This is a genomic window from Methanofollis ethanolicus, assembly GCF_001571385.1.
GTDB lineage: Archaea > Halobacteriota > Methanomicrobia > Methanomicrobiales > Methanofollaceae > Methanofollis > Methanofollis ethanolicus.
Genome location: NZ_BCNW01000001.1, coordinates 1,059,360 through 1,114,862, shown reverse-complemented (window position 1 = coordinate 1,114,862; position 55,503 = coordinate 1,059,360). Strand labels below are relative to the sequence as shown.

60 protein-coding genes and 1 tRNA gene (2 of these 61 running past the window's edge) are annotated in these 55,503 nt (G+C 59.4%); 20 read left to right on the top strand and 41 right to left on the bottom strand.

Annotation, left to right across the window (positions count from 1 at the left end):
• The 20 genes from MEFOE_RS05585 to MEFOE_RS05495 form a co-directional block, all read right to left on the bottom strand.
• Positions 1-387, bottom strand: partial view of a DUF655 domain-containing protein gene (locus tag MEFOE_RS05585; protein ID WP_067049470.1) — the 5' portion only. The gene continues 177 nt to the left of window position 1, outside the view; the window shows 387 of its 564 coding nt (coding positions 1-387); the start codon lies at positions 385-387; its stop codon lies off the left edge, out of view.
• Positions 388-396: 9 nt separating this feature from the next.
• Positions 397-747, bottom strand: a complete 351-nt coding sequence (locus MEFOE_RS05580) for an RNA polymerase Rpb4 family protein (protein ID WP_067053033.1) — start codon at positions 745-747, stop codon at positions 397-399.
• A gap of 19 nt (positions 748-766) precedes the next feature.
• A complete protein-coding gene (locus tag MEFOE_RS05575) occupies positions 767-1,060 on the bottom strand; it encodes a 50S ribosomal protein L21e (RefSeq protein ID WP_067049467.1) in 294 nt (97 codons plus the stop codon).
• Positions 1,047-2,294, bottom strand: a complete 1,248-nt coding sequence (locus tag MEFOE_RS05570) for a tRNA pseudouridine(54/55) synthase Pus10 (protein WP_067049464.1) — start codon at positions 2,292-2,294, stop codon at positions 1,047-1,049. Before MEFOE_RS05570 ends, MEFOE_RS05575 begins: the two co-directional genes overlap by 14 nt.
• Complete coding sequence (trmY, locus tag MEFOE_RS05565; RefSeq protein ID WP_067049461.1) at positions 2,285-2,860, bottom strand: tRNA (pseudouridine(54)-N(1))-methyltransferase TrmY; 576 nt, start codon at positions 2,858-2,860, stop codon at positions 2,285-2,287. The genes MEFOE_RS05570 and trmY overlap by 10 nt, the downstream gene beginning before the upstream one ends.
• Positions 2,861-4,177 (bottom strand): signal recognition particle protein Srp54, encoded by a 1,317-nt coding sequence (locus MEFOE_RS05560; protein ID WP_067049459.1) that lies wholly within the window; start codon positions 4,175-4,177, stop codon positions 2,861-2,863.
• Positions 4,177-5,301: a signal recognition particle-docking protein FtsY gene (gene ftsY, locus MEFOE_RS05555; RefSeq protein WP_067049456.1), complete on the bottom strand. Its 1,125-nt coding sequence runs from the start codon at positions 5,299-5,301 to the stop codon at positions 4,177-4,179. Before ftsY ends, MEFOE_RS05560 begins: the two co-directional genes overlap by 1 nt.
• A gap of 5 nt (positions 5,302-5,306) precedes the next feature.
• Positions 5,307-5,741, bottom strand: coding sequence for a prefoldin subunit alpha (gene pfdA, locus MEFOE_RS05550; RefSeq protein WP_067053030.1), 435 nt, complete (start codon positions 5,739-5,741; stop codon positions 5,307-5,309).
• Between the two features lie 4 nt (positions 5,742-5,745).
• On the bottom strand, positions 5,746-5,928 hold the full coding sequence (gene rpl18a / locus MEFOE_RS05545) for a 50S ribosomal protein L18Ae (RefSeq protein WP_328585442.1): 183 nt from the start codon (positions 5,926-5,928) through the stop codon (positions 5,746-5,748).
• Between the two features lie 12 nt (positions 5,929-5,940).
• Positions 5,941-6,606 (bottom strand): translation initiation factor IF-6, encoded by a 666-nt coding sequence (locus tag MEFOE_RS05540; RefSeq protein WP_067049442.1) that lies wholly within the window; start codon positions 6,604-6,606, stop codon positions 5,941-5,943.
• Between the two features lies 1 nt (position 6,607).
• Positions 6,608-6,871, bottom strand: a complete 264-nt coding sequence (locus MEFOE_RS05535) for a 50S ribosomal protein L31e (RefSeq protein ID WP_067049439.1) — start codon at positions 6,869-6,871, stop codon at positions 6,608-6,610.
• Positions 6,872-6,875: 4 nt separating this feature from the next.
• A complete protein-coding gene (locus MEFOE_RS13320; protein ID WP_083523350.1) occupies positions 6,876-7,028 on the bottom strand; it encodes a 50S ribosomal protein L39e in 153 nt (50 codons plus the stop codon).
• Between the two features lie 16 nt (positions 7,029-7,044).
• Positions 7,045-7,635, bottom strand: a complete 591-nt coding sequence (locus MEFOE_RS05530) for a DUF7411 family protein (RefSeq protein ID WP_067049436.1) — start codon at positions 7,633-7,635, stop codon at positions 7,045-7,047.
• A complete protein-coding gene (locus tag MEFOE_RS05525; protein WP_067053027.1) occupies positions 7,636-7,965 on the bottom strand; it encodes a DNA-binding protein in 330 nt (109 codons plus the stop codon).
• 17 nt (positions 7,966-7,982) lie between these two features.
• The gene (locus MEFOE_RS05520) at positions 7,983-8,432 is read right to left on the bottom strand and encodes a 30S ribosomal protein S19e (protein ID WP_067049433.1); all 450 of its coding nucleotides are present in this window, start codon (positions 8,430-8,432) and stop codon (positions 7,983-7,985) included.
• A 137-nt stretch (positions 8,433-8,569) separates the two neighbouring features.
• On the bottom strand, positions 8,570-8,806 hold the full coding sequence (locus MEFOE_RS05515) for a YhbY family RNA-binding protein (protein WP_328585459.1): 237 nt from the start codon (positions 8,804-8,806) through the stop codon (positions 8,570-8,572).
• Between the two features lies 1 nt (position 8,807).
• Complete coding sequence (locus MEFOE_RS05510) at positions 8,808-9,131, bottom strand: ribonuclease P protein component 4 (protein ID WP_067053024.1); 324 nt, start codon at positions 9,129-9,131, stop codon at positions 8,808-8,810.
• 34 nt (positions 9,132-9,165) lie between these two features.
• Entirely contained in the window at positions 9,166-9,786 is a 621-nt protein-coding gene (gene purN, locus MEFOE_RS05505; RefSeq protein WP_067049427.1) for a phosphoribosylglycinamide formyltransferase, read from the bottom strand.
• A 25-nt stretch (positions 9,787-9,811) separates the two neighbouring features.
• On the bottom strand, positions 9,812-11,086 hold the full coding sequence (locus MEFOE_RS05500) for a hemolysin family protein (protein WP_067053021.1): 1,275 nt from the start codon (positions 11,084-11,086) through the stop codon (positions 9,812-9,814).
• A gap of 94 nt (positions 11,087-11,180) precedes the next feature.
• The gene (locus MEFOE_RS05495; RefSeq protein ID WP_067049424.1) at positions 11,181-12,002 is read right to left on the bottom strand and encodes a sugar phosphate isomerase/epimerase family protein; all 822 of its coding nucleotides are present in this window, start codon (positions 12,000-12,002) and stop codon (positions 11,181-11,183) included.
• 38 nt (positions 12,003-12,040) lie between these two features.
• Between MEFOE_RS05495 and xseA the strand changes: the two genes are divergently transcribed.
• Positions 12,041-13,261: an exodeoxyribonuclease VII large subunit gene (gene xseA / locus MEFOE_RS05490; RefSeq protein WP_067049422.1), complete on the top strand. Its 1,221-nt coding sequence runs from the start codon at positions 12,041-12,043 to the stop codon at positions 13,259-13,261.
• Entirely contained in the window at positions 13,245-13,427 is a 183-nt protein-coding gene (xseB, locus tag MEFOE_RS05485; RefSeq protein ID WP_067049419.1) for an exodeoxyribonuclease VII small subunit, read from the top strand. The genes xseA and xseB overlap by 17 nt, the downstream gene beginning before the upstream one ends.
• 406 nt (positions 13,428-13,833) lie before the next feature.
• Here xseB and MEFOE_RS05480 read toward each other — a convergent pair whose 3' ends face one another.
• Positions 13,834-14,262 (bottom strand): DUF371 domain-containing protein, encoded by a 429-nt coding sequence (locus MEFOE_RS05480; protein WP_067049417.1) that lies wholly within the window; start codon positions 14,260-14,262, stop codon positions 13,834-13,836.
• A gap of 33 nt (positions 14,263-14,295) precedes the next feature.
• Here MEFOE_RS05480 and MEFOE_RS05475 point away from each other — a divergent pair, with 33 nt between their 5' ends.
• On the top strand, positions 14,296-14,868 hold the full coding sequence (locus tag MEFOE_RS05475) for an HVO_0476 family zinc finger protein (RefSeq protein WP_067049415.1): 573 nt from the start codon (positions 14,296-14,298) through the stop codon (positions 14,866-14,868).
• A 399-nt stretch (positions 14,869-15,267) separates the two neighbouring features.
• Here the strand turns inward: MEFOE_RS05475 and MEFOE_RS05470 are convergent, their stop codons facing one another.
• Together MEFOE_RS05470 and MEFOE_RS05465 are read right to left on the bottom strand one after the other, a co-directional pair.
• Positions 15,268-15,528, bottom strand: coding sequence for a thioredoxin family protein (locus tag MEFOE_RS05470; RefSeq protein ID WP_067049413.1), 261 nt, complete (start codon positions 15,526-15,528; stop codon positions 15,268-15,270).
• Positions 15,529-15,569: 41 nt separating this feature from the next.
• Positions 15,570-16,280, bottom strand: coding sequence for a hypothetical protein (locus tag MEFOE_RS05465; RefSeq protein ID WP_067049410.1), 711 nt, complete (start codon positions 16,278-16,280; stop codon positions 15,570-15,572).
• Between the two features lie 124 nt (positions 16,281-16,404).
• Here MEFOE_RS05465 and MEFOE_RS05460 point away from each other — a divergent pair, with 124 nt between their 5' ends.
• Together MEFOE_RS05460 and MEFOE_RS05455 are read left to right on the top strand one after the other, a co-directional pair.
• Positions 16,405-16,869 (top strand): Hsp20/alpha crystallin family protein, encoded by a 465-nt coding sequence (locus tag MEFOE_RS05460; RefSeq protein ID WP_067049407.1) that lies wholly within the window; start codon positions 16,405-16,407, stop codon positions 16,867-16,869.
• Between the two features lie 79 nt (positions 16,870-16,948).
• The gene (locus MEFOE_RS05455) at positions 16,949-17,737 is read left to right on the top strand and encodes a CBS domain-containing ParB/RepB/Spo0J family partition protein (protein ID WP_067049404.1); all 789 of its coding nucleotides are present in this window, start codon (positions 16,949-16,951) and stop codon (positions 17,735-17,737) included.
• Positions 17,738-18,196: 459 nt separating this feature from the next.
• Here MEFOE_RS05455 and MEFOE_RS05450 read toward each other — a convergent pair whose 3' ends face one another.
• Positions 18,197-19,360: a sugar phosphate nucleotidyltransferase gene (locus MEFOE_RS05450; RefSeq protein ID WP_235809571.1), complete on the bottom strand. Its 1,164-nt coding sequence runs from the start codon at positions 19,358-19,360 to the stop codon at positions 18,197-18,199.
• A 95-nt stretch (positions 19,361-19,455) separates the two neighbouring features.
• On the opposite strand from MEFOE_RS05450, the gene MEFOE_RS05445 reads away from it, so the two are divergent.
• Together MEFOE_RS05445 and MEFOE_RS05440 are read left to right on the top strand one after the other, a co-directional pair.
• The gene (locus MEFOE_RS05445) at positions 19,456-19,950 is read left to right on the top strand and encodes a YkgJ family cysteine cluster protein (protein ID WP_067049398.1); all 495 of its coding nucleotides are present in this window, start codon (positions 19,456-19,458) and stop codon (positions 19,948-19,950) included.
• Between the two features lies 1 nt (position 19,951).
• A complete protein-coding gene (locus tag MEFOE_RS05440; protein ID WP_067049396.1) occupies positions 19,952-20,206 on the top strand; it encodes a hypothetical protein in 255 nt (84 codons plus the stop codon).
• A gap of 16 nt (positions 20,207-20,222) precedes the next feature.
• Here MEFOE_RS05440 and MEFOE_RS05435 read toward each other — a convergent pair whose 3' ends face one another.
• Together MEFOE_RS05435 and MEFOE_RS05430 are read right to left on the bottom strand one after the other, a co-directional pair.
• Positions 20,223-20,570, bottom strand: a complete 348-nt coding sequence (locus tag MEFOE_RS05435) for a type II secretion system protein E (protein WP_067049393.1) — start codon at positions 20,568-20,570, stop codon at positions 20,223-20,225.
• Positions 20,571-20,635: 65 nt separating this feature from the next.
• A complete protein-coding gene (locus MEFOE_RS05430) occupies positions 20,636-22,087 on the bottom strand; it encodes a cobyric acid synthase (RefSeq protein ID WP_067049390.1) in 1,452 nt (483 codons plus the stop codon).
• 145 nt (positions 22,088-22,232) lie between these two features.
• On the opposite strand from MEFOE_RS05430, the gene yciH reads away from it, so the two are divergent.
• Positions 22,233-22,538 (top strand): stress response translation initiation inhibitor YciH, encoded by a 306-nt coding sequence (gene yciH, locus MEFOE_RS05425; RefSeq protein WP_067049387.1) that lies wholly within the window; start codon positions 22,233-22,235, stop codon positions 22,536-22,538.
• 521 nt (positions 22,539-23,059) lie between these two features.
• Here yciH and MEFOE_RS05420 read toward each other — a convergent pair.
• The 12 genes from MEFOE_RS05420 to MEFOE_RS05365 form a co-directional block, all read right to left on the bottom strand.
• Positions 23,060-24,097, bottom strand: coding sequence for a type II secretion system F family protein (locus MEFOE_RS05420; protein WP_067049385.1), 1,038 nt, complete (start codon positions 24,095-24,097; stop codon positions 23,060-23,062).
• A 2-nt stretch (positions 24,098-24,099) separates the two neighbouring features.
• On the bottom strand, positions 24,100-25,023 hold the full coding sequence (locus MEFOE_RS05415; protein ID WP_067049382.1) for a type II secretion system F family protein: 924 nt from the start codon (positions 25,021-25,023) through the stop codon (positions 24,100-24,102).
• Positions 25,020-27,452 (bottom strand): type II/IV secretion system ATPase subunit, encoded by a 2,433-nt coding sequence (locus tag MEFOE_RS05410; RefSeq protein ID WP_067049380.1) that lies wholly within the window; start codon positions 27,450-27,452, stop codon positions 25,020-25,022. The genes MEFOE_RS05415 and MEFOE_RS05410 overlap by 4 nt, the downstream gene beginning before the upstream one ends.
• On the bottom strand, positions 27,445-28,071 hold the full coding sequence (locus MEFOE_RS05405; protein ID WP_067049377.1) for a hypothetical protein: 627 nt from the start codon (positions 28,069-28,071) through the stop codon (positions 27,445-27,447). Before MEFOE_RS05405 ends, MEFOE_RS05410 begins: the two co-directional genes overlap by 8 nt.
• 96 nt (positions 28,072-28,167) lie before the next feature.
• Positions 28,168-28,953, bottom strand: a complete 786-nt coding sequence (gene minD / locus MEFOE_RS05400) for a cell division ATPase MinD (RefSeq protein WP_067049374.1) — start codon at positions 28,951-28,953, stop codon at positions 28,168-28,170.
• 120 nt (positions 28,954-29,073) lie between these two features.
• Positions 29,074-29,661: a hypothetical protein gene (locus MEFOE_RS05395; protein WP_153015880.1), complete on the bottom strand. Its 588-nt coding sequence runs from the start codon at positions 29,659-29,661 to the stop codon at positions 29,074-29,076.
• A gap of 3 nt (positions 29,662-29,664) precedes the next feature.
• The gene (locus MEFOE_RS05390) at positions 29,665-30,384 is read right to left on the bottom strand and encodes a roadblock/LC7 domain-containing protein (protein ID WP_153015879.1); all 720 of its coding nucleotides are present in this window, start codon (positions 30,382-30,384) and stop codon (positions 29,665-29,667) included.
• Positions 30,385-30,394: 10 nt separating this feature from the next.
• Entirely contained in the window at positions 30,395-30,742 is a 348-nt protein-coding gene (locus tag MEFOE_RS05385; RefSeq protein ID WP_067053018.1) for a roadblock/LC7 domain-containing protein, read from the bottom strand.
• A gap of 7 nt (positions 30,743-30,749) precedes the next feature.
• Positions 30,750-32,153 carry a Ni/Fe hydrogenase subunit alpha gene (locus tag MEFOE_RS05380; RefSeq protein WP_067049365.1) on the bottom strand — a complete coding sequence of 468 codons (1,404 nt, stop codon included), beginning with the start codon at positions 32,151-32,153 and terminating at the stop codon, positions 30,750-30,752.
• A complete protein-coding gene (locus MEFOE_RS05375) occupies positions 32,150-33,067 on the bottom strand; it encodes an NADH-quinone oxidoreductase subunit B family protein (RefSeq protein WP_083523489.1) in 918 nt (305 codons plus the stop codon). The genes MEFOE_RS05380 and MEFOE_RS05375 overlap by 4 nt, the downstream gene beginning before the upstream one ends.
• 8 nt (positions 33,068-33,075) lie before the next feature.
• Positions 33,076-33,639 (bottom strand): RNA-dependent RNA polymerase family protein, encoded by a 564-nt coding sequence (locus MEFOE_RS05370; protein ID WP_067049359.1) that lies wholly within the window; start codon positions 33,637-33,639, stop codon positions 33,076-33,078.
• Positions 33,639-33,884, bottom strand: coding sequence for a 4Fe-4S dicluster domain-containing protein (locus MEFOE_RS05365; protein ID WP_067049356.1), 246 nt, complete (start codon positions 33,882-33,884; stop codon positions 33,639-33,641). The genes MEFOE_RS05370 and MEFOE_RS05365 overlap by 1 nt, the downstream gene beginning before the upstream one ends.
• 112 nt (positions 33,885-33,996) lie before the next feature.
• On the opposite strand from MEFOE_RS05365, the gene MEFOE_RS05360 reads away from it, so the two are divergent.
• The 8 genes from MEFOE_RS05360 (at position 33,997) to MEFOE_RS05325 (ending at position 50,901) form a co-directional block, all read left to right on the top strand.
• Positions 33,997-34,791, top strand: coding sequence for an A24 family peptidase C-terminal domain-containing protein (locus MEFOE_RS05360; RefSeq protein ID WP_067049353.1), 795 nt, complete (start codon positions 33,997-33,999; stop codon positions 34,789-34,791).
• 4 nt (positions 34,792-34,795) lie between these two features.
• Positions 34,796-35,158 carry a phosphoribosyl-AMP cyclohydrolase gene (gene hisI / locus MEFOE_RS05355; protein ID WP_067053015.1) on the top strand — a complete coding sequence of 121 codons (363 nt, stop codon included), beginning with the start codon at positions 34,796-34,798 and terminating at the stop codon, positions 35,156-35,158.
• Positions 35,159-35,185: 27 nt separating this feature from the next.
• Positions 35,186-37,120: a PINc/VapC family ATPase gene (locus MEFOE_RS05350; protein ID WP_067049350.1), complete on the top strand. Its 1,935-nt coding sequence runs from the start codon at positions 35,186-35,188 to the stop codon at positions 37,118-37,120.
• 26 nt (positions 37,121-37,146) lie between these two features.
• Complete coding sequence (leuS, locus tag MEFOE_RS05345) at positions 37,147-39,939, top strand: leucine--tRNA ligase (RefSeq protein ID WP_067049348.1); 2,793 nt, start codon at positions 37,147-37,149, stop codon at positions 39,937-39,939.
• 465 nt (positions 39,940-40,404) lie between these two features.
• Positions 40,405-44,850, top strand: coding sequence for a NosD domain-containing protein (locus MEFOE_RS05340; protein WP_235809569.1), 4,446 nt, complete (start codon positions 40,405-40,407; stop codon positions 44,848-44,850).
• A gap of 583 nt (positions 44,851-45,433) precedes the next feature.
• On the top strand, positions 45,434-46,618 hold the full coding sequence (locus MEFOE_RS05335) for a hypothetical protein (RefSeq protein ID WP_067049343.1): 1,185 nt from the start codon (positions 45,434-45,436) through the stop codon (positions 46,616-46,618).
• Positions 46,619-46,635: 17 nt separating this feature from the next.
• Positions 46,636-50,205: a NosD domain-containing protein gene (locus tag MEFOE_RS05330; RefSeq protein WP_083523348.1), complete on the top strand. Its 3,570-nt coding sequence runs from the start codon at positions 46,636-46,638 to the stop codon at positions 50,203-50,205.
• Between the two features lie 18 nt (positions 50,206-50,223).
• Positions 50,224-50,901 (top strand): hypothetical protein, encoded by a 678-nt coding sequence (locus tag MEFOE_RS05325; RefSeq protein ID WP_067049330.1) that lies wholly within the window; start codon positions 50,224-50,226, stop codon positions 50,899-50,901.
• 48 nt (positions 50,902-50,949) lie between these two features.
• On the opposite strand, the gene MEFOE_RS05320 is transcribed toward MEFOE_RS05325, so the two are convergent.
• Entirely contained in the window at positions 50,950-51,261 is a 312-nt protein-coding gene (locus MEFOE_RS05320; protein ID WP_067049327.1) for a DUF5611 family protein, read from the bottom strand.
• Between the two features lie 32 nt (positions 51,262-51,293).
• On the opposite strand from MEFOE_RS05320, the gene MEFOE_RS05315 reads away from it, so the two are divergent.
• The 4 genes from MEFOE_RS05315 (at position 51,294) to MEFOE_RS05300 (ending at position 53,042) form a co-directional block, all read left to right on the top strand.
• On the top strand, positions 51,294-52,019 hold the full coding sequence (locus tag MEFOE_RS05315) for a proteasome assembly chaperone family protein (protein ID WP_394326508.1): 726 nt from the start codon (positions 51,294-51,296) through the stop codon (positions 52,017-52,019).
• Positions 52,020-52,025: 6 nt separating this feature from the next.
• Positions 52,026-52,424: a DUF473 domain-containing protein gene (locus tag MEFOE_RS05310; RefSeq protein WP_067049322.1), complete on the top strand. Its 399-nt coding sequence runs from the start codon at positions 52,026-52,028 to the stop codon at positions 52,422-52,424.
• 52 nt (positions 52,425-52,476) lie between these two features.
• Positions 52,477-52,551, top strand: a tRNA-Arg gene (locus MEFOE_RS05305).
• A 44-nt stretch (positions 52,552-52,595) separates the two neighbouring features.
• Positions 52,596-53,042 (top strand): hypothetical protein, encoded by a 447-nt coding sequence (locus tag MEFOE_RS05300; RefSeq protein ID WP_067049319.1) that lies wholly within the window; start codon positions 52,596-52,598, stop codon positions 53,040-53,042.
• A gap of 314 nt (positions 53,043-53,356) precedes the next feature.
• Here MEFOE_RS05300 and metG read toward each other — a convergent pair whose 3' ends face one another.
• Positions 53,357-55,357: a methionine--tRNA ligase gene (metG, locus tag MEFOE_RS05295; RefSeq protein ID WP_067053012.1), complete on the bottom strand. Its 2,001-nt coding sequence runs from the start codon at positions 55,355-55,357 to the stop codon at positions 53,357-53,359.
• 86 nt (positions 55,358-55,443) lie between these two features.
• Positions 55,444-55,503 carry the 3' end of a GNAT family N-acetyltransferase gene (locus MEFOE_RS05290; protein WP_067053009.1) on the bottom strand. Its footprint extends 783 nt past the window's final position, so only the last 60 of its 843 coding nucleotides appear in the window; its start codon lies beyond the right edge, outside the window; it ends in the stop codon at positions 55,444-55,446.

Below are 55,503 nucleotides of genomic sequence, written 5' to 3'. Positions count from 1 at the left end.
GACGCCCGGCAACAGGTGGAACATGTGGAGCTTCGGCGTGATCGGGACGGCCGTATTGAAGAACGTAACGAAACGTGCCTCGTTCGCCTTCACGATCGTCTCGATAGCAAAGGGGAGTTCGAGTCGGGCCATGTTCGTCAGATCGGATAACCCGATCCGGCGTTTCACCCGCTCGACCTTGTCCCGCGCCTCGTCCCCGATATAGACCGTATCATGGATCTGGATATCGGTGCCCTTCTTCGGGATCAGTTCAAGGAGCTTGAACTGGTCGGTCCCGACCGCCTGCACGATAGGATCGCGCTTGAAGACCGGTTTCGGGTCGTCAGCACGTCCCTGAAGAAGTACATCCACAACTACTGCGTAGATCTCCTTTTTCTCAGCCTTCATAGAAACCCCTCAGAGGTGGGTGATCACCATCTCCAGAATAGCATCGAGTTCCTCGCCGGTGAGCGTGTACCGCTCTTTGGCGTAGATCGCCCTCAACTCGTCCCTTGACTGGGGCATGATATTGGCGATCCGGTAGGCGATGTCGGGTTTCATCTTCTCAAGGGAGAGAAGGGAGTCCACCAGGGCACGGGACTGTTCCGCTGTCGTCTTGGAAAGGTGATTGGCATGCTCAATGCTCTGGCGGAGTTCATAGGACATCTCCTGCCCTGCCTCACGGCGCTTTGCGTCAACCCGAGAGAGTTGATCCCTCATATCAGGGAGGGTGACCCGCTCTTCGCTGATAACTCCTTTAACCTTCATGCCAATCACTCGTGCAGATTTATTGCCTCTGAGGCTTTAGATGTTGTGGTCTCGAAATTACAATCTTCGTTGCATTTCCGTCCGGGATCTCGACAAGCCATGCACGACCGCGCTGGCCGATAACGGTGCCGGTCTTCCCGTGGAACCTGCGGTGGGGCATTCCTTTCTGGATGCTCGGTTCACAGACAATGTGGACCTTCTGCCCCATCTCGAACTTCTGGATCACTGCCGTGAGAGGGACCAGACCGCGGCGTCTGAGATCCTTCTTAAACTTATACCGTGTCTTCTTCCTTGGACCGTTATGATGTGCCATTGCATTCACCACTCCCTGGTTCTTCCACCAGCACTACATCGAGGCTGGTTACATGAGCGTCTTTGCCCAGGATCCCGGCAAGACTGGGATTCGTCCGCCCGCTGTCGCCCGAGACCAGTTCCTTGATATACAGTCCGGCCTCGCCGACGACCTCGATGACAAACCTGCCATCCTGCATCCCGGGCGACTGGATGTCGATCACCTGGCGATCCCGGATCAGATCGGCCCTCCGGTGTGCAACCCTTTGTGGGGTGCGCTGGTGGATCACTGCCCCGTTCAACAGGACAAGTGCGGATCTGAGTTCGTCTATGGAGATCTCTCCACCGACCTCAACGAGAATCCTGTATTTTTTATGCGCTTTGTTCGATTTAAGGGTTTCCACTTCGGAGTGAGAACTCCATCCGGTCAGTTTCACCCCGACGCGGTCTTCGGCATACCGGTTGATCTCGGCCTCGAGTTCGGAGAGATCCACGTCTCTCTTCCGGGGGTTCATCATTTCCATCACGAAAGGACGACCGCTCCCGATCATCCGGGCATCGATGTCCTCCCGTCCGGCACCGTGGAGGACTGCGTTCTCGGCATCAAATGCCTCCATCGCGCTCTTCCCGATGAGTTCCTCGACCGAGTCGGCGTACATCTTCCCGGTGAAATTACACCTCTCGCAGCCCTTGCCGCCACAGACCCGGCAGTCCCAGTGCGTCTGCGGGATGCCCCGTTCGTACTTGAAGTACCGGCCCCGGAAATAGACCGGGTTGATCTCGATCTCCACCCTGTCTTCTGCAAGGTTCAGGATGGCGACGACGTCGGGGCGCTTGAAGTCGACGACTTTTCCGTTCAGCGCCGAGACCGCCTTTCCGACCTCCCGGTTCGCCTCTGACTTCAGGGGCTCGGGATCGGCGAGGGAGAGGTCGCTCCAGACCATCTCCTCGCTCTCGGCCATGAGGGGGGGCACACGTGTCCCCACAAGGAAAGTGGTGTGCTCGGTCCCCTCCACAGCCGCAACGACCCGGTCGGCCCAGAGGTCGACATGATCGAAAAGCCTTCCGCAGACCCAGCACTCGTCAGGTTCTCCGGCAAAAGGCTCGTTCTTCACCAGGGCATATGCCGTCCGCAGGGCATGCCCCCGTTCATTATTAGACAGCCCGAACGAGCGTTTCCCGAAGAAACGCCCGAGGCAATGGTCACAGATCGGGCCATACTCAAGGATCGCCCCGACCGTCTCGATCAGATCCATCCTCTTTCTCTCCTGTCCTGTTCGTTCTGCAGGACCACAATCGCCTGGTCGGCATGGAGGACGGCAGGGCCAAGGGAGTACGCCGGCAACCCTGCTATCGCCCCCTGTTCTTCGTCGGTAAAGTTCAGGTGGTCGGAGAGGAGGAAGGTGTCGGGAAGGGACGAAACCTTCCGCACGTCCTCTCCCCCCTCGTCGAGCACCGCGCACCCACACCCGGCGAGCACCCCGGCAAGACCTCCCTTGCGCACCGAGACCCCGGGAGTGGACTCCCGGAAGACGGTGCCGCATGGGAGGGCAAGGGCCTTCCTGATGAGACCGGCAATGTTCCGCTCGTCGGGGCTGAGATTTCTCATGCCGTCGCCTGAAAAACAGATCGTCTTTGGCGCCTTCGGCGCCCCGAGGAGGACAAGCCAGCACTCTACGTCTTTCCTCATCCCGTGGGAGAGGCAAAGAGACGCTGCCACGCACCGGCAGAGTTCGTCCATCCTGCCGGCGCCCGGCAGGTCATTCAAAGAAAAGTCAGGGTCGGTGCACGCGAGATGACCGACCACCACAAAACGTCTCATCTACTGCATCTTCCCGAAGCGCTTCATCATGCGCTGCATGGAGAACTTGCTCCCCCGCATACCCTTCAACGCCTTCTGCATGGTCCGATAATATTTCAGGAGTTCACGCACGTCATCGGGAGAGACGCCGGCGCCACGGGAGATCCTCTGGACATGCGACCCCGAGATGACCTGGGGGTCTTCGAGTTCGACATTCGTCATCGAGTCCATGATCACCTTGTACCGGTCCATCTTGGTCGAGGTGACGTCATAGGCGTCGTCGGGGATCTGGAGGCCGCCGAGAGGGAGCATGGACATCACCTGCTTGAGGGGCCCCATCTTGTTCACCGCCTCAAGTTGCTTGTACATGTCCCTCAGGGTGAACTTGCCCCGCAGCATGGCGTTGACGTCCATCTCTTCGTCAGCCATCACTTCCTCGGCCTTCTCGGCCAAGGCCTTCAGGTCGCCCATGCCGAGGAGACGGGAGATGAATCCGTCAGGCTCGAAGCGTTCGAGGTCGTCGATCGTCTCGCCGGCGCCGATGAACACGATCCCGCTCTTCGTTTCCGAGACCGCGGAGAGGGCGCCGCCGCCTTTGGCCGTGCCGTCCATCTTCGTGATCAGCACGCCGTCGATCCCGATAGCCTCGTTGAAACGGCGCGCCTGTTCGGACGCCTGCTGACCGAGAGCAGCGTCGATGACAAGCCAGCGGTGTTCGGGCCGTGCGATCTCGTTGATATTGACGATCTCCTCGATCAGTTCGTCCTCAAGGGCGTGGCGCCCCTGGGTATCGATGATCACGACCTGCGCCCCGGCAAAGTACTTTATCCCCTCGCGGACGATCTTCAGGGCGTCCGTCTCGTCCGGGTCCCCGAAGATCGGGACATTGATCTTCCCGGCAAGGGTGGCGAGCTGCTTGTAGGCACCGGGCCTGAAGGTATCGGCGCAGACCAGCCCGACCTTGAGACCCTTCCTCTGGAAATAGCGGGCGAGTTTCGCGGTCGTTGTGGTCTTGCCGCTCCCCTGTAGACCGGCCATAAGGATTGTCTGCGGGACAAGTTCCACCTTCCCGGCCCCGCCCATCAGGCCGACCAGTTCCTGGTAGACGATCCGCAGGACGTGCTCACGCACGTTCATCCCTTTCGGCGGCTCTTCTTCGAGGGCACGCGTCTTGATCGACTGGGAGAGCTGCATCACGAGCTTGACATTCACGTCTGCCTGCAGCAGGGCGCGCTGGAGACTCCGCACCAGCTCCTCCACCGCCGCACGGTCGACGACCGTCTTGCCTGCAATCTTCTTCAACGCGTCTTTCAGGGATGAACTGAGCGAGTCTAACATTATTTTTCCACTCCAAGGAGTTCGTCCACGACAGTCGCCGGACGGAAGGGCACGATGTCGCCGTACGCCTGGCCGGTACCCAGGAAGAGGATCGGTTTCCCGATCGTCTGGGCGATCGAGATGGCCGCACCGCCCCGCGAGTCCATGTCGGCCTTTGTGAGCATCACAGCGTCGGTCCCGACGAGGTCGTTGAAGTCCTTCGCCCTGACGACGGCATCGTTCCCGGCAACCGCCTCGTCAACGTAGACGACGAGGTCAGGCTTCACCACCCGGCGGATCTTGTCGAGCTGGTTCATCAGGTTCTTCCTGTTATGGAACCTCCCGGCCGTATCGCCGAGCACCACGTCGATCCCATGGGCCTTTGCATAGTCCACCGTGTCGAAGAGGACAGCCGCAGGGTCGGATCCTTCCTGATGGTGGATCACCTTGACGTTCAGCCTCCGGCCGTGCTCCGCGATCTGCTCGATCGCACCGGCCCGGAAGGTGTCGCCAGCACCGAGGACGACCGAATAACCATTCTCCATCAGGTGATGGGCCATCTTCGCGATTGACGTCGTCTTGCCGGTGCCGTTCACGCCGGTCACCAGGATTTTTACCGGCTTTTCGTGGCTGTCAATGTAAGCAGGGAGATCGAAACCGTCCCCGAGCACCCGGAGGAGTGCCCCGCGAAGAGCCGTGCTGACGATCTCGTCCACGGAGGTGCCGATCTTTCGGTGCTTCCCGACGAGGTCCTCGCGCATAGAGGCGAGGATCGCGTCAGAGACCTCCAGGGCGACATCGTTCTCCAGGAGGACCATTTCAAGGTCGGTCAGAGGTTCCTCAATGTCCTTCTCAGAAACGACGAGTTCGCGCTCGATCACCAGAGACTTGAAACGGGAGACCAGTCCTTCAGGCTTCTTCGATTCGACCGGGACGATTTTGACCGGTACGGGGACGGCCTTTTCAGGCTCGACCGGGGCCCTCGGGGCCTCCGGCAAAACAGGCTTTAATACAGTTTCGGGCTGCGGTGCAGGGATTGCTACCAGCTTCTCCACTTCCCGCACATCAGGGCCGGCCGCATCCCCGATGGATTTCCCGAACTTCTCCCTGATGCCCTGTAATTTGTTCTTGAGGCCCTCAAACATGGGGATTACCTGCCCGGAGCCGGTTGCTGCTGGCGATAGGCGGCGTCGAGCCGGGCGGCGAGGTCGTTCATCTGTGCCCGGATCTTCTCGATCGTCTCGGAAAGTTTCTTTTCAGAGGCTTCGAGCTCGCGAGCCCGGTCTTCAAGATAGGATACGGCCCCGGCAGAACTCCGCCCGACCGTCACCCCTGCCCCAATGGCGACGAGCACGCTGTCAGGGTCAGGCACCTGCACCCTGACGCTGACACCGCCGCCGAGGGGGAGAAGAACCGTACCGTCCTCCGCACTACCCAGGGACTGGAGGGTCTCGACCGCTGCGAGGGACTCAAGTCTCTGCTGCTCCAGCATCTCCAGCTGGCGGGCAAAGACCTCTGCCTGCTGTCCATACTCGTTCAGATAATACTGGAGCGACTGCAGCTCCCGCGGGTCGGCCTCATCCATATTTTTACTCACCTACTACCGTAACGCCCTTGATTGAGATATAATTTCTCTTCAGGCGGTGTTTGCTGCCAATATCAGTGAAGACATGTTCCCGGGCAACATCCTCATTCGGGGCCGAGACCACCTTCGTGAAGGGCTGCCAGGAGTCGCCGATCAGGCAGGCACCTGTGATTTCATAACTCTGCATAGCCATTATACATCACTCCAGAAAGCCAAAAACTTCCTCAATTCTTCCAAGCTCAAAACCGGTGGTCTCAAGCCCGGCAATATACCCCTTGCTGTTCGCAAGGACGCCGGTCCCCACAAGGCCACCGCCCATGTTGACGGTCCCGGCCCCGATCTGGAGGCCTTCCGCACATTCAACAAGACGGGCAACCTCGGTGTCGCTGCTCCGCGCATGGATGAGCACACCCTTGTTCGTGGCGACTGCCGCCATCCCGACGGTCTTGATCCCGCCGAAGGTGAGGCGCCTGACCGGCACGCCGAGGAACGTCCCGACCGCCTCAGCCTCCTCGATCGACATCTCGGGGTGCACCGCCGCGAACTGGTCGTTCGCGAGGATCACATTCCCGGCTGCATTCATCGAGGTCCCGAGGGTCATCACCTCGCCGTGCTCCTCCAGGACGGCACGTTCGTCCTCGGTCACAAGACCGCTGACCACCATGCCGTTCGAGTTCCCGGCAAGGAGCGAGCCGATGATCGAAGACCCCTGAATGGTTGTCCTGACAACGTCGACGTCGAGCGCCTCGGCTATGCCCGCCACAAATGCGTCGGGTGCGGTGGGCGGCACGACGGCGAACTCCTCAAAGGCCCGCGCAAAGACACCGATATGGGGATCTGCGGCAAAGGCGATCGTTCTTTGCATTTCAATCCTCAGCGAGTTCGGCCTGAACCTGGCCGTCCTCGAACTTCATGGCACGGATACGGATCTGCGCCGGAGGCTTCTGGCTGCCGTGCTCCCAGACCTTCTCGTTGATGCTGCTGTCAAGCCTGACGTTCTCACTCTTCATGTGACGGACCAGGTACGCCCTGATGTCCTTCACCGCAACATTGCAGCGCTTCCACCGGGGAGCGCGTCTGGTGCTGCGAAGAGGGACAACATAGATCTGCTCTTTTAAGACTTCGACCATGTCTCTACACCTTCAGCGTGCTTCTTCTCCACATGCGCCTCTTCGGGTGGGATACCACCTGGCGCTTCGTCCGAATCATCACCCATGCAGGAACGCGCCGGTTCTGCATGCACGCCTTAGCCAGCCGAATTTTCCGGCCTTTTGATACCTTGCTCATGGTTATCACCAATCTCTCAGGTGCCGGTCGCACCAACAACAAGGGACTGCCCGTGGTGCGCGGGGAAAAGCCCCGCACACGGGTGCCCCATGCGCTCAATGGCGGCCCTGATCTCGTACTCGTAGTCCCCGTTCTCGAGGGTGCCCGTCTCGCCGTTCGTGACGATAAGGTATCGTCCGGCAAGACGCTGCACCTCGGTCTTCCCATATCCGAGGAGGGGTCGGACATAAGAACACCCATACCGGTCCGCGATGCGGAGAACATCGCTCTTCGTCAGCATCGGCACCCGGTCGTTGAGCCGCGTGCCGTCTCCGACCACCCCGTACTCCTGCGCAAGGGCCTCGACGGCCCGCCGGTGCACAGCGGTGATGGCGTCGTTCGGGTAGCCCGAGGCGAGCACCATGCGCGCCGCCTCGTCACGATATTCCAGGCCGAACGACCTTTTGTGCCAGGGAAAGCCGAGCGCACGGGCTGCCGCCTCGACCGACGGCAGCTCACGCTCAGGGTCGAAGACAAAGGTATTGAGTTCGACCTCGTAGTCCCTCGCGAGCATCAGAGCCGCGAGGGCACTGTCCTTTCCTCCGCTGAAGAGAAGACCGGCTTTCATCTATTTTCGTGTGATGCGAAACTCTTTTTTCGGCGGGGCGACCTGCACCAGCAGTGCCTTGAATTGCTCGTCCGTGATCTTCTGCCGGATCCGGCCGCTCTGGGCAAGCATCACAAGTTGCTGCTCGATCGCACGGGCAAACTCAGGTTTGGTGAGTTTGATCGTGTTCAGCCGTTCCCGCGCTTCAGGTTCCAGGATCTGCATGAGCGCAAGCTGCATCTCTGATTCAGCTCTTTTCTGGCGCTCCATATCCTCCTGCTGTTCGGCAGACTGCCGCTGGAGCTGCTCCATTCTCTTGCGTCTGATCTCAGAGAGTTCATCGTCACCCATCAGCATCCCTCACCGCATCAGTAGCGCGCCAGCTCGGGTGCAGCTTCGGTCGCCGCGGCCCGGAGACCGTGCGCGACGCCGTCCATAAAGGCACGGCCCTGTGCCGAAATCTGCCGGCCGCCTTTGACCTTCTCGACAAAACCTGCAGCTTCGAGCTGCTGGAGTGCCTTTCTCGGGATGGACCCGCTTCCCTTCCGGAACTGGCTCGGGTTCGAGCCGCGGTCCCGGTTTCCACCATATGCGCTTCTCAGTCTCTCAACGCCGACCGGACCGTCGATATAGATCCGGCGAAGAACGGATGCGACCCTCGTGTACCACCAGTCAGGGTCCTCGGGAGGCATCTCCTTGTGGATCCCGGTCTTGACGACTGCTGCCCATTCAGGTGGCTGGATAACAGGGAGCTCCTTAAGATCGCGAGCAGCCTGCGGAATGAGCATCTCAGCCGGGATGTCATATACAGTTGTCATTGGTTAACCTCACTGTAACGATCGATGTTACCAGTCTTTATCTATTTGCCATGGATGTTTTTATATATTTCGAGCGGGAAATCCCCGGAGTTTTCCGGCGATCAAACCGGAAACCCGGGAGAAAAGGAGGGACCGGATCAGCGGCCCTGGCTCCCGCCACGGCCCCGTTCGGCAAGCACAATCGTTCGCCCGCGCACACCCACCAGGTCGACCCGGGCGAGACGTGCGAGTTCCACGGGGTCCACATCGGTGCTGCGGAGCCACTTGATCTTGATGTACTTCCGCTCCTTCAACTGGAGCCTGATCTCCTCAATGAGAGTCTCCGAATAGCCATTTTTGCCGATCCAGACAGTCGGCTTGAGTTCCTGGAACAGTTCATTCTTTTCGATGTCTCTTCACCACCGGATACCTTTTCTGATGGCCGCATACAAGGCAGGTGACGATCACCTTCCCGCGCTGCACTCGCACCCTGGCATTGGCGCCCGGGACGAGGTAGGCAGAACACCGCCTGCAGAACCGGTGCCGCAAGTCCCGCGGGATCGAGATACGCTGGCGCATTGCAATCTGGCGGGCGAGCGCCACATACCGGTTTGCAAAGGCCGGGTCTGATCCGAAGGTTTCACTGGCAAGGGCAAAGAGGCGGGCGATCCGCTCCTCCGCGATCCGTTTTGTGCCTGAGGTGCGGGATTTCCATCGCATGGCCATCGTATAGAACCAGATTGATCGCACAAACTCAAAGAGCCTTGGGCGGCGGCAGGATCCTGACATGCCGTCCTTCGACCTGGATACGGTCGTCGCAGAGGAGGGACACGGCCCGGGGAAGGACGCGGTGCTCCTCGACCAGGATCCTGCCCGCAAGGGTATCCTCGTCGTCGCCGTCAAGGACAGGGACACAGGCCTGGATGATGATAGGCCCGCTGTCCAGACCTGTGTCGACGAAGTGGACCGTGCACCCGGCAACTTTCACGCCGTACTCGATTGCCTGTCTCTGCGCGTGGAGGCCGGTGAAACTGGGGAGGAGGGCAGGGTGGATATTGATCATCCTCCCTGCAAAGGCCTCCACGATAGCGTCGCCGACGATGCGCATGTAGCCTGCAAGCACAAAGATGTCGGCGCCGCAGTCCTGCATTGCCGCAAGCAGGTCGACCTCGTAGGCCTGTTTCGAGGGGTACGAGGCGTAGTCGAGGACTGTCACCGGGATGCCGGCCTGTTCCGCGCGGATGATCGCGTAGGCGCCGGGTTTGTCGGTGATCAGCCTGACGCACCCGGCCCTGATCGTACCGGCACAGATTGCGTCGAGGACGGCCTGGAAGTTGGAGCCCCTCCCTGATGCCAGCACTGCAATGCGCTTCATGCTCACACGTCGGCGCGGGGAGGTATTAACGATTCTCTCCCTCCTCTGCCGCGGGAGGCGGGAGGATCAGTTTGACCTTCACGATCCGCCGTCCACGCATCTGCATCACCGCAATGGTGACGCCGCTCGCCAGTTTTACGACCTCGCCGCGGAGAGGTATGTGGCCGAGGATGGTGAAGAGGAGGCCGCCAAGAGTCTCATACGACTCTCCGACCGGGAGACTCGTGCCGAGTTCCTCGTTGAGGTGTTCGACCCAGACCTGCGCGTCCACCATATAGACGCCTTCGCCGAGTTTCTGGATAGAGGGTTCCTCTTCGTCGAACTCGTCAAGGATCTCGCCGACAAGTTCTTCGAGGATGTCCTCGACGGTGACGACACCGGCAAAACCGCCGTATTCGTCCATGACGATGGCCATGTGGACCTTCCGGAGCTGCATCTCCTTGAGGAGGTCGTCGATCATCTTGCTCTCCGGGACAAAGTAGGCGTCGTGCATCAGTTCCTTGATCGTGACGACCTCTTTTTTGGAGAACTCGGCAGCAAAGACATCCTTGATGTTAAGGACACCGACGATGTTGTCGATCTGGTCGTGGTACACGGGTAAGCGCGAGAGGCCGGTCTCGTTGAAGAGGGTGATCGCGTTCTCCAGGGAACTGACGCCCTCAATCAGCACGACGTCCATGCGGGGAGTCATGATCTCGCGGGCGGTCGTCTCACCGAACCTGAAGACAGAGTAGAGCATCTGCCGCTCCTCCTCCTCGATCATCCCTTCTTCTTCGCCGACATCGATCCATTCCTTGATCTCCTCCTCGGTGATCGCGGGTTCGGCGAGGCCTGCACCCGGGGAAAAACGGGCGCTCAGCCGATCGTAGAACCAGAGGATGGGGAGGAGAAGTTTCGTGAGGAAGAGGATTATCGGGGCGGCAAAGAGGGCCAGTTTCTCGGTGTACCTCGACGCATAGGTCTTCGGCCCGATCTCGCCGAAGACAAGCATGAGGATGACGACAAAACCGGTGGCGATCCCGACGCCGGCGTTCCCGAAGCGTTCGATGGCGATCGCAGTCGCAATCGAGGCTGCGGCGACGTTGACGACATTGTTGCCGATGAGAATGGCGATCAGGATGTGGTCCGGGAATTCCTTCAGGCGTGCAAGAGCGTCGGCGCCCTTTTTCCCCTCATTAACGAGGGTGCGGACTTTTGCCCGCGTGATCGATATAAGGGCGACTTCAGAACTGGAGAAAAAACCCGAAAGGGCGAGACATGCGATGAATAAGCCACTTAATATGATTTCATCGGGTGTCATCGCTGCCACGCCGGTGTACGGCTCATTATCCAACTATCGTTCATAAATGTAGTACTATAGGGTGATATGTACTGTGAGTTCTTAAAACCAGCGTTCAGGGGAGACAGCACTCAAGAAACTCTTTTTCCTGCCGTAAAACGGTGATCTTCTCCTCGATAGAGAGCTGATGCAAAAAATTCCTGTCCTCGATCTCGAGGGTGAGGCACCCGTCGTAACCCGCAGCGGCAAGGGCCCTGACAACGTCCCGCGCATACCTGTTCCCGGCGACAGGGAGGTGCATCTTCCGACCGTCTGCAATGCTCAGGTGGACGTTAGCAAGTCGGTCGCCACAGAAGCCGATGTACTGCCCGACAACGGCGGGCGAGACGGCCATGGCGTGTGAGATGTCGAGGGTGAAGGAGAGCCAGGGGTTGGCGTCGAGGACTTCCCGCATCTCTTCGGGGGTGCTGAGGAGGGAGTTGATCGTCTGTTCCATGTTCTCGATCGCGACCCTGATTCCTGTCCTTTCCGCGGCATCCCGCAGGCGCGCGAGATAGGTCCTGAAGTGCTCGTAGTCATAGGCGCTCGGGCGCCTCTTCGCGGTCCGGCGGCCGGGGTGGACGGTGAGCACCTCCGCACCGATGGCACGGGCGAGGTCGACGGCCTCGACGGCGTACTGCTGGGAGGCAGCGGCGACGCGGGGGTTGATGGAGCAGGGGTTGAGGTCGAGGACAGGGGCATGGACGGTGATCGGCGCAAGGGCCGGGTAGGCCCTGACCGCGGCCTCCAGGTCGGCGAAGGGCAGGCCACGCAGCCAGAAGTGCGGGGTCTCGACCCAGAACTCGATGCCGGTGAGGCCTGCTTCCTCGACAGAGGCGAAGATCTCGTCGAGGGGGTATTCATGGAAGAACATGCTTGAGACAGCGAGGCGACCCATGACATGTTCTTATAGGTCCTCGACCCACGATAAAAACAATGGATCCGGGGCTGGACGGAGTGCGAGGCGTCCTTGAGATCACGGCGATCATCAGGGACGCCCTCGACCTCCCGGTGCTGGCCGGGTGCTGGGTGCGGGGAGAGGTGACGAACTACACCCATGCCTCCTCAGGCCACCGCTATTTTTCGCTCTCCGAGGTGAGGGGTGGGAAGAGTGCGGTCATCGGCGCGGTGATGTTCCGGGGGAGCGCACGGGCGCTCGCCTTTGAACCGGCGAACGGGATGGACGTCATCGCCTACGGCCACGTGGGCCTGTACGAACCGCAGGGGAAGTACCAGTTCTATGTGGAGGACATGCGACTCGCAGGGGAAGGGGAGAAGCACCTCCTCGTCGAGCACTGGAAGAGGGATCTCGCAGCCGAGGGGCTCTTTGCGGCTGCACGGAAGAGAGGGATCCCGCCCTTCCCCCGGCGTGTCGCCGTCGTCACCTCACCGTCGGGCGCGGTCCTCCACGACATCGAAAATGTCCTCGCCCGGCGGTACCCTGTCGAGATTCTCCTCTCGCCGACGACGGTGCAGGGGGAGACAGCCCATCTTGAGATCGCAGAGGCGATCAGGCGGGCCGACGGTCTCGCCGACGTGCTGATCGTCGCCAGAGGGGGCGGGAGTTTCGAGGACCTCTTCCCCTTCAACAGGCCTGAGGTGGTGCGGGCGATCGCAACGTGTACGACGCCGGTGATCAGTGCGGTGGGCCATGAGGTGGACGTGACTCTTGCCGACCTTGCGGCCGACCTGCGGGCACCGACGCCTTCGGCCGCCGCGGAACTTGCCGCGCCCGACCGTGCCGAACTCCGGGCCGGCCTCGGGAAGGACAGACAGAGGTTGCAGGACGCCGCCCTCGGGAAGGTCGACCGCTGTCGTGCCGACCTCGATGCCCTCTCCCTGCGGTTCAGGCCCGAACGTCTCCGCCGGCGCACCGAGGAGGGGAGGCAGCAGATTGCAGACCTGGAGGAGCGGATGAGGCGGGGCTATCAGGGGCGGACAGGGCGAGAACACCTCGTCCTCTCCGGGCTTGCGGCCCGCCTGGTGGCGTCAGACCCCCTCTCACCGGTGCGCCGCGGCTATGTGCTGGTGAGGAGGGATGGGGAGGTGGTGCGCTCGGTAGAGGGCATCGCCCCTGGCGACCGCCTGGACCTGAGATTTGCCGATGGGACATGTACCGTCATCACAGAGCGTGTGAGCCATGACAGAGACGTATGAAGAACTCCTGAACGAACTGAAAGAAACGATAAAAAAGATCGAGGACAACTCGACGAGCCTCGAGGAGAGCATCGCCCTGTACGAGCGCGGCGAGGATCTGATCCGCCGCTGCGAACGCCTCCTCGAAGAGGCCGAGATGAAGATCACGGAATTGACTGAAGGGTAGGGAGGAGGGCGGGTCGGGAAAAGTTCTGTTCTGGTGTGCCTGTGCGGGGGACTAACTCGAAGACTTCGGTTTCTTGACCTCACTTCGTTCGGACCTCGAAGGTCTTCGACCTTCTCGACTCCCTTCAGTCGTTCCCGCTCAGGATAGGTCGGGCTATGGTAATCTCCTTATTTGGAGAGCAAGAACGAACAGGAGATCCTGAGAGGGAGATTTCTATCTATCCCCAATCCTGAGCGGGGGTCCAGGGGCGTAGTCCGCCGGGGGCTGTTGCCCCCGGACCCCCCCTTGCGATTGGCCCGGGGAAGAGCGAAAAGGAGATCCCGAGGAGGGAGATAGCCCTACCACGAACCTGAATTTCAGGGTTTGACCGAAGTGAATCAAGAAACCGGAGTTTTCGTTGTAGTCACTACTCAGGGACGGATGCCTCGATCTCGACGACGAGTTCGGCACCGGCGGCAAGGGCGGCGACGAGTCGCCTGTCGATCGATCCCGCGACGGTGTCTGACCCGACGGCCACGGTCCTGCCGCAGGCGAAGGTGCTCCGCCGCCAGACAAGGTCGGCAGGATGGTCGAGAGAAAAGGCGGCGCTGCCGTGAGACCTGACGACGACCTCGACCCCCCCGGCACAGAGACGGGTGGTCACCTCGGCACGGTCGTCGGTAAGCAGGGCCTTCAGTGCGGGGTCGAGATCGGCAGCGCCTTTGTCGGCAGATACCCCGATAATACAGTCGCCGGCCGGCGAAAGGTCGGCCTCCTTCGTCACCTCAAAAGTGGTGCGGTGGAGGGCCCGCACATTGACGTGCCCGAAACAGTGGATAGTGTCCTGCGCCTTCATCCTTTAATAATGGTGTACCCTTATTCTATTGAAATGTACATCACCACCTATTGTCCGCAGTGCGAGGATGAAACCGATCATGACCTCCTCAAGGAGGCGGGCGACCTCCTGGTGCGCTGCACCGTCTGCGGGGCCGTTCATCATGTTCCCATACCCATAGAAAAGACCTTCTCGGTGAAGGCGATCGTGAGCCGCGAGCAGGAGTCAGAGGTCTGCACCGTCGAACTCCTCGAAGAGGATGTCTGTTCTGTCGGCGATTACCTCGTCGCCGAGTGCGGCGAGGAAGGCGTCTCGGTTGAGGTGACGGCGATCGAGGTGGGAGAAAGGCGGGTCATAAAGGCCCAGGCGCCGGAGATCACCGCACTCTGGACGCGTGCGATCGAGGAGGTCGTGGTCAGGGTGTCGGTCCACGACAAGGCCAAGACCCTCCCCCTCTACAAAAAGTGCGACGGCGAGGAGTTCTTCGCCGTTGATGAGGTCTATACCTTCGGCAAGATAAAGTTCCGTATTTCCCACATCAAACTGCGTGACGGGCCCGTCCTCAGAAAGGAAGGCTGGAAGACGGTTGCAAAAAAGATCAAGCGGATCTACGGATACCGGGTGTGAGGGCAGGGGGCGGGGGTACCGCCCTGTCCGCACACCTTTCACATCGTTTTTTGAGAGACTTTTTTTTGGTTGGGGAGAATTCCCGTTCTGGAGTGCACGTGCTGGGGGACTGCCATGAAGACTTTCAGGCCTTTGCTGGTCAAGCGATAGCGAGTTCGAGAAACCGGAGGTTTCTCTGTAGTCCCCCGGCACAGGCTTCAGGTCCTGCAAAACCCTTACAACCGCCAGCCCCAAATCAGACCCCCAGGGGGCCTTAGCCCCCTGGACCCCCACAATCAGGATAGGGTTGGGGATGGGAGAGCAGGGGCCTGAAGGTGGATAGGGGGAGAATACGAAGAACTCGTAGGCTGCGACGACAATTCGCTGCGAACGGTCCTCCACACCCGATCCGCACTGTTCTCACCGATACTTCCCTATCGCCTCTCCGAGAGTCTCGGTGTGGACGACGCCCTCGAACCGTTCTTTGACCTCGCCGTCCACGATGACGAGGATGGTGGGGGTCACGGTGAGGGCGTATGTCTGGATGTCCTCGGGATGCATGACGGCGTCACGTTCCTCGATCGTCACCCCGAAGGTGCGCTCGACCTCGCGGTTGATCGGTTCCTGCTCCATGCACCCCATACAGCCTTCCTGAAAGTAGCAGAGGATAGTCAGTGCCATGGGCAAAAGAAGAGAGCGTGGGTATAAATACCCACCGGGAATCACGCGGAGGCGATCGACCTGACCGTCACGTCGGCCGTGGCATAGGTGAAGTCAACTGTCAGGTTTTCGTTATTCTTCTCAGTGACCTTCCCGATACGGAGGTACGATATCGAAGACTCCGGGTCGGTGAAGACCGTCGCGTTCTTCGTGATCGTCATCTGCCTGATGAAGCGGTCACCGACATTGACCTCGGAGAAGTTCAGGCCCAGACGGTCAGACTCGTTCGCCCCAACAGTGATGGAGGAGGACTCGGTGTTGATCGGGATCTTTTTCGTCTCCAGCTCGTGCATGCCGAGAATACCCTTGTTAAGGGCGGCCATCTCCCAGGGGAGGATGCCGAAGTCGCCCTGTGTGATGCCCGGAACGACTGCCGGCACCGGGTGGATAAAGGTGTCTTCCGAGGACTCAGCCCCGCCGACGAGGCTCATCGGGGAGGTGAGGAAGACGGCCCGCTTCTTTGCATACTCATCGGCCTGGATCTGCTGGCTCGTCGTAAGGACCGGAATGCCCGCGTCATCGCGGATGGTGCAGTCGACCAGGACAGAATCTCCAGGTTGTACGCTCTTGAACGCGCTCATTGCCGGGACGGCATACGAAGCCACCATGAGGAAGGCAAAGAGCACACCGAAGACCAGCATCGCGATCTGGGTCTTCGTTCTCTTCCCGGAATCTTTCTCTTCCGGGGTGCGCGTCTTTGGTTTGCTGACCATTATGTACTCAATCGTATCCCCAGGCCATAAAGGACGCTGTCGGCACACCATAGAGAATGTATAAATATAACAGATACTAACGAGAGGTTAGCACCACACAGAGGGTGCAAGGAGAAAAGAAAATATGGCACAGAAACGTGGATTTTACTCATTCTGGAGAGATTTCGACGAGGTGATGAACGAGATGCGGGCAGAGATGGAGGGACGCTTCCAGTCCCTTATCGCCGAGTCGGCACCGGCCCGCGCCCTCCCCATGCTCAGGGGGGAAGGGCCGAGGGTGGACGTCTATGCTCACGAAGACGAGGTGATCGTCGTCGCGGACCTCCCGGGCACCGAGAAGGAGAACATCACGCTGCGGCTCATCAACCCGCGGCTCCTTGAGATTGCAGCCGTCCAGAAGGAAGAGAGGGAGGGCGGTGAGGAGGGATATGTCATGCGGGAGCGTTTCTACGGGACCATGAAAAGGGTGGTATCTCTTCCGGTCGAGGTCAGGGAGGAAAGCGCGAGCGCCACCTTCAAGAACGGCGTCCTCGAGGTCCGCTTCAAGAAGGCGGAGGTCGAGAAGGGTGCGGTCATCCCGATCGAGTAACCGCCAATTCTCCCCCTTTTTTTCGTAAACACTATATATCACCGAATCCTTGATGTAGCCCTGGTTACAAGAGATGTTAATGGATAAAAAGCGGGTCAAGGATTACATGACCTATGATGTCGTCACCGTCGGCGCCAACGAAACGGCCAAGGACGTCATCGACAAGATCCAGAAGACCAAACACGACGGTTTCCCGGTCGTCAACGATAAAAAAGAGGTCGTGGGCTATATCTCCGCACGGGACCTCCTGACGATCCATCCGGGAACGCCGGTCGAGCGGGTCATGAGCCGCCATCTCATCGTTGCCGACCCGGAGATGAGCGTCAACGACGCCGCCCGCGTGATCTTCAGGTCAGGGATCCAGAAACTCCCGGTGGTGGACGAGAACAACCACCTGATCGGGATCATCTCGAATGCCGACGTGATCAGATCCCAGATCGAGCATGTCTCCCCGGAAAAGGTCTACAATTTTATGGACACGCTCAGGCGCCTCCACGGCATTGAACCGACCCTGTCGCGGGGTTTCGTCCCCATCGACCAGCTCCTCCCCACCCAGGCGAAGATATACGAGGACGAACTGGAGGGGAGGATATACGAGATCAAGAAGGGCCTGGCCGAACCCCTGATCGTGGTGAAGCGCCCGGGCCGTTACATCCTTGTCGATGGCCACCACCGTGCAATCGCCGCAAAGAGACTTGGGTACAAGACCCTCGACGCCTATATCATCAATGTCACCGAGAATTTTGAGCTCGGCATGGAGAGGACCGCCCACGCCCAGAACCTCAGGACACTCGACGACATCAAGGTCATGGACTATGCCCGTCACCCCCTCGTCGCCGTCACCCACCGCCTGGTGCGGCAGAGTTAGAAGGTCGTCCGGAGAGGACCCGCGTATTCTTTTTTTCAGGCTCTAGAGAAACCCTCATTCTCGGGTCGATATGTTCTTGGTGATCCCATGATCTCCATCAGGGACACCGATCAACCGCTTTTCCCTCAAAACAGGATTTTCATCCGATGCAGGAAATCAAATCCTGCAAAGTTCTTATGACTGCCATCCCATAATCAGACGCCGGGGGTTTCACCCCCGGACCCCCTGCCATCAGGATAGAGTGGGGGATGGGAGAGCGCGGGAAAGAAGGTGGATCGAGAGAGGAGAGTACGAAGAACAGGTGGGTCCCTACAGCAATACCCTGCCTATCCTGCACCGGAGGGTCGGGGGGAGGTAGTCCCCCGGCGCGGGAAACCAATCCACTAACCGTCCCACATTCTCAAAACGGGGACTGCCGCCCATACGACTGCAGCCCCATCAAAAAAAAGGTGAGGCCCCTCACGACCCCTCATAGCGCACGTCATATTTGTCGTTGAGGACATGCTCCTTGACGACAGACCCGTCGGGCACGATCACCTCGGGCCAGAGGCGAGTCCCGGAGTGGATGGTCACCCTATTCTGGATGACGCTCCGGGGGCCGATGACCGTGTCGTTCTCGATGGAGCACCCGTCACCGACGATGGTTTCATTGTCCAGGATAGCCCCCGAGACTGTGGTTCCATTGCCGATGACGACCTGATTGTAGATGGAGGCAGAGAAGATCTTCGCGTTGCTCTTGATCACGCAGTCCTCCCCGATGCTTGTGTACGGGCCGATGAGGACATTGCTCTCGATGGTTGTCCCCCTACCGATCGAGACCGGGCCGATGATCTGGGAGTTGTTCCCGAGAGAGAGGGAACCGCCGAGGGAGACAGGGCCAACGATCTTCGCACCCTTCACATGGAGGTCGCCGGAGATGTTCGTCGTCGTGATCTCCTGGAGTTTCCAGCGCTCTGCCTGCCGCAGGGACCGCGGGCTGCCCACATCGCTCCAGTTGCCGCGGGCAAGCCAGGCGCGGATGGTCTTCCCCTCACCAAGGAGACGCGGGAAGACGTCCCTCGCGAAGTCCACCTTCTCGCCTGTCGGGATATAGTCGAAGATCTCCGGGCTGCAGACGTACATCCCTGTCGAGGCGAGATTCGAGAAGATCTCGCCTGGGCCGGGCTTCTCTTTGAAGCGCTTGATGCAATAGTTCACGTCGATCTCGGCGATGCCGTACTCCGAGGGGTCGTCGATGGAGATGAGGCCAATGGTGGCGATAGCATCGCGTTTCAGGTGCTCACGGTAGAACTCCAGAAGGTTGAGGTCTGCCACATGGTCGCCGCCGACCACCAGGAAGGGAGCGCCGTCAAGAAACTGCTGGGCGTTCTTGACGCTTCCGGCCGTCCCGAGCTTGATGTCCTCGTGGACATAGGTGATCTCGGCGCCGAAGAGCGAACCGTCGCCGAGGGCCTGCTCGATATCGTCCCCCTTGTAGCCGAGGGTGATGACCATCTCGGTAAAGCCGAGGTTGGCCAGGTGGGTGACGAGATGGGTGATCGAGGGCCGGTTCACGATAGGGATGCAGGGCTTGGGCCGCTCAAAAGTGAGCGGGCGGAGGCGGGTCCCTTCTCCCCCGCACATGATGCAAACCTTCATAGTGAAGAAGAATAGCGCGAAAAACCATTTGAACCTACTGGAAAGGAAAAGGCTATTGGCCGGCCGGGAGAGTACGAGGTATGAGAGAAGAGCCCTTCACCTGCACCCTCTGCGGCAGATGCTGCATGGGCTTCGGGCGCTCTGTCAGGATCCTGCGGCAGACCGGGCCGCAGGAGTTCAGGTGCACCGTCGCGATCACAGGAGAGACATTCACGGCGAGGGTGGAGGACTGCCACCTCCCGGCCTTCAGGCGTCCATCCGTCCAGTGGACCAACCCTGCCGCCTGCCCCTTCCTGAGGGCGGAGAAGGGGACGTACGTCTGCACGGTCCATGCTTCTCGCCCTTCATTCTGCCGGGACTTCGCCTGCTGCAAAATGCGGGTACTGCGCGACGGCGAGTTTGTCGGCGAACTGAAAGGGAGGCTCGACCTCAGGACAGACGACCCGGCGCTGAAGGCCCTGTGGGAGACGGAGGTCGTCCCCCATGCAGGCGATGCCGGGGACGCCTGGCACGCCGCTGCCGACAGGGTGCTCGCGAACGCCGGGTATGTAGCGGAGTGGTACAGGGAGGAGTGAGATGCGGGTGCTGAAGGTCGAAAAAGGGGCGGTCCCCTCCTGCCAGGCAGGGGCGACGCGGACACTGGACAACTGCCGGTTCTGCGTCCACTCAGTACGGTTCTGCGAGGACGGACGATGGGTGATCTCACCGGCACGCGCCTACTGCATGCTGAAGCGAGCGACCGGAGAGGTGAACATGGGGCAGGTGAGCGCCGTGGAGTGCGACGACGACGGCAGCGAGGGCTTCAGGAGCATCATGTCAATCATCAGTTAGTCCTGACGATCATCGGTCACTCTTTTCTTTTCATCAGGTAGTCCCAGATGTTCCTCGTCTGGTACGGGACGCACCTGGCTTCCTTGCAGTAATCCGACTCGATGGTGTGATGGATCAGCCGGAGTTCGTCGCGCATGTGCTGCACGATCTCTTTGAGCCCGTCTATATCGCGCCGGATCTGCATAAACTCCTCGAATGCCCGCTGCTTCTTGATCTCGATCTCTTTGCCGCTCTCAAGGCTTGCAAAGCCCGTCTCAATCAGTTCAAGGATCGCTTCATTCCGTTCGATCGAATGTTTTTTCGCAAAGGCGTCGATGCTATCAAGCATCTCCGGGTCGAGGGTAAAAGAACACCGCATCACCATACTCTCTCACTCCGCAGCCAGTTCTCCGGACACAGTATTGAGAGTACGTTCCCTGCCGGCATAAATCATCGTACCCTCCCGAGAGCAAGCCCGACAATATGGTCCATATCCAGGTGCCTCTCCAGAAGGTCGGCGAGGTCGTCGTACGGGTCTCTGAAAACGTCTTCTTCCTCGATCTCCAGCCCTTTTCTCCCGGCAAGATACGAAAGAAGGGCGGCGGCAGCAGGGGGGCGGGTGAAGATGCCGTGGAGATAGGTTCCAAAAACGAGGCCGTCGTCACTCACCGCACCGTCGCCGTCGAAGGCCTCCCTGCAAACGCCCCTCCGGCTTTCGCCCATGTGGATCTCGTAGCCTTCCACCTCGCCAAACCGGGTGAGGATAGGCGGGACAGGAGCGGCATGGGTCCGTACCTGGCGGGTCGTTTTTCTGTAGGCCGAGAAGGTGGTCGAGACATCGAGGAGGCCGAGCCCCTCTGCCTCGGCAGGTTCTCCCGACTCATAACCGGCATCGGCAAGGTGCGTCCCGAGCATCTGGTACCCGCCGCAGATCCCGATGACTGGCACGCCTGCCGCCCGCATGCGGCATATCTCGTCGGCAGTTCCTGCGGCACGGAGGACGGCAAGGTCGTCAATGGTGTTCTTGGTGCCCGGGAGGATGATGCAATCGTAACCCGCGAGAGATTCGCCCGGCCTGACATAGGTGACCGCGGCATGGCGTTCGAGGAGTTCGAAGTCGGTGAAGTTCGCGATATGGGGAAGCTTGATGACGGCGATCCTGATGGGTTTGTCCCGTGCCTGCTTGTCCTCGATGGAGAGGGAGTCCTCCGAGGCGATGCCTGTATCGGCGTACGGGACGACACCGAGGACCGGGACGCCACAGAGGTCCTCCAGCGCCTTCACCCCGCTTTCGAAGAGAGAAGGGTCTCCCCTGAACTTGTTGACGATGATCCCGGCGACCAGCGGGCGGACGTCCTCGGGGAGGAGCGCCATGGTGCCGAAGGCCTGGGCAAAGACCCCGCCGCGCTCGATGTCAGCGACAAGGAGGATCGGGAGGCGGAGTTCCCGGGCAAGCCGCATATTGGCAATGTCGCGGTCATAGAGGTTGACTTCGGCCGCACCCCCGGCGCCTTCGACGACAACAGTGCCATAGCGCACTTCCAACACCCGAAATGCGTCGACCGCCTGTTTGAGGAGTGCGTCGGTCTCCCGGTAATACTCCCCGATCCGCACGTCCTTATAGGGATGCCCAAAGAGGACGACCTGCGAGATCATGTCACCCTTCGGCTTGAGGAGGACCGGGTTCATCTCCGCGGTGGGTTCGATGCCAGCAGCCCTCGCCTGTTCGGCCTGGGCGATCCCGATCTCGGCGCCGTCGGCCGTCACCCAAGAGTTGAGGCTCATGTTCTGGGACTTAAAAGGGGCGTTCGTAATCCTGCGGTTTCGAAGGGCCCGGCAGAGCCCTGCGACTATCGTGCTCTTACCGACATGGGAAGCGGTCCCGAGGACCATCAGCGACATCGATCTCTGGTTTGTTGTCAGAGCGGATAACAGGTGCGATCAGAAGGGGAGGAGAGCCACATCGGTCACCTCAAAATACATATTCACCGGATGGAAAGGATATTCATGCCAAGAAATATATAACGAGAACTTGAAGGTATAACTAATGAATGGTGGGATATGTCCCAAATGCGGACTACCAAAGGAACTGTGTATCTGTGAGGAGGTCGCAAAGGAACAGCAGAGGATTCAGGTCAAGATCAATAAACGCCGATACGGGAAAGAAGTCACCATTATCGAAGGACTCGATCCCTACGACATCGACCTTGTAGACCTCACAAAATTCCTCAAAGCCAAACTTGCCTGCGGCGGGACTGTCAAGGACACGTCCATCGAGCTTCAGGGTAACCACAAGGAAAGAGTCAAGGAATTGCTGGCTAAGAAGGGGTATAAATTGGAACAGATCAATTAACCCCCGACCTTTTTAATACTTTTTTTAGTCCTGTAGAACCGCTCATGAAACAGAGTTTCAGGTGGTTCTTTGGAAAATTCCGCATGAATAGGTCATGGTACATCTCCATCTCTCTTCACGGAGGTCTCTCTGGTTCCCCGTCTCTATCTCACCAGGACGAATGACCTTCGCAAAAATCAGAGATTATTCTGGCTCAGGAGAATCGGGCATGAGCCGGGAGCACGTCTCAAGTATACTGCAGGAACTGTTTTTCATGGCAAACCCTCATGCTCCGGCAAATGTATCTCCCTGATCCCATGAGGGGAGTGCGGAGCCCCTGCCTTCCATACAATCCAAACCGGGGGTTCCTCGAAGACCTGATGACCTTCGAGGGCGGGTGGCTGCGACCTAGGGGGCGTTCGAGAAGACCCAGGGATGTAGCCCCACGGCACAGGCACCTCGAAACAGGAATTCTCGATCCCGTTCCCTGCCCTCTTCCGTCATGAAGCCGTGCCGGCAGCACGAAAAAAAGGGGACGACCTTCAGACCGCGAACCTGAAGAGAGCCCAGGCAATGATGAGCATGATGGCAGAGAACTTGAGACCGGCCGTCGCCCTACCCTCGCCCATCTGCCCGGCGACGAGGCCGGAGAAGAAGCCCATGACCATCGCGGAGTGGGAGAAAATCCTCTTGTAGAGGTCCATATCAACATTACCCATGAACTGGCTTCCTGCACCGGACGCCGACGCAGCGGCACCGGCCTCGGCCATCGTCGTGAGGAAGGTGGACTCCAGGACCACGATCACGAAGAGGAAGACGAAGAAGGCGATGAGGATGATCACCTCATAGATGATCATGTTGCTCGCCCGCTCTGTCTTCAGGTTGATGAACTCGTAACTGTCGCGCGCAGCCGCCCGCAGCACCTCGGAGATGTCGCCGCCTGCCTTGCTCGCCTTTGCGATGAGGTCGACAGAACGCTCGGCAAGGGGAGTCCCGATACGCTGGCCGAAGTTATAGATTGCCTCGACAAAGGGGATGTTCCAGGACATGTCCACGTCGAGTTTCCTGATGTACGGCGTGAGCGTCCCGTACTCGCCTCCAGCGACGATGTGAATGGCATTGGGCAGGGTCATTCCCGCGTCGTTCATCCCGGCAACGTCCCTGAAAAAGTTCGGAAGCGCGTCTTCAAGGTTCTTCTCCCGCTTCCCCTCCCTGAAGTCGAGAATTGCGAGCGGGATCACCGGGATCAGGACGGTAAAGACGATGACATCGTCGATGAGGGTGGTGTTGAAGAGGGCCGACCACCCGTAATTGACGATGATCAGGGAGAAACCGACGATAAAGAAGAGGAATGAGAAGGGGACCGTCGCTATGAGGCTGTTGAGCGGCGTTTCCGTGAGCACCTGGACCGGGTGCTTCATGAACCGTCCAAAGCCCACCCGCGCCTTCCGCTGGTGTTCGATCTTATCGACGATCTGCATTTCCCGGTTCTCGTACCTTTCCAGTTCGGACGCCTTCACCGGGGCGTTGCCAGTTCTCCCACGGTTGAAAAGGTCGTTAAAGAGTGACTTGAATCCCATTTTCACACCTCCGGGGTCATGGAACTGATCAGGATGATGAACATGATACTCCCGAACGGCACCATGAGATAGATGATGATCATCAGGAAGATCGGGTTCGAGTCGCCGCCGATGATCGACATGATCGACTGCAGGATGATCAGGAAGAGGGTGCCGGCGACCATGGCCGTCACATAACTCTCGGCAATGAGTCCGAGGGTCTCAAGGAAATTTTTTTGCTGCTGGTGGTTCTCGTTGCTGTACTGGACGGCCTTGTTCCGGAAGTACTCGGTGAGGTTCGCACCCGAGGAGATCGTCGCCATCGCACCCTGGAAAAATTCCTTCATCCGCGCACTCGGCGTGAAGGTCGAGGCGATCCGCATCGCCTCGATGAGATCTTTGCCGAACATATCGATCTCGCGGGAGATGTACCGCGCTTCGACAGCGGTCTCCCCGTAGATCGGGCTCTGTCCGAGGAGCCTGAAGACCTCGGCAGGCGTGATGCCTGCAGTGGACATCGCCGTCACATAGTTGATCGCGTACGGGAGAGTGGCATCGATGTTCCGCCGCCTGTTCCCGGACACGACCTTCGGGTAGATCAAGAAGGCAAAGTAGGTGAATCCCCCGAAGATGAGGAGAGAGAGGAGGACGACGACCGTTGTCCCGATGAGGAGACGGTAGTCTGAAAACCCATAAAAGAAGGAGGGCAACGCACCTTTATAGGAGATCATCGAGGGTATGTTCAGGAAGAAGGTGATCGCACCGAGCAGCACTGCCATGCCAAGGCCTGCAACGATGGAGGCGACATAGGCTGTCGAGAGGTACGCCTCGAAAGGGGTCTTCAGCCGCGCCTGCATCAGGTCGCTCCTCAACTCAACATAATCTTCCCTTTTTTCCTTCACCCGCTGCCCGAGCAGGTTGAAACTGAACCGTTCAAAACCATTCATTGCGGTGCACCTTCTCCATAGAGGTCATGCCGTACGACGTCCATGACCGCGTCGGGGTCGCGGAAGTACGAGATGAGCATCTTCGAAACGTCCTTGAAGTGCCGGATCTTCTGTCTCCGCATCCACTCCAGGATCTCCTGCCGCCTCTTGAGTTCCTCGCGCATCCGTGCCTCGCTCCATCCCCGCGTCTCCATGATGCTCTCAAGCACGTACGACTTGCCCGAATACCTGATCTCGTCGGTGGCCTGGTGCCAGGAGAAGACCTCGTTCGTGATCAATTCGTTTGTCCGGGGGTCGATGTCCAGGATCTCGATGACCTGTTTGTTGCGACGGATACGCTGGCCGCCGACCCGCGCCTGCACCTGGATGCAGACGAGGTTCAGGGAGGTGAGCATGTTCCTCGGGACGTCCAGGGGCGGGTTTTCAAGACGGTGGACGACGCTCGCCACCGAGTCGGCGTGCATGGTCGCATAGGTGACGTGGCCGGTGGACATTGCCTGGAAGAGAGTCTGGGCCTCCTTGCCACGGACCTCACCGACACAGATGTACTCAGGCCTCTGCCGCAGTGCAGCACGGAGGAGTTCGTACATGTCGATCGCACCCTTGCCGCCTGTGTCGAAGGAGTCACGGGTGACCGAGGGGATCCAGTTGGGGTGCGGGAGTTTCAGTTCACGCGTATCTTCCAGGGAGACGATCTTCGCCAGGGGCGGGATGAAGAGCGAGATGGCGTTGAGGGCGGTGGTCTTCCCTGATGCCGTGCCGCCAGCAAAGATCGCCGAGTTCCCCGCCTCGACAGCAAGCCAGAGGAAGGCGACGGAGAGGGGCGAGAAGGTGCCCCACTCGATGAGGTCGGTCGGGGTGATAGGTTCGTCCTTGAATTTCCTGATGGTGAAGGTCGAACCGTGGGCCGTGACCTCCTTGCCAAGGGTCATCTGGATACGGGAACCATCGACCATCGTTGCATCGAGCATCGGTTCAGCGATGGAGATGTACTTCCCCGACCTCTGGGCGAGTTTGGTGACGAAGGAGTCGAGTTCGACCGCATTGGTGTACATCATGTTCGTCTTGATCGACTCGTACCCGCCGTGGAAAACGAAGATCGGGTTGTCGAGGCCGTCGCAGGAGATATCCTCGATAAACTTGTCGTGCATGATGGCGTCGATCAGACCGTCACCGAGGAAGTCGCGTTCGATGTGGTAGAAGAGTTTCTCGCGGGCGACCGGTGTCAGGCTGATACCGTAATCCTGGATGATTTCGTCGGAGAGGTCGCGGAGAACCTTTCTGGCCCCATCTCTGGAGATGTCCTTCGTGTTGACGTCGAGCTGCTCGAAGAGACGGCTCTTGATCTCGCCGAGGAGTTCTTTTTCGGCATCGGAGAGGACCGGTTCAAGCACCTCGTAGGTGTACTCGTGCGAGGCATTGTCGTAGATGATCCTGATATAGGCATAAGGTTCGTTGACCGGGTAGAGTTCGACTTCCTCGATGCCGGGCCCAGGTGTGAAGGCGAGGTCGACGAGAGGGCCGTGGCGCCGGGGGTCGTACTCCTCCACTTTCTGGACAAGGTTGGTAAAGAGGTTGATCTTCCCCAGGAAACCGGCTTTTTTCTCCTGGTCTTTCCCGATCACCACGCTCCGTGCCTCTTCGGTGATCGTCGGGAACGCCTCCTTCCAGAGGGTGTCGATCTCGGGGGGGAGAGAGCCCATCCCGAGCGGGGCATCGCGCGCGGCCTGGTCGAGTGCAAGTTCTTCGACGTCGAAAGTCGCGGCCTTCGGGAGGATCAGTTCTGAAAGGGCACCGATATCCTCGGCATCCGTGATCCCGGCAAGGACAGATTCTCCGTTCTCTTCGGCGTCGGGAACGGCCCCTCCCGACCACCGGGTCTTTTTCGGGGTGGCTGTAACCGGAGACGCCGCAGGCATGTCGGTCAAACCTGCAATGTCCCCATTATTCGCCTCGTTGAGCCGGGATGCCGCGGGGGTTGTGGCACCCTCGTCACCGAAGATCGAATCGATCATGCCCTGGAGCGCATCGATATCGTCAAGGTTGATAGCCGGCACCCGGCTTTCCGGTGCCGGGCTTTTCTCTTCTGCGGGGACCGGACCAGGAGCCGTTTCAGCCTCGCCGGGGTAGGGTTCCGCAGGAGTGGCAACAGGGCTTTCTTTCACCGCAGGGATCTCTTGAACGGCCGGATCCGTGGGACCCGCGCCGGAAACCTCGTGCATGCTCCTGACATCTCGGATTATGGAATGAATGTCAAGGTTTCTGTTTCCTTCCACCATTGACCTGAGGGAGGTGAGGGCCCTGTCGTCCTCGCCTTTTTCCGCGTCCTCTCCGGGAGAGACATAACCGTCGGTCTGCTCTGTCGGATTTCCCCGTATACGATCCAGAATATCATGCAGGCGGTGCTGCGCGTGTTTGCCTTTATCCATCCATCATCCCACCCAGTTCAATGACCAGTTCACTGCGGGACCCATGAAAGTCCACCATAAAGGTGTAGACCTCCTGCGCCCTGTCAACGACGACAACATCATATCGTCCGTTGAGGAGGCGGAAGGAAGCCCTGCCATCGCCGGTTGTCGTATCGGTCAGGAGCACGTGCCGCCCTTTCCGGATCGAAACCCGCATCCCCGACTGAGGACTGTTCTCCTTCTCTACCACGATCGAAAGGACGCCGGGACTCTTTCTCTCGCCCCCGAACTCGGGGATGTCAGACGTGAGTTGATGCGGGAAATGGCTCCTGTTAAAGACCCGGCACCGCGCCACGATCATATCGACAATCCTCTTCTCCGCGGCATAGAGTTCGTACTCACCCATCTCCAGGATCTTCAGTGCCGCGGGGTCCCCGTAGAGCGCTCCGGCCTCGTCCCCATAGATTGCCCCCGAGGGTTCACCGCAGGAAAAGAGGACCACCGAGTTCCTGAGACCATCGACGAAGACACCTATGGCCCCTTCCTCGGACCCGGCCCTCTGTGCCATCTCGCAATAGGGGAACGACCCCAGGTATCGCGACTGACCAAGGATCTCGTTAATGACGTCCATGATCTTCATCGATCGTCTCCCGGGATTTTTGCCAGGCTCTGTGTTCCGCTCACCGCCAGCATGTCGGTATCCAGATCAGAACCGAGCACAGAAAATGATGAGATGTTACTGGGCCCCCCCGAAGAGCGTGTGAGCCAGACGGTCGATGAAGTGCTGCTTACTCTCCTCGGTCTCCTCCTCATAGTGGACACCGGCGATATCGGCGGCGATCCTCCTGAATGCACGGGAGGCCTCGGAAGCAGGGTACTTGATCACGACCGGCGTCTTATACGCGGCCGACCTGCGGACATTCGGGTCTTCAGGTATCATGTCGATGACACGAACACCGAGCACGTCCTCGACAGAATGTCTCCTGATTTCGGTGTTCTCCATTCCCGAACGGTTGATGATCGCTCCATAGACCTCGCCCCCCACCATCTCAGTGAGGATCTTCGTCTTGAGGGCGTCGGCCATGGAGGAGAGTTCTGGGTTCACCACCAGGATGACCTCGTCGGATATGGCGAGGGCGACAACCCCGTCCTTGCTGATGCCAGCGGCGGCATCGACAAGGAGATAATCGCAGCGGTCGACGAGATCCCTCATCACATCACGCAGACGATCGGGATCGGCGTTCTGGAAACCCTGGAGGGAGATCCCGCTCGGGACCACCTTGACACCGTTCGGTCCTTCATATATCGCGTCGTCCACCTTCGCCTTCCCGGCCAGCACCTCGTGGAGCGTGACAGGTGCGTCTTCAAGCCCGAGCACCAGGCCCAGATTTGCCATACCGATATCAGCATCAAGAATGTAGGTTTCTTTCCCGAGCTGGGCAAGAGAGGTGCCGAGGTTGACGGTTACCGTTGTCTTCCCCGTCCCTCCTTTCCCCGATGCGATCGTAAATGCCCTGATCAATCCGACACCTTCTACTCCAATGATTGTGAAAGATGGTATTTAATTATACCTAATTTATCGCGTGCCGATAGAGCAGCCTAAACCATCATTTAAGGATGGATCTCGAATATATCAGATCCATCACTGATCCGGGCTGTTTCCTGGATCGACAATGAGGTGTCCCATGTGCATTTCTTTAAGGAGATCGGATGCGTCGGCCATGAAATTCTGTTGCATCTTTTTCAGGGCCGTAACCGATTCCGGGTTGAGGACGTCCTTCTTCTCCCCGGTCTTCGGGAGAGGGGGCGTCGCCGACCTGTCGTCGCCTGCCTCCACCGTCCGTATCACCTTCACCGTTGCAGACCGGCTCTTCTGGCCGACCCGCACCGCATGGATCGTGGTCGCCGGCCGGGCATCACGCGGCCCGGTTGTCACCCTGCAGGCATCGTTAAAAAGAAGAGCGGCGCCGATCTCCACATCAGAATACCCGGAAAGTTCTGCGGTGACGACGTCAAGTACTCTCTCCATCTCCTCAAGTGCCCGGATGCCGGTGGCCCTGCCAGACTCCGCGCAGAGCGGCATACCGCACCTGAAGAGGAGAGACGCCGGCGAGCCGTGCACCATAAAGGTCACGGCACCGGTGAAGCCCTTCTTCCGGCAGTCGGCAATGACGGCCCTGAGGGGCATGGTCAGGCTAGCACCAGAAGACCCTGACCGCGGCAGGCGCATGATCTATCCCTCCCACCTGATGCTCCGCAGGGCGACCCGCACGAGACCAAGATTGGCATTGGCTGCGGTGAGGACACAGAGGGAGAGGTCGCCGAAGGGAGCGATGATCAATTTTCCGCCCGGGGTCTCAAGAATTATCTCGTCGAGACCGCCCATCTCCATATCATCGGCAATCTTCAGGCCGGCCCGGAGGAGGTCCTCGGAGATGGCGGCAATGCGGTCAAAGTCGGTCGCACCGACAGACTGAACAGCAAAACCTTCATAGAACGCGGATACGGCGACGACTCCCGGCTGGGAGAGAATGAGATGTAAGGACTCTTCGTTCAGTTCGGGCACCGCGGACCCTGCAGGGGCAGAACCCTCGGCCTCGGGAAACGTCGTTACAGGGACCGCACCGTCCTCGTCCGGACTCTCCCAGCCAATAAGGTATCCCGCATCCCGGCACCTCTCCAGGGCAAGGCCATATTCATCATTCCCGTACCTGCTGAGCTCGCACGAGAGTGACGATTCGGCAAGGAGACGGGCGAGGGCAAAACCACCTCTCAAATCCTTTGCCCCCTCCCGGCACCAGGCAGCTACCGCTTTTCCCTCGTCAGAGAGGACGAAGCCTTCGCCGTCGTCGGTGCGTATTCGCACAATGGCGTGGAACGCCTCGGTAAATGGCAGCACCTCGGTGAGCGGGGCCGTCATGCTCCCGAAAGTCTTCCCATCAGGCAACATCATGATACGTACTCTACAGGGCTGCGATGATCCGTTCCTTGTTCTTCTTCAGTTCGTACCGGATCCTGCCGATGTTTGCACCACCACCGGCAACGATGGCGATGAGTTCGTCCTCGGAAAGAGGAGAGAGGAGGATAGGCCCGCTCTCCAGTTCGACAAGCATCTGATTGAGGTTTCCCTTGCCGAGCTCGGTACCCATCGCTTCGGAGGTACCCATGCCTGTCGATGCCATGGCACCGAGGGCATCGGTGTCGATCTCGCCGGATATGGCGTCCTCGATCACAAACCCGTCCCGCCCGACGACAACAGCAGCAGTCACACCATCAAGCCTGAGAAACTCCGTCAAGATCTGTTTGAGCATCTCCATTTTAATTCACTTCCTTTTCCTGAATGATCTCATGACCGCTACCGGACCGCTGTACCACCCGGATCCGCATCGGCATCCGACCCAGGGCATGGGTTGCACAGGAGATGCATGGATCATAGGCACGGATGACGGTTTCGATCCTGTTCGATGCGGCTTCGGTCAGTTCACCGCCGACGATCACCTTGCGGGCAACTTCCTCGACACCCCGGTCCATTGCGTAATTATTCTGGCAGGTGGCGACGATGAGGTTGCACGTCTCAATCATGCCCTGATCGTCCACCACGTAGTCATGGATGAGGGTGCCGCGGGGGGCCTCGACGATCCCGACGCCACGCTTCTCCACGACGCCGGTGACCGGCGTCCGGACGTCGGTGCCGGTGATGGCCGTGTCTTCGAGGAGGGCGACGGCCTTCTCGCAGGCGCCGAGGAACTCGACGTACCGCGCGATGTTGTAGGCGAGGGTCGTCTGGGTGCAGGCGCCGAAGGTATCGTGATACCGGGCAAGGGCGGCATCGGCCTTCGGAGTGCCCATGGACCGGACGATGTTCAGCCGCGCAAGGGGGCCGACCCGGTAGTGGTCGCCGTTCGCAAGGCGGCAGAACTTCAGGTACGACCAGTCCTCCGAGTATTCCCGGATCTGCCGGGCGTAGTCCGCACCGGTGAACGATCCCGCGGGAGAACCGTCCTTTCCGAGGATGGTCACGGCACCACCGAGGACGCTGTGGACCCCGTTGTCGGAGAGGCTCATGAAGGCCGTCTCGACCGCACCGAGGGAGAGGTCGACGCCGTCCATGATCCCCTGCGCCGTCTCCCATCCCTCTTCGGCAATGGCAAGGCCTGCCTGTGCTGAGGCAAGGAGAGTCTGGCGCTGGTCTTCGGAGAGGGGTCTGGACATGCCGCCGGGAATGGCGTTCGAGGGGTGGATAGGTTTGCCGCCGACGGCCTCGGTGATCCTCTGGCCAAGTTTTCTCACCTCGATCGCCTTCTTTGCGATCTCAGGGGCCTTCTTCGCAAGCCCGATGACGTTTCTCTCCTCGGCAGGGGCGTCGCCGAGGAGGAAGTCAGGGGCGGCAAGCATGAAGAAGTGGAGGGCGTGCGAGTGGATGTACTGCCCGGCCATCAGGAGTTCCCTGAGTTTTCTGCCTGTCGCCGGGGGTTCCGCACCGAAGATCTGGTCTGTGGCCATGGCTGCCGCCACATGGTGGGAGGTGGGGCAGATCCCGCAGATGCGCGGGGTGATCCGAGGCGCCTCCTCGACAGCAGCACCGATAAGGAACTTCTCGAAACCGCGGAGTTCGACGACATTGAAGTGGGCGCTCGATACCTCGCCCTGTTCGTCGAGGTCGATCCGCACCTCCGCGTGCCCCTCGATCCTGGTCACCGGCGAGATGGTCAGCCGCGTCAATTACCTGCCCCCTTCACGAGGTCACGGATCTTTGAGATCTCTTTGTCTTCCATGATCAAGCTCCCGATGGTGAAGGGATACATAGTATGGGCCACGTCGTAGATCTCCTTCTCAACCTCCTTTTCAGGGAGGTCGGTGAGGTCGGCGATCCGCTTCACCATCATATTGTAGATGTCACGGCAGGGCTCCCTGAGAATGTCAAGGGAGGGGCCGTTGCAGCCGTGGCAGGGGATGTTGTTGCGCGGACAGGAGGCGTTGCACCGGCCGAAGGTGACAGGGCCGAGGCAGAGATAGCCCTGACCAAGGAGGCAGTGCTCGCGGTCAGGAATACCTTCATAGCGCCTCTTCAGGTGCCAGTCCTTGACGTCACCCATCTTCCTGTCGCACTCGGAACAGACCGATTTTTTGGAGAGTTCGATTCTGTTCCCGGAAACAAGAGCCGGGAGGATCTCTTTCAGGAACTTTTCCTTCGGGGGGCAGCCGGTGACATAGTAGTCCACCTTCACCAGGTCGCCGACGGCGAAGGCGCGGTACAGGAAGGGAGGGACGTCGGTGGGGACGACGTTCCCTTCGTCCGCTGTCTCGACGCCGCGGTAGACGCAGGCAAAGAGGTCCTCCTGTTTGCCGAGCATGGACAAGCCCGAGACCCCGCCGTAGCAGGCACAGGTGCCGAAGGCGATGAGGGTCTTTGCCCGCTTCCTGAGAAGTCTCAGGCGCGCCTCGTTCTCCTCGTTCCTGACGGCCCCGGTGACGAAGGCGATGTCGATGCCTTCAGGGGGTTCTTTCGCATCCATGATCACCGGGGAATAGACGATATCGGCCTTTGCAACCAGGTCGAGAAGGGCCTCGTGGAGATCGAGGACAGAGATGGTGCAGCCCGAGCACCCTGCAAGTTCTTCGATTGCTATCTTCATAACCATCATCACTTCAGGATCAGTTTCTTCAGGCAGGCATTCGGGCCGGTGTGGACGATCTCCAGTTTCGCCCGTTTTCCGGTGATCTCCTCAATCGCGCCGACCACATAGCCGTACAGAGTCTGGCAGAGGGGGCCGCCCTGCTCCATGCCGTTGCGGCGGAGGGTCTGACGGACGATGCAGTCGTGGAAGACGAGGAAGATGAAGGTCTCCCCGTTCTCGGTGACGACATAGTTCTCTTTGTCCTCGGGTTTCCAGAGTTCGAAGGTGTACTGGCCGTGGAGGATGTACGAGAGTTCGCGCAGGGCTTCCTCGACATTGTCGATCTTCCTGAAGTACTTCGCCGTCTCATGGCCGAACTTTTTGCCGGCGCGGTAGGTGACGGCGTTCGCACCCCGACCCGCGATCTCTTCCAGGGACTTGATGATCATGCCGTTCATATGCATGACACCGTGGAGAGTCGGTTCGAGCTCCTTCGGGTTCGGCGAGCAGGAGAGAGGGACGTCCTCGGCCTTGAAGACCGCACCTGCATGAAACTGTTTGTTCATCTCTTCCGCAGTAATGTCGACCATCAGATCACCCGATTGAGCATCTCGCAGACGCGGATATCGACATAGTGACGTTTCGAGGGGTAGACCCCCCGGTGTTCCAGTGCCTGGGCAGGGCAGATCTCATGGCAGGAGAGACAGCCCATGCAGTTCTCGGGACGGACAGGAACACTGATCCCTCCTTTGAGTTCATAGACCCGCATCGGACAATCCTTCACGCAAAGACCGCATCCGTTACAGGCCGTTGAATCGACAGTTATCTCTATCACACACACCACCGGATTCAAACGGAGAATGATACAATTCTCCTATCCCACAGTATTAAAATGTATTGAAAATAGTTAGCCTTAAAAAGGGATGAAAATATAAGAAATATGAGTCATGATACTTCCTCTTGTCATCGCATCTCTTGCTGTGGGTGCAACGCTTCTCTACGCATCGATGCTCGATCACCGTGAACGGCGGGTGCCTTTCCGCACCTGGTACCCGATGCTTATAGTGGCAGGGCCCTCTGCCATCATATTTTACGCAGGCCTCCTCGCCGGAGGCCTTTCCGGGACGGCCCTGTACTTCCTCGCGCTCTCCCTGATCTTTGCCGCCGTCTTCTATACCTTCGGCATGCTCCACCTCTTCGGCGGCGCCGATGCCTGGGCCCTGATCTTTCTTTCCCTCTGCATCCCGGCCTTCCCAATCGAACCGCTGCTCGGCGTCCCACCCATGGGTTTCTTTCCCTTCTCCGTGATCACAGACGCCCTCCTCCTCAACCTCGTCGCGCCCCTCGCCCTCTGCGTGTATAATATCGTGAAGGGGAACAGGGCGCCCTTCCCGTACATGTTCTTCGGCTATCCGGTGGAAGGGAAAGATATCAGGAACCATTTCGGCTTTGTGATGGAGGAGATCACCGAGGAGGAGGACATGACGATCACCCGCCGCTTCCTCACGATCCGCGAGTCCCTGCGGCGGACTGTGCAGGGCGGCGAAAGGCGGATGTACACGAAGGATCTGCGCGAGCACCCCGAGCGCTACGCGCAGGAACTCGCCCTGTACAGAAAGGCAGGCAGAGTCTGGATCAGTTATGCCGTCCCCTTCATCATCCCGATCACCGCCGGTTTCGTCACGGCACTTTTTATCGGCGACCTGCTCTTTATGATCATAAAGGTACTTGCAGGAGTGTGAGGTGATGGAACTGAACTATGCAGACGGCCTTGTCCCGGTCGTGGTGCAGGACGCGGGGACAAAAGAGGTTCTGATGCTCGCCTGGGCAAACGAGGAGGCGGTGCGGCTGACCGGGGAGACGGGCTTTGCCCACTACTGGTCGCGCAGCAGGCAGAAGATCTGGAAGAAGGGAGAGGAGAGCGGGAATGTGCAGGAGGTCGTCGAGGTCAGGGCCGACTGCGACGCGGACGCCCTCCTGTACCTTGTCAGGCAGAGGGGAGCGGCCTGCCATACCGGCCATTATTCCTGTTTTTACCGGACGATCGAGGGGAGGGAGATCGCCGCGCCGCTCTTCGATCCTGCGGATGTATATCCTAATAAAGGATAAAGACACGTAGAATATGGTGAATTTTTTATGAAAATAGTGCCTGATACAAGTGTCGTCATAGACGGACGCATCACCCAGATGATAAAAACCGGTGAATATACAGGGTCGACAATAATCATTCCGGAAGCGGTCGTTGCTGAGCTCGAGGCCCAGGCAAACCAGGGCCGCGAGATCGGTTTCTCCGGTCTGACAGAACTGCAGAACCTCTCCAGAATGGCAGGCGAGGGGACTATAGAACTCCGATATGTGGGGGAACGCCCGAGCCTCAGCCAGGTCAAACTCGCAAGCGGCGGCGAGATCGACGCCCTGATCAGGAACGTCGCCATCGAATATGACGCAAGGTTCGTCACGAGCGATGTCGTCCAGTCAGAGGTGGCGAAGGCGAAAGGGATCGACGTCATGTACCTGAAGCCCCAGGTCGGGGAGTGTACCCCTCTCATGCTCGATCAGTACTTCGACGAGGAGACGATCGCCGTCCATCTTAAGGAGCGCGTCCCGCCGATGGCAAGAAAAGGGACGATGAAGGACCTGCGTCTGGTCCAGCTCCGCGACAGCCCGATGAACGAGTACGAACTCCGCACCATGGCACAGGAGGTGCTGGAACGGGCAAAGCGCGACCCAGACGGTTTCATCGAGATCGAGCGCCGCGGCATCACCGTGGTGCAGATCGGATCGATCAGGATCGCGATCGCCCGGCGGCCCTTCTCCGACGGGATGGAGATTACGGCGGTCAGGCCGATCCGTGACGTGGCACTCGAAAACTACGCGATGGCAGACCAGATCAAGGAGCGGATCACGGGCGTCCGTCAGGGCGTTCTCATTGCCGGGCCGCCGGGTGCCGGGAAGAGCACGCTCGCCCAGAGCGTCGCCACCTTCCTTGCCGATAAAGAGTTTATCGTCAAGACGATGGAGGCCCCGCGCGACCTCCAGGTGCCTGACAACATCACCCAGTACACCGCCCTTGAAGGGAGCATGGAGAACACCGCCGAGGTGCTTCTGCTCGTGCGGCCCGACTACGTGGTCTTCGACGAACTGCGGAAGAACGAGGACTTCCGTGTCTTTGCCGACATGCGCCTTGCCGGCGTCGGCATGGTCGGCGTGATCCATGCGATGGAGGTGAAGGACGCAATCCAGCGTTTCTTCGGCCGGGTCGAGCCGAGCGTCCTGCCCCAGATCATAAACACCATCATCTACGTGGACAACGGCGAGATCACCAGGGTCTACGATGTCAGCTTCTCGATAAAGGTGCCCGAGGGCATGGACCCGGGTCTGCACATCAGGCCGGTGACGACCGTGCGCGACGCGGTGACCGGCAGGATCGCCTTCGAGATCTTCAAGTACGAGGGCGAGACGATCGTGATGCCGACAGGGAACGGCGCCGAAAAGAAGGCACCAGCGAAGAAGGTCGAGGAAAAGGTCGAGGCGAAGGCGGAAGAGAAAGCCCCCGAGCCTGTTGCCGAAGAAAAACCCGAAGCCGAGGAGAAAGAGACCGCCTGGGAGGTCACCGAGCGGGAGGTCCAGCGTGAACTCGGCCGGTTCACCGCCGGGGCTATCGATGTCTTCATGAAGAGCGACACGAAGGCCGTCGCCTATATCGAGGACAAGGACGTCCCTGCAGCCATCGGGAGGGGCGGCAAGAATATCGCCGGGATCGTAAACAAGATCGGCATCGGGATCGATATCAGGCCGCGTTCCGAGCTCCCGCCCCCGGAGGTGAAGGAGACCGCCGAGGAAATACCCGCGAGCGAGGGCCTGTGCCTCCGCGTCGAGAAGAAGCATCTCACCCTGGTCGCCCCCGAATTCAGGGAGGCGATCGTCGATGTTTTTGCCGGGAAAGAGTACCTCTTTACTGCAACAGTAAACGAGAAGGGCGAGATCGACCTGGCAAAGAGCAGCAGCATCGCACAGGAACTGATCCGCAGGTACAACGACCGTGAGGCCATCAGACTGAGACCTGTATAAAAAGAGTATCGTGGGAGTGATATACCGTGGCTGAATGGGATATTCAGAAACTGGAAGAGAAGTACCGGGACACATGGCCGGCGGCATTCGAGGCCAACCCGGACGACAAGGAAAAGTTCTACCTGAACGTCGCCTTCCCGTACCCGAGCGGCGCCATGCACGTGGGGCACGGGCGGACCTATATCGTACCCGACGTGGTCGCCCGTTTCTGGAGGATGCAGGGCAAAAATGTCCTCTTCCCGATGGGTTTCCATGTCACCGGCACGCCGGTGATCGGGATCTCGCGCCGGATCGCGAAGAACGACCCCTCGACGGTGCGGATCTACCGCGACCTGTACCGGGTGCCGCAGGACGTCCTCGACAGGTTCGACGACCCGATGACGATCGTCCGGTACTTTGCCGGGGAATACGAGAGGTTGATGCGCCGGTGCGGCCTGTCCATCGACTGGCGCCGCCGGTTCATCACCGTGGACCCGCAGTATTCGAAGTACATCGAGTGGCAGTACAAGCACCTCCGCGAGGGCGAGCATGTGGTGAAGGGCGTCCACCCGGTGAAGTACTGCCCGTCGTGCGACAACCCTGTGGGCGACCACGACCTCCTCGAAGGCGAAAAGGCGGAGATCATGAAGTTCACCCTTGTCGTCTTCGAGTGGCAGGGTGCAAAGATCCCGTGCGCAACCCTGCGGCCGGAGACGGTCTATGGCGTGACCAACCTCTGGGCAAACCCGGGCGTCACCTATGTGCGGGCGACGGTGGACGGCGAGGCGTGGGTGCTCTCCCGCGAGGCGGCGTACAAACTCGAACTCCAGGACCACACCGTCAAGATCACAGGCTCGGTGAAGGGCACGGAGATCGTCGGGACGACGGCGTCGCACCCGCTCTGCGGGGCGGTGCCCGTGCTGCCCGCTGACTTCGTGGACCCAGACATGGGCTCAGGTCTCGTGATGTCCGTGCCGGCCCACGCACCTTTCGACTATATCGCCCTGCGCGACCTCCAGGAGGAGGGGCGCTTCGCCGAGATCGCGCCGGTCGCGATCATCAAGACCGAGGGATATGGCAAACTCCCGGCAAAGGACGCCATCGAAAAGGCCGGGATCAGGAACCAGCTCGACCCGAGGATGGACGATGTGACCCGCGAGGTGTACGCGGCCGAGGTGCTCCGCGGCACTCTTCTCGCGAACTGCGGCGACCAGGCCGGCAAGCCGGTGAAGCAGGCCCGCGACGACGTGGCCGCGATCATGGTCGAGAACTATGGCTCGAAGGAGATGTTCGACTTCGACACCCGCCAGGTGATCTGCCGGTGCGGCGGCCGGGTGTACGTGAAGATCCTCCATGACCAGTGGTTCCTCCAGTACTCGGACCCGGCCTGGAAGGCGGAGGTGCACGAGCAGCTCGACGAGATGAAGGTCGTGCCCGCGGAGGTCCGCGCCGAGTTCCACCGGACGGTGGACTGGCTGAAGGACTGGGCCTGCACCCGCCGGGTCGGCCTGGGGACGAAGCTCCCCTGGGACCCGGCCTGGATCATCGAGCCTCTCTCAGACTCGACGATCTACATGGCCTTCTACACGATCGCCCACCACGTGAAGAAGATCGAGGCGGAGAAGCTCACGCCCGAGGTCTTCGAGTACGTCGTTTACGGCACGGGCAACCCGACGACGGTGCCGAGGGAGACTCTGGACGCGATCAGGGCCGAGTTCCTGTACTGGTACCCGTACGACTACCGGTTCTCGGCAAAGGACCTCATCTCGAACCACCTCACCTTCCAGCTCTTCCACCACCGCGCGGTGATGCCGGCGGACAAACAGCCGCAGGGAATGGTCATCTTCGGCATGGGCCTGTTGAACGGGGCGAAGATGTCCTCGTCGAAGGGGAACGTCGTCCTGCTGGAGGATGCCCTGAACGAGTTCGGGCCTGACACGGTGCGGATGTTCCTGATCGGTTCGGCCGAGCCGTGGCAGGACTTCGACTGGCGGAACGAACTGGTGATCGGCGCGAAGAAGCAGATCGAGCGGTTCTGGAACACGGTCTCCGAGGGGCTCGCGGTCGAGGAGAATGACGGCCGCGAGATCGACGGCTGGCTCATCTCCAGGCTGCAGCACAGGATCGAGAACGCCACCGCAGCGATGCTGAACTTCCAGACGCGGCAGGCCCTCCAGGAGGCGTTCTTCGGGATCGAGGCCGACCTGAAGTGGTACCGCAGGCGCCTGCCGACGATCGCGCCGGGTTCTGCGGCGGTGCAGGAGCTCTGCTCTGTCTGGGTGCGGTTGCTCGCCCCGATCGTGCCGTACACCTGCGAAGAACTCTGGCACGCGATGGGCAATGACGGCCCCGTGGCCTTCGCCCCCTGGCCTGTGGTCGACACTGCGAAGGTCGACGAGAAGGCTGAACTTGCCGAGGAACTCCTCGCACGGACTGTCGAGGACGTGGAGTCGATCACGAAGTTGATCCAGCTCCAGCCGAAGGCGATCAGGCTCTATGTCGCCCCGACCTGGAAGGAGCAGGTCTTCGCAATGATCGCGGCGGCCGAGGACAGGACCAATGCGGTGAAGCTCGTGATGGCCGACGAGGGCCTGCGGGCCCGCGGCAAGGAGGCGGTGAACACGGCGAAACAGGTGACGAAGTTCATCCACCGCCTGCCGCCAGAACTGGTCAGGAGCATTGCGACGCACGGCGTCGACGAGATGGCGGTCTTTATGTCGGCAAAGGAGTTCCTGGAGAGGGAGTTCGGCGTGCCGGTGCAGGTCCTCAGCGCGGAGGGAAGCGGCGAGGCGAAGGCCGACGCCGCCCTCCCCTTCAAGCCCGCGATCGTGATCGAATAATCTTTTTCCTCTTTTTTGCCCCATCCAGCCCATAAACAGCGAGATACGACCCCATTTTCTCTCTGATCACGGGCGCATCCCGGATCCGCTCCCATATCGGCGGATAGGGCCCCATCCCCCAGAAATGCCCGGACGGAGGGGAGAGGAGCGGGCGAAAAATCCTTTTTCAGGCACTCATCCCGACATCACGCCACTTTCAAGCAACGCACACGTTTTTCACGGTTTTTCAGCCCGCCTTCATGCCCGAGACATTAACAAAGGCAGTTTAACATAATTAACAGAATAATGAAAACCAATTTATAATACCGGCAGAGAGGTGATATCGATATACATATTACCGGATGAGATCGCATGAAAAGTGAAAAAAATAGCAAATCAAGATTATTCAAAGAATCAATATCTGAATCGAGGATAAAAGCAAGCATCACCCCCCTCCTTATCCTTGTTCTCCTGGGCCTCCTCCTGGTGGCGCCGGTCTCGGCGGGAACCCCAACGACAGAGGTGACGGTTTCCAAACTAGCCGTAGACGAGACGTTGATTGCACAGGAAACAGTCGACTATCACTGGATGGAGGAAAATCTCCCGGTACAGGGAGATGGGGTGACGCATTACTATCACCAGGGGCCCGAACTCGGGGAGAAAGACGAGGACCTAAGATGGGACAGAGCAGAGAGTGGAAATATTCCTGAAAAGGACTATCACGCCGTCAAGGGAACCGACGTCAGAGATCTCTGCGAACTGGTCGGCGGTATGAACCCGGGCGACACAGTCACGATCAAGGCCGAAGACGGAATGTACAAAAATTTCGGGTACCGGAACGTCTACGACCCCGATCCCAGGCAGGGGCCGATGGTCATCACTTGGTGGCGGCCCGACCTTGGACATGTCCCAACCTATTTTGAAGGAATGCGCCTGATCTTCTTTGCCGACGACTCCACCAACCCGTGGGGGTGGCATGTCTTCGGCAACTGGGACATGCACGAGTGCATGGACGAGAAATACTGGCACTATTACATCTCCGGCAAGGTTGATGAGTACCCGGCGACCACCGGGCTGTCGGTAAAGTACATCGACCGGGTCATCATCCATTCGCAGGACCCAGCGCCCCTCTTCAGGGTCACCTTCGCCGCGAACCAGACCTCAGGATATGCTCCCCTCACCGTGGCCTTCACGCCCGAGACCTCGGCGACGACACCGACCGGATGGCAGTGGGACTTCGGCGACGACACCGCCGTCTCGCCGGATGAGCGGCCGGTGCACGAGTACAAAAAACCTGGCACATATAATGTCACCCTCACGGTGACGGCCGCGGAGGGTACGGTGTCCTGGACAAAGAAGGGATATATCAGAGTGAGCGAGCGGCCGGTGCTGACCACCATCTCGGTCTATCCTGCGGATGCAACGGCGGTGGTCGGGAAGACGAAGCAGTTTTCGGCCGTGCCCAGGGACCAGAACGGCGGACCGATGGAGGGCGTCGCGGTCTCCTGGTCGTGCGACAACGAGACGGTCGGGACGGTGGACCCGGCCACCGGGCTCTTCACGGCGCTGGCAGAGGGGACGGCGACGGTGACGGCGACGACAGGCGGGGTCTCGGGATCAACGACCGTGACGGTTGCCCTGGCACCTCCTCCGGCGAAAACGATCGTCGTCGATATCGGCGGGAGCGGGGATTACACCACCATTCAGGAAGCGGTGCTCTCTGCCAATCCCGGGGACACCGTCCTTGTCAGGGACGGGACGTACACCGAGAACATCGATGTCGGCAAACGCCTGACCCTCGTCTCAGAGCACGGCACCGCAGCCACGACGGTGAAGGCGGCGAATACCCAGGACGACGTGATCGCCGTGACTGCCGATAACGTCACCATCGAAGGGTTTGCGCTGACCGGGGCGATGAACGAGGGGGCCGGGCTTCTCCTGGACGGGGTGCGGGATTGCCGGGTTGCAGATGTCACTGCTTCGTCCAATTTTCATGGAATTATCTTGAGGGGCACAGAAAACATCACCCTCACCGACTCTTTTGGGGAGAGGAACGCCCAATACGGAATCTACCTCAATGCTTCAAAAGGCAATGTCATTGCAGGATGTACCGGGAGCGAGAACTCGCTTTCTGGAATAGATCTGAATGAAGCGGATGAGAATACAATCCGGAGATGCGTGATGGCTTCCAACGGAGAGTCCGAGATCAAGATCACGAACTCGCATCAGAACATCATCTCCGACAGCAGCGTGAGGGGCGACTCAAAATATGGGCTGTGGTCCATCTCTTCAGATGGCACCATCATAAACAATGTTTCTTTTTCAGAGCATGAGGCCTTCGGGGTATCTCTGAAAAATTCAAATAATACGACATTTGTGAGAAATAGTTTCGGAAACGAAGGACAGCCTAAAAAAGGGTATTGTGATCTCAATTGCAATGGGTGCTGGAATGTCACAATTAGAGAGAACGAATTCTCTAAGAGCAAAAACCCGATGAAGATTTATTTCAGTTATGTCAGAAATGCAACCATCTCAGCGAACAACATCTCCTGTGGGTATAACGGAATATTTATGGAAAAGTCGCATAACTCCCTCATTGCCGACAATCTATTCACACAGAACGGAGGAGATGCAATTTACTTAGCCGAGACATCCGGCGACATCATCACCAACAACACCCTCACAAAGAACGGAGGCGGTCTTAGTACCCTAAAATGTCAGGGTGTGGAAATTATTTATATGAACTCCTTTATTGGAAATACAGTCAATTGGAGGAGTTCTAAATCGGCCACAACAGTCAATGCCTCCCTGCCGATCGAATATCTTTACAATAGCACGCCGTACACCGGACACCTGGGTAACTACTGGGATGACTACAACGGCACCGATGCCAACGGCGACGGTATCGGCGACATCCCCTACATCGTCTCGGAGACGGATCGTGATAATTATCCCCTGACGGAGCCAGTCGACCAGTACGAGGTCCTCCCGCCGGTGCCGGAGGTACAGTGGGGGCCGTACCTGACCGGGACGACGACGAACGGGACGACGATCAACTGGAAGACTGAGATCCCGGCGGCCGGGATGGTGGAGTACGCCGCTGAAGCGTACTTCACCGAGCACGGGAAGTACGACCGCAATGTCTCCGCCGCCGGCGAGGAGGTGCTCAGGCACGTGAGTCTCACCGACCTTGCGCCCGATACGCGCTATCATTACCGCGTCCACGCGGGCAGGAACGTCTCCGCGGACTTGACCTTCAGAACCTTCCCGGAGAGCGGGCCGTGCACCTTCATCGTCTACGGCGATACGCAGGAGCAGATATCCGACTTCACGCAGCTGGAGCGGCACAAACTCGTCGCGGACCGGATCGCCGCGGAGGAGCAGGACGCCGCCTTCGTGGTCCATGTCGGCGACACTGTCGGCGACCCGGACAACCTTGAAGAGTGGGACCGGTTCTTCGCATCCGGGCGGGCGCTGTATGCGAACACGACGCTGTACCCGACACGCGGGAACCACGACTACCTGGACGATGCAGAGGGTTACATGGCGGCATTCGGCGCTCCCTCGTGGTATTCCTTCGACTGCGGCGACGTGCATGTCGCCATGCTCGACTCCAACGACGATGTGGGGCCGAGGATGAACGAAGAGACGGCATGGCTGGCATCGGACCTCGCGGAGAGCACCGCGTCCTGGACGTTCGTCGCCTTCCACCACCCGCCGTACAGTTCGGGAACCAGTCATCCGGGCGGATGGAAGAACTTCCGTACTCTGTGGGGGCCGACATTCGAGGCGAACGATGTCGATGTCGTCTTCAACGGGCATGTCCATTCATACCAGCGGTACCTGGTGAACGGCACGCAGTACGTCGTCGCGGCGACCGGCGGAGGCCCGCTGTACACCCTCACCGAGGAGAAAGAGATCGGGTACCAGAACAGCCTGGAGTTTACGCTGGGCTATACGCGGGTGACGGTGGACCCGGCGAACGAAACGGCGACGATGGAGTTCGTACCGGTGGCAGACGTCTCCGAGGACAACAAGGAAGTCCTCGGCATCCGCCCGCCCGGCGAGGTCTTCGACCGGGTGGTGATCGACCGGAGCGGAGAGCCCGACATCCTCGTCACCGGGATCGAGGTGCCTGATCTCGATCCGGGCGTCAATGCGACGGTCACGGCACGGGTCGAGAACAGCGGAGGAAAGGACGCCGACGCATTTGTCGTCGCGTTTGCACTGGACGGCGCGAAGGCCGCGACCGAAACGGTGGCCGGGCTTGCGGCCGGGGACCATGCGGATGTCTCCTTCGTCTGGAAACCGGCGGCCGAAGGGGTCTACGAACTCTCCGTCATCGCCGACCCCGACGGCGCCGTTGAGGAAGCAGATGAGGAGAACAACATCTTCACGCGCGTCGTCGTCGTGGGTGCGGGCGGCGACGATTACGATACTCTCACCCTGCTCGCCGGCTGGAACTTCGTCTCGGTGCCGAAACGGCTGGCGCCCGGCGCAGATACGGTGGCGGTCTTCGAGGCGGTGGACTGTGCGGGTCACTCGATCTTCGGGTACGCCCAGCCTGACGGCTGGCGGGTGCTCAAGTCGGATGACCGGCTCGAGGTGCTGGACGGGATCTGGATCTATGCAAATGAGAGCACCGCCGTCGGGTTGACGTACAACCCCGACCTGCGACAGGTGCCGCCGATGAAGCACCTCACACCGGGATGGAACGCGATCGGGTTCTCGGACACCGTCCCCGTACCGGTGGAGGAGACGTTGCAGTCGGTGGACGGGGCATGGTCCTCTCTTGTCGGGTTCGACAGGATCAGACAGGAGTACAGGCCGGCCGTGACCGCCGGGAGCAACCTGGTGTCTTACATGGGGCCGAAGGAGGGCTACTGGATCTTCATGAACGAGAAGGGGAATTTTGCGGCGATAGGGGTATGAACAGGTCTGGCGGGGATTTTTTAATCCCCAAAACATTTCGCGTATCTTATCACAAAATATTTTGAGCACGAAATATGCAGGGCTCGATCGGTTTCTCCAATATTTCGAAAAATATACTCCTCTCTTCCGCCGGAGAAGACCTGAAAAGCGGCCGGGTTCACGGACACCGGGCACTACTTTCCCCGGCCGGGGCTACTGGCCCCATATGAAGGGCAACAGCACCTTCGCGGGGACCTCGGCACAGGATAGTGTGCGCAGAATACAGATTCGATTATATTCTCATTTTTTCCTATAATAGGAGCCAAAACGTGGAAATGGACCACTTTGATCCCACAAATAGAGAAATTTAAACCCAATGTAGAGATAACAGAGAGATATCGCGTATATATACGATATTTTCCGGGATTTCCCCAGCAAAAATCGTGCATATCTGTCAATGACATCAACATAGTTTGCTTAATATTTTTTACATTTTCATCAAAAGAGACTTATAGTGGTCTTGATCGAGTATTCATTGTCGTTAAAACGACAGGAAAGGAAAAAAATGACCCTTAGAAGTATGATTACACGAATAAAAGTGCCAATGGCAGTTCTCTGCCTGTGCATCGCCCTCGCGGTGCTGGTCATGCCGGCAGCGGCAGCAGGAACGACAAACGTCATCGTGGCCAAGTACTGCGACAACAACTACTCCGCGATCGACCAGTCGGAGAACCTTACCTATACGTATCTTAGGAGCCAGTACGACGATGTCGTAAGCAACGGCGACATCTACATGCAGGGCCCGGTGTTTCTGGACGAGTGGATCGCCGCAGGTTTTAACGAGAGCGACTACAACATCTGGGACGAGGACGAGGTGGGAGTCAACCTCGTCAGTTACGGCGGCCACAACGGCACCTTGATCCGCGACATTGTCAGCGAGGTTGGCAGCATGAGCGCCGGCGACGAGATCGCGATCACGAGCGTTGGCACCAAGACCTACACCACGTGGTTCAACGCCACCCACGTCAACAACCCGCCCTCAGAACTCGGCGAACTGGTGCTGACCTGGTGGGACTCCGTCTATGGCGATGTTCCGACCTGGAGCGACGGCATGCGTCTCTACTTCTACGATGCGACCGACAACAATTTCACCAACTGGGACATGCACGAGTCTCTGCCGTCCTGGTACTGGAAGTACTGGTACGACAAGAATGACAACTACAAAGCGTACCCCTCTGCAAAGGGCCTCTCGGTGAAGCAGGTCACCAACATCGACATCTACCCCCCGCACCGCTATGACTTCGCCACCGGCGGCGACACCGTCGAGTATGCGTACAAGGGCGGCGTCGGCGCCTCCCCGGGCCTGAACGACCCGAGCGGCACCACCGTCGATACCTCGAAGATCGCCGTTGACGATGGCACCTCCGAGTATACCCTCAGTGTGGACGATGGCGAGTACGCCGCCCAGCGCTTCGTCTTCAACGTCACCGAGGACGCTGCCAACATCGAGAAACTCGCCGTCACGTGGAACGGTACCGGCACACACCCTGGTGGGACGAACGGTGCTGAACTCTATATCTGGGACGGCAGCACCTACGAACTCCTGCAAGAGAGCACCAGCGGCACCGAAATCTCGCTCACGGGCGACATCACCTCAAGCATCAGCGACTACATCATTAACGGTGACGTCACCGTGCTCGTGAAGCAGAAGGGTATTGTCGACAGAGACGTATCAATTCTTGCGACCGACTACGTAAAGCTCGTGGTGACCCATCACCACACCAACTAACCCTTTTTTTCTTTTCTATGGTGATTATTATGAAAAAATCGATTGGAATTTTCTACCTTATTCTGCTTGCTCTCCTCATAACACCGACAGCGGCGACGACATGGTACCTCCATAGCGGCGACGACATTAATGATTACACAAGTATTACTGGGGCCGTAGATACTCAGCCAGGAGACACGATCTTCCTTTACAACGGCACCTACTCAGAATTTCAAGTACAGAAACCTCACCTATCTATCATTGGCGAGGGCGCCGATCTGGTGACTGTCGACTGCAGAGGGAGTGAATTGATTGGTTTTGGACTCGGGCATTCCTCAGCAGACGCAACCGGAACGCGGATTGAGGGCGTATTGGTGACCAACAGTACATCTGGGATTTTTATTGATTATAATATTGGACCCTGTTCCGACTCGGTAATTACACATTGTGTCTTTGATGGACTTACAGCCCCTAGCGGAATCAATATTGGTGCTAATAACACCATATTCTCGCACAACGTCGTCAAAAATACCACAGGTAAATATTCTGCAATGACCATTAATTATGCAAATAGTTGTACAATCTCAGATAATCTATTCATAAAGAATAAAGGAGTCGGATTATCCATCTCACGTCCAACTTCTTCAAACAACACCATCGTCAATAATACATTCAGCTCCTCTTCCACAGCAGGGCTTGAATTTTACAAGTCCGGCGGCGACAACAGAGTCTATCTCAATGACTTCATCGACAAAGCCGCAGATGTGATTTCAACCACATCACCAGCCCAGATCTGGAACTCCACCCCCATCACCTACACCTACAACAGCGCCACTCACACCGGCTACCTCGGCAACTTCTGGTCCGACTACACCGGCGACGACACCAACAACGACGGCGTCATCGACACCCCGTACGCCCTCCCCAACGGCCTGGGCACCGATTATGCACCGTTAATGTCGGCGCATGACGCCTACGCACCGCCGCCCGAACCGCAGACGCGGTACGTCGACGACGACGGCGGCGAAGGCATCTACACCAGCATCTCTGATGCAGTCGCAGCCTCGAATGGTGGCGACACTATCGTCGTCAGAGACGGCGCCTACACCGAGAACGTGCTGGTGAACAAACATCTCGTCATCAGCACTGAAAACGGCGCCGGCGCCGTGACCGTCACGGCCGCGACCTCCGACAAACCGGTTTTCGACGTCGACGCCGACGGCGTGACCATTGAAGGCTTCTCCGTCCGCGGCCCGACCGACGAGCACGTCGCAGGCATTGAGATCGTCGGCTTCGACAACTGCATCGTCAGGAAGAACGACTGCGCCGGTTGCTACAACGGCATCCACCTCGGCGGCGACGCCACCGGCAACACCGTCGAAGAGAACTCCTGCCACGAGAACACCAAGCGCGGCCTCAGCCTCAGGGACACCGTCTCCGGCAACCTCGTCTTCAACAACACCTGCGAGAAAAACATCGATAAAGAGATCTGCATCAAAGACACACCGAAAGACAACATCGTCTGGGCCAACGCCTTCCTCGGTCCTGTTGAGATCCTGACCGGCAACACCTACCACTCCCCCGAAGAGGTGACCTACACCTACCGCGGCGGCGAGTACACGGGCTACGTCGGGAACCACTACAGCGGGTACACCGGCATCGACGCCGACAAAAACGGCATCGGCGACACACCGATGTCCTTTGGCGCCTACAAGGACGATTACCCGATGATGGGCGAGTGGAAGGACGGCGAGATCACAGGACCTGCACCCACCACCGTCACCGTCACCCCGGCCGACATCGAACTTGAAGAGAAAGAGATCTTCCAGTTCTCGGCCGCAGGGTATGACGACACCGGCGAGGCGATCGAAGACCTCGTCTTCACCTGGACGAGCAGCAACACCACCGTCGGAAGCGTGAACGCCACCGGATACTTCAAGGCCCTCGCCGGCGGCACCACGATCCTCACCGCAGAGAGCGAGGGGGTGCAGGGCACCGCGAGCGTCACCGTCCTCGCCCTCGCCGATCTTCCGAAGATCAGGATCGTCAAGTATGCAGAAGATGGGAGGACCATCGCCGATGAAACCACCGTCACCGTGCGGTGGATGAAGAAGAACCTCCCTGTCTACGGCGGAGAGAACGGCACCGAACTCCACTTCCAGGGCCCGGTCTTCAGTGACGCGTGGAACGAGACCCACCCGGGCAAACCCTACGACTTCTGGGATGCCGAAGAGACAGTCAACGCCAACCCGGGCAAGATCAACGAAGTCGTGAAAGGCACCTCCGTGCGCGACCTCTGCAGCCTCGTCGGCGGTGCGGAAGAAGGCAACGAGATCACGTTCACCGCCACAGACGGATACACCGGAGCCCTCCCGTACTCTTCAGTCTACACTCCTGCGACCAGGCAGGGGGAGGCCATCCTCGCCTGGTGGACCGACTATCAGGGTGAAGTCCCGGCATACCGCGAAGGCCCCCGTCTCTTCTTCATGGCCCCGGACGGGATCTTCGGCAACTGGGACATGCACGAGTGCCTCCCGGCACGCTACTGGCACTACTACGAGAAGAAACCCTCAGTGGCCGGGATCTCAGTTGCAAAGGTCGACACTATCGAGATCCTGCCTGCACCCAGAGAGGACTGGACTCTCACCCTCAATGGTGCTATCGCTGAAGAGATGAGCCGGACCTACTACGAGCACGGCGTCGAGTGCAGCGGCGGCATCCACCGGGCCGAGTGGACCGACGGCGGGAAGACCTGGTCGGGCATGCCCCTCTGGCTCCTCTGCGGCTGGGTCGACGACTGCCAGTCGCACGGGGCCGGGGCATACCGCGACGACCTCGCCGACGCCGGCTATACCATCGTCCTCATCGACTACGGCCCAGACGGCATCGCAGGCACAGCCGACGACAGAAACGTCGAGCTCCAGAGTGCCGACGTGAAGCGCAACAACGGCTACATCCTCGCCAACGAGATTGGCGGCCGACCACTCGAAGAAGGGGACTGGCCTCTCAAACTCGTCGGGCCTTCTGTCCCCGCCGAGAAGCAGCTCGGCAGCATCGACGCGATCAGGCTCACCGGACTCCCGGGAAGCGATGAGGGCATGGCCCTCACCCTCCACAAGGGCTGGAACTTCGTCTCCACCCCGAGGACCCTCGCGCCCGGCAACGACACCGTCACCGTCTTCAGCGGCGTCGACTGTGCCGGTCACTCGATCTTCGGCTATGACGGTACGAACGGCTGGGAAGCCCTCAAGACCAGCACGCAGATCAGACCTCTCGATGGTATCTGGATCTACTCTAACAGCACTGCAACCGTCGTGCTCACTTTCGACTCCCTCAAACCCGTAACCGCCCCGACAAAGAACCTCGTACCGGGATGGAACGCCATCGGCTTCTCTGACATCAGCCCGGCACCCGCAAAGGACGCACTCGTATCGGTGAAAGAGGCATGGGCAATCCTCATCGGCCTTGATGCCAGGGACCAGGCCTACGAATCCTCGATCATCAACGGTGGCAGCGGAGCGCACACAGACGAGAGAGATCTCAACCCCGGAGAGGGATACTGGCTCTTCATGCGGACCGGCGGCACTCTGGCCGCCATCAGCATCTAAAATTTTTGAGGGAATATGATGAAAGGCAGAACAGCAATCACCGTGCTCATCCTCGCGATGGCAGCCCTGATCGGCACCGTCGTAGCAGCCAACGAAACACCGGTCGTCCCTCAGGAGTTCAGCGGGACGTTAACCATCAACGGAAACCCGGCACCTGTAGGAACAGTGATCGAAGCATTTATCGACGGTACATCGTACGGCAAACTCACTACGGACAGGACAGGGGTTTATGGTGGAGTTGAAATAGACGACGACCGCCTTGTCGTCAAGGGCGGAGGGGATGCGATCGGCAAGACCATCACCTTCACCGTGAACGGGAATAAAGCTGCAAAAACCGCAGTCTTCAGATCCGGCGAACTCGGAAACATTGACCTGAGCGTACAGGCAGGCGGCGGCACCACGCCGGGCGGCCCCGGCGGCAGTCCGGGTGGCGGCGGCGCAGGCGGTGCTCCCTCCTCCCCGCAGGTCGCCATCACCACGGCACCGGCCCTCGAGGCCGCCGCCACCACGGCGACCCTGCCCCCGGCCCCTGCCGCCACCGCGGGAGTTCAGACCCCCGGACCCCTCGGCACCGCCGGACCGGTCGTTGAATCACCCGGCGACCTGAACACGATCATCTGGACGGCGGCGGCGCTATCGCTCGTCGTCATTGCATGTATCACCGGATTTTACATCGGGAGAAACCGGAAGGAGTGATCAATCACTCCCCATTTTGCATGAAGCCGGCGGAAAAAAGTATTCTGTTCAATCAGCCTTCTGCATCTTCTTCGCCCTTTCTTTCGAGGTGTACCCGGTCACCACATCGAGGTACTTCCTGAACCGGCGGTTCGTATCCAGGATCGTCTCGTCGTCCGCGGCAAGGTCTGACTCCGTGTCCACAAGGACCGTGCTCCCCTTCGGGCCGAGGGAGACGGCGAGCATCTTCAGGGCGCCGTACGAGATGGTGTACGTGCCTGCCGTCTCCGAAGGCTCCACGCCGAAGCACTCCGAGAGGGAGGCGACCATCCGCTCGCCAAGCCCGTCCTTAAACCCCCGCTTAATCGGATATTCCTGCATAGTACTTTATGTAGTCGACTGTGTATCTTAAGATGATGTCGGCCGAACCGGAGATAAAAATCACTTCAAAGCCCCTGAGCGGCGAAAATCCTCTGGTCCTCATGGGCTTTCCGGGCAGTGGACTCGTCGGGAGCATTGCCCTGCAATATCTCGTGGAGCAGATGGAGTTCGAGCAGATCGGGAACATCACGAGCAAATATTTCCCGCCTGTCGCCATGATGGCCAAGGGCGTCATCAATGTCCCGGTCAGGATCTACGAGAAGGCGGAGACGGCGGCCATCGTCGCCGACATCCCGATCCACCCGATGATCTGCTATGAAGTCGCAAACGGGATCATCGAATGGCTCGCCGGGTACCCGGTCAGGGAGGTGATCACCATCGCGGGCATCGTCACCAACGAACCGGAGAAGAGGGTCTTCGGCGTCGCCACCCGGGAAGAGATGCTTGAGAGGATCAGGGACGAGACTGTCATCCTCCCGATGGGGAGCATCTCCGGGATCGCGGGGAGCATCCTCACCGAGTGCAAGATCAGGAATCTCCCTGGCTACGGGTTCCTCGGCGAGACGGTGAACACCCCCGACCCCCGCTCGGCGGCGGCGACGCTGAAGGTGCTCAACACCCTGTACGGGCTGGACGTCGATATCGAACCTCTCCTCGAACAGGCGGCCGAGATCGAGGCGACGATGCACAAACTCGCCGAAGAGGTCCAGAGCACCGAAACGCCCCAGAAAAAAGAGAACCTTCCGATGTACGGGTGATGCACGATGAAAATGACTGCATTGACAGGGATAGCGGGTGGGGTCATATCCGAACTCAAACAGGGAAAACCACGGACCATCGAGCTGCAGAGCACGAACAATGTCGTTTCCGTCGCAGCGCTCGAACCGGGTCCCGACACCCACCTCTTTCTCACGAGCGTCGACCTTGAAGATCTCTCGGCCGGGGATGTCGGGATCATCGTCAGGGTGCTCTCGGTAAACATCAACATGAAGCGGGTGATCGACTATATCCACCCGGTCTACTACGAGGAGCGCGAGCGCCTCTCCGCCCGGGTGCAGGTCAGTTACTGCGGCAACTCCATGGCGAAGTCGGTGGAGATCGGTTCCATCTGCCACCCGGTCGTGGTGGAGGCGGTAAAGGCGGCGCATTACCACGCCATCTGATCCCTCCTTCATAACTTTCTTAACTCCAGAGAGCAAACTCTAGTGGTCACAGGGGCCTGTGGCTTAGCCAGGACATAGCGCCGGGCTTCTAACCCGGATGCCGGGGGTTCGAATCCCTCCAGGCCCGCTCATTTCTACAAAACATATATTCCCGGAGCGTGAAGCATCTGTGTGACATTCACGCGGCCAATCGCCCTTCTTCTGGTCTTTGTTACAGCCGTCGTTCTCGTCGCATACCCCCTGATCGTAACGGCCCCCTCCCATGACCCGCATATCCCACGGGCTGAAACAGTCTGCGCGGGGAACGGGACAGTGATCGTGATCGAGGGGATCTGCGCCGTGGATGTCACTCTCACCGACCCCGAGGGCGTCGGCCACACGGTCGGCAGAGGCGTCCTCCGGCCCACCGCGGGCGGCCGGAACACCACCTGGTACCTCTTCAGGTACGGCACAGGCCGCGCCGACACCCCGGAATACTGGATCACCAATGAACCGGGGATGGTCTTCTCCGGCGACTACCTCGACACCGTCGAACCCTTCCCCTCCGCGGGCATCTGGGAGGTCGGGATCAACGACGGGGCCGGCACGGTCAGGGTAAGGGTGCGGGTCGAGGAATGAAGGGAGGAAGGGCTCTGTAGAAACCCTCATGGGAAAGTACTTCCTGAAGCGATAGGGAGAAAAATTCTATTCAGATGTGCTTGGTCCGGGGGGCTGCCGCCCCCCGATCCCCCTGCCACTGGGATAGGGGGTGGAGGGCAGTCCCCTTTTCAAAATGCACGTTTGCCCCTTTGAGGTCCAATCCTGAGCGGGGGTCCGGGGGCAAAAGTCCCCCGGCTAGATCGTGGGGAAGGCAGTGGATCTGTATACCTCTTCATAGGATCGGGGTTACATCGGCCGAAGTATGAGGGTTTCTACAGAGCCAAAAAAAGAGTTTATCGGATCTTCGTGCCGGGCGCGACATCGCGCAGGGGCATGAGGAGGGAGGCCGCGTCGCCCGCCGCAAGGATCATGCCCTGGCTCTCGATCCCGAAGATCTTCGCGGGCTTCAGGTTCACAATCATGACGACGCTCTTCCCGACGAGTTCTTCGGGGGAGTAGAACGTGGCGATGCCGGAGACGACCTGCCTCTGCTCGTCGCCGAGGTCGACCATGATCCTCAGCAGTTTCTTCGAACCCTTCACCGCTTCCGCGCTGACGACGCGGGCGACCCGGAGGTCCATCGCCGCAAAATCGTCGATGGAGATCTCAGAGGTCTCTTCTGCTGCTTTCATTTCTTTCATCCGTGCTTCACTCACGCGTTTTTCCAGAATTTTTTCCAGTTCAGCCACCTTATCGTCCTCGATCTTTGCAAAGAGGGGTTCGGGTGCCGGCAGGGGTCCGCTCTGCACCAGTTCGAGCGCTTCGTCGACCCGGTGGGCCGAGACATTGTCAGCATAGCCGAGCATCGCCCAGGCACGCCCCGCGGCGTCGGGCATGACCGGTTCGATGATGAGGGCGAGGGCGCGGGCGATCTGGAGGCAGTTGATGATCACCTGCTCCGCGGCGGCGCGGTCGGTCTTGACCAATTTCCAGGGGGCGTTGTTCTGGATGTACGTGTTCCCGTAGGCGGCGAGCGCCATCATCGAGTCCACCGCGTTCTTGAACTCGTACTCCCGCACCGAGACGTCCAGCCCCTCCAGGCAGCGCCCGATCTCGGAGAGAACCTCGGGGTCGGCCTGGCCGGGCGGGACGCCGCCGAAGAACTTGTGGGCGAAGTGGAGGGTGCGGTAGAAGAAGTTCCCGAGAGTGTTGACGATCTCGGAGTTCACCCGCTCCTGGAAGATCCGCCAGGAGAAGTTCAGTTCCTTCGTGTGGCTCGTGTACGAGAGGAGGTAGTAGCGAAGGTAATCGGCCGGGAGGCCCTGGTCCAGGTAGTCATCGTTCGTCCAGACGACATAGCCGCGAGACTTCGAGAACTTCTGGTCCTCGAACTTCACCATGCCCGAGGCAACGACGGCATGGGGCGTCCCGTAGCCCGCGCCGTGGAGGAGGGCGGGCCAGAAGATGCAGTGATGGTAGATGATGTCGCTCCCGATGAAGTGAGTGACCTCGCCCTCGCCGCACCAGTAGCACTTCCAGTCGTTCCCCGTCTTCGCCGCCCACTCCTCGGTGAAGGAGATGTAGCCGATGGGAGCGTCCACCCAGACATAGACCACCAGGTCGTTCCGGCCAGGGAACTTCACGCCCCAGTCCAGGGTCCGGGTGATGCACCAGTCATGGAGTTCGTCCTTCACCCACCCGATCGCATAGTTGCGGGCATTCGAGGTGCCGGAGAGGCCATCCAGATAGGTGAGGAGGAAGTCCTTGAACTCGCCGAGTTTGAAGAAGAAGTGCTCCTGTTCACGCATCTCCGCGGGCGACCCGCAGACCTTGCAGACCGGGTTCTTGATCTCGCCGGGTTCCAGGTGGCGGCCGCAGCCGCGGTCGCACTCGTCGCCCCGCGCACTCGCCCCGCAGTACGGGCAGATACCTTCCACGTACCTGTCAGGGAGGAAACGGTTGCACTTCGTGCAGAAACTCTGCTGGATCGTCTGCGAGTAGACATAGCCGTTGTCGATCAGGGCCTGCACCATCGATTGGGCGCGGCGGTGGTTGGCTGCGTCGTCTGTCATGCCGAAGTGGTCGAAGGAGATCTCCATGCGCTTGAAGGTCTCGTCGAAGTGCGCGTGGTAGCGCTCGGCCAGGACGCGGGGGGTCGCACCCTCCTGCTCGGCGCTGATCACGATCGGCGTTCCATGGTTGTCAGACCCGCAGATGAAGACCACGTCCTCCCCGCACCGCCTGAGGTATCGCACATAGAAGTCGGCAGGGACATAGGTCCGCAGATGCCCGAGATGACAGGGGCCATTCGTGTAGGGAAGCCCGCATGTCACCAGCAACGGTTTGCCACTCATCTGTATCCTCTTGGTGGTGAAGATATACATAGATTATTTAAATGGGCTCGCCGTGAACTCCGCCGGAAAAAGAGTTCATGGGCGATTCACCCGAGCTCGAAGGTCGTGACGCCGTAGACCCGGTCAAGAGGTACGGATGGCGGGGT

Coding starts and splice junctions, on each gene's coding strand:
- MEFOE_RS05580 (WP_067053033.1), bottom strand. CDS start 747: ATGAAGGTTAAAGGAGTTATCAGCGAAGAGCGGGTCACCCTCCCTGAT.
- MEFOE_RS05575 (WP_067049467.1), bottom strand. CDS start 1,060: ATGGCACATCATAACGGTCCAAGGAAGAAGACACGGTATAAGTTTAAG.
- MEFOE_RS05570 (WP_067049464.1), bottom strand. CDS start 2,294: ATGGATCTGATCGAGACGGTCGGGGCGATCCTTGAGTATGGCCCGATC.
- trmY (WP_067049461.1), bottom strand. CDS start 2,860: ATGAGACGTTTTGTGGTGGTCGGTCATCTCGCGTGCACCGACCCTGAC.
- MEFOE_RS05560 (WP_067049459.1), bottom strand. CDS start 4,177: ATGTTAGACTCGCTCAGTTCATCCCTGAAAGACGCGTTGAAGAAGATT.
- ftsY (WP_067049456.1), bottom strand. CDS start 5,301: ATGTTTGAGGGCCTCAAGAACAAATTACAGGGCATCAGGGAGAAGTTC.
- pfdA (WP_067053030.1), bottom strand. CDS start 5,741: ATGGATGAGGCCGACCCGCGGGAGCTGCAGTCGCTCCAGTATTATCTG.
- rpl18a (WP_328585442.1), bottom strand. CDS start 5,928: ATGCAGAGTTATGAAATCACAGGTGCCTGCCTGATCGGCGACTCCTGG.
- MEFOE_RS05540 (WP_067049442.1), bottom strand. CDS start 6,606: ATGCAAAGAACGATCGCCTTTGCCGCAGATCCCCATATCGGTGTCTTT.
- MEFOE_RS05535 (WP_067049439.1), bottom strand. CDS start 6,871: ATGGTCGAAGTCTTAAAAGAGCAGATCTATGTTGTCCCTCTTCGCAGC.
- MEFOE_RS13320 (WP_083523350.1), bottom strand. CDS start 7,028: ATGAGCAAGGTATCAAAAGGCCGGAAAATTCGGCTGGCTAAGGCGTGC.
- MEFOE_RS05530 (WP_067049436.1), bottom strand. CDS start 7,635: ATGAAAGCCGGTCTTCTCTTCAGCGGAGGAAAGGACAGTGCCCTCGCG.
- MEFOE_RS05525 (WP_067053027.1), bottom strand. CDS start 7,965: ATGGGTGACGATGAACTCTCTGAGATCAGACGCAAGAGAATGGAGCAG.
- MEFOE_RS05520 (WP_067049433.1), bottom strand. CDS start 8,432: ATGACAACTGTATATGACATCCCGGCTGAGATGCTCATTCCGCAGGCT.
- MEFOE_RS05510 (WP_067053024.1), bottom strand. CDS start 9,131: ATGCGATGGAAATCCCGCACCTCAGGCACAAAACGGATCGCGGAGGAG.
- purN (WP_067049427.1), bottom strand. CDS start 9,786: ATGAAGCGCATTGCAGTGCTGGCATCAGGGAGGGGCTCCAACTTCCAG.
- MEFOE_RS05500 (WP_067053021.1), bottom strand. CDS start 11,086: ATGACACCCGATGAAATCATATTAAGTGGCTTATTCATCGCATGTCTC.
- MEFOE_RS05495 (WP_067049424.1), bottom strand. CDS start 12,002: ATGGGTCGCCTCGCTGTCTCAAGCATGTTCTTCCATGAATACCCCCTC.
- xseA (WP_067049422.1), top strand. CDS start 12,041: ATGGATCCGGGGCTGGACGGAGTGCGAGGCGTCCTTGAGATCACGGCG.
- xseB (WP_067049419.1), top strand. CDS start 13,245: ATGACAGAGACGTATGAAGAACTCCTGAACGAACTGAAAGAAACGATA.
- MEFOE_RS05480 (WP_067049417.1), bottom strand. CDS start 14,262: ATGAAGGCGCAGGACACTATCCACTGTTTCGGGCACGTCAATGTGCGG.
- MEFOE_RS05475 (WP_067049415.1), top strand. CDS start 14,296: ATGTACATCACCACCTATTGTCCGCAGTGCGAGGATGAAACCGATCAT.
- MEFOE_RS05470 (WP_067049413.1), bottom strand. CDS start 15,528: ATGGCACTGACTATCCTCTGCTACTTTCAGGAAGGCTGTATGGGGTGC.
- MEFOE_RS05465 (WP_067049410.1), bottom strand. CDS start 16,280: ATGGTCAGCAAACCAAAGACGCGCACCCCGGAAGAGAAAGATTCCGGG.
- MEFOE_RS05460 (WP_067049407.1), top strand. CDS start 16,405: ATGGCACAGAAACGTGGATTTTACTCATTCTGGAGAGATTTCGACGAG.
- MEFOE_RS05455 (WP_067049404.1), top strand. CDS start 16,949: ATGGATAAAAAGCGGGTCAAGGATTACATGACCTATGATGTCGTCACC.
- MEFOE_RS05450 (WP_235809571.1), bottom strand. CDS start 19,360: ATGTGCGGGGGAGAAGGGACCCGCCTCCGCCCGCTCACTTTTGAGCGG.
- MEFOE_RS05445 (WP_067049398.1), top strand. CDS start 19,456: ATGAGAGAAGAGCCCTTCACCTGCACCCTCTGCGGCAGATGCTGCATG.
- MEFOE_RS05440 (WP_067049396.1), top strand. CDS start 19,952: ATGCGGGTGCTGAAGGTCGAAAAAGGGGCGGTCCCCTCCTGCCAGGCA.
- MEFOE_RS05435 (WP_067049393.1), bottom strand. CDS start 20,570: ATGGTGATGCGGTGTTCTTTTACCCTCGACCCGGAGATGCTTGATAGC.
- MEFOE_RS05430 (WP_067049390.1), bottom strand. CDS start 22,087: ATGTCGCTGATGGTCCTCGGGACCGCTTCCCATGTCGGTAAGAGCACG.
- yciH (WP_067049387.1), top strand. CDS start 22,233: ATGAATGGTGGGATATGTCCCAAATGCGGACTACCAAAGGAACTGTGT.
- MEFOE_RS05420 (WP_067049385.1), bottom strand. CDS start 24,097: ATGGGATTCAAGTCACTCTTTAACGACCTTTTCAACCGTGGGAGAACT.
- MEFOE_RS05415 (WP_067049382.1), bottom strand. CDS start 25,023: ATGAATGGTTTTGAACGGTTCAGTTTCAACCTGCTCGGGCAGCGGGTG.
- MEFOE_RS05410 (WP_067049380.1), bottom strand. CDS start 27,452: ATGGATAAAGGCAAACACGCGCAGCACCGCCTGCATGATATTCTGGAT.
- MEFOE_RS05405 (WP_067049377.1), bottom strand. CDS start 28,071: ATGAAGATCATGGACGTCATTAACGAGATCCTTGGTCAGTCGCGATAC.
- MEFOE_RS05395 (WP_153015880.1), bottom strand. CDS start 29,661: ATGCGCCTGCCGCGGTCAGGGTCTTCTGGTGCTAGCCTGACCATGCCC.
- MEFOE_RS05390 (WP_153015879.1), bottom strand. CDS start 30,384: ATGATGTTGCCTGATGGGAAGACTTTCGGGAGCATGACGGCCCCGCTC.
- MEFOE_RS05385 (WP_067053018.1), bottom strand. CDS start 30,742: ATGCTCAAACAGATCTTGACGGAGTTTCTCAGGCTTGATGGTGTGACT.
- MEFOE_RS05375 (WP_083523489.1), bottom strand. CDS start 33,067: ATGAAGATAGCAATCGAAGAACTTGCAGGGTGCTCGGGCTGCACCATC.
- MEFOE_RS05370 (WP_067049359.1), bottom strand. CDS start 33,639: ATGGTCGACATTACTGCGGAAGAGATGAACAAACAGTTTCATGCAGGT.
- MEFOE_RS05360 (WP_067049353.1), top strand. CDS start 33,997: ATGATACTTCCTCTTGTCATCGCATCTCTTGCTGTGGGTGCAACGCTT.
- hisI (WP_067053015.1), top strand. CDS start 34,796: ATGGAACTGAACTATGCAGACGGCCTTGTCCCGGTCGTGGTGCAGGAC.
- MEFOE_RS05350 (WP_067049350.1), top strand. CDS start 35,186: ATGAAAATAGTGCCTGATACAAGTGTCGTCATAGACGGACGCATCACC.
- MEFOE_RS05335 (WP_067049343.1), top strand. CDS start 45,434: ATGGCAGTTCTCTGCCTGTGCATCGCCCTCGCGGTGCTGGTCATGCCG.
- MEFOE_RS05330 (WP_083523348.1), top strand. CDS start 46,636: ATGGTGATTATTATGAAAAAATCGATTGGAATTTTCTACCTTATTCTG.
- MEFOE_RS05325 (WP_067049330.1), top strand. CDS start 50,224: ATGAAAGGCAGAACAGCAATCACCGTGCTCATCCTCGCGATGGCAGCC.
- MEFOE_RS05320 (WP_067049327.1), bottom strand. CDS start 51,261: ATGCAGGAATATCCGATTAAGCGGGGGTTTAAGGACGGGCTTGGCGAG.
- MEFOE_RS05315 (WP_394326508.1), top strand. CDS start 51,294: ATGATGTCGGCCGAACCGGAGATAAAAATCACTTCAAAGCCCCTGAGC.
- MEFOE_RS05310 (WP_067049322.1), top strand. CDS start 52,026: ATGAAAATGACTGCATTGACAGGGATAGCGGGTGGGGTCATATCCGAA.
- metG (WP_067053012.1), bottom strand. CDS start 55,357: ATGAGTGGCAAACCGTTGCTGGTGACATGCGGGCTTCCCTACACGAAT.